Genomic DNA, 49749 nt, shown 5'->3' with positions numbered 1-49749 from the left:
CCGGTCGCGGTGGGGCGGGCCGGTCGCGGTGGGGCGGGCCGGTCGCGGTGGGGCGGGCCGGTCGCGGTGGGGCGAGCCGCTCGCGGTGGGCCGTGGCGCTGGGACGGCTGAGGCGGCCGAAGAGGGGGCTGACGCGGGTGGGGTCGGGTCGGAACAATCAGTGGCGTGGCGAAGACGATCAGTTATGCCGATGCGGTGCGGATTTTGGGTGGCGGGCCGGAGTCAGCGGTCTTCCAGCGGCTCAACACGATCACCGGGGGCGTGCTGGCCGGGGCCGCCATCGCGGTGCCGCAGCTGCTCGGGATGCTCGACCTGCGGGCCGAGCTGGCCCGGGTGTCGGCGGAGCTGGTCGGCCGGGCCTCCCGGGCGATGGCCGGGTCGGGCCGGCGGGACCGGACCGAGCGGCTCGCGGCGGCGCACACGGTCGTGGTGGTCGCGGCCTACTTCGACGCGATCTCCGATGTCGACCTGGAGTGGGCCCGGCTGAGCCGGGAGGACCAGCTGCGGCTGGCCGGCAAAGGTGCCGGCAACGGCAACGGGGCCGACGGCGGACGGGATCTGACGTCGACGGCGCTGCGGATGGGCCTCGCGCTGCCGGAGCCGCACGTGCCGCACGAGCGCTACCTCGCCGACCTGGAGGCGTTCTACGGCGGGCTGTCCGAGGCGCTGTTCCGGTTCCTCAGCGGGCTCGCGCCGTTCGACGAGCTCAGCGACGGCGAGCGCACCGTGCTGCGCGGCGAGATCGCGGCCGGTGGGCGGCGGGCCCGCCGGCGGTACGAGGAGATGCTGTTCAACCTGGCCGCCGACTGCCCGGACATGGGCCTGTGGGTGGACCGCCGGCACCAGGTCGCCGTGGAGCAGCGGCTCGACCTGCTCTCGCCGTCCCTGCGGGAGCTGGAACGGCTTCTCCGCGAGGTGGCCGCGGCCGGCACCGCCGAGGGCGTCCCGGGTGCCCTGCGGCGGGCGCACGCGGCGCTGCTGGAGCACGGCATCGTGGAGACCGTCGACCTGCCCGACGGGCTCGACGTGCCCACTCTGGACCGCGGGTACCTTCCGCCCGCGTTCCAGGTCGCCGAACGCCCGGCCAACCGATCGCCGGCCGACGAGGCCACCTGGCAGGACGTCGAGGTGCGGCACGACATCGACCGGTTCCTGGCCGGCTATCTCGGGTCGCCGCGGGCCCTCCGCGCGCCGCTGCTCGTGCTCGGCCAGCCCGGCGCCGGCAAGTCGGTGCTCACCCGGATCCTCGCCGCCCGGCTCGCCGAGACCCGTTTCCTGCCGATCCGGGTGCCGCTGCGCGACGTGGACAGCTCGGTGCTGCTGCAGCAGCAGATCGAGCAGGCGGTCCTGGCCGCCACCACCGAGGAGACGACGTGGTCGCAGCTGGCCCGCACCACCGAGGCCCTGCCGGTGATCATCTTTGACGGTTTCGACGAGTTGTTGCAGGCCACCGGCGTCAGCCAGACCGACTTCCTGCAGAAGGCGGCCGAGTTCCAGCAGCGGGAGCTGGAGCAGGGCCGGGCCGCCGCGGTCATCGTGACCAGCCGGATCAGCGTCGCCGACCGGGCCGCGCTGCCGCCCGCGACGCTGCTGATGCGGCTGCAGCCGTTCGACGAGCCGCGCATCCGCAGCTGGGTCGCCACCTGGAACGACGTGAACGCGGCCGGCCTGGCCGCCCGGGGTTGCGCACCGCTCGATCCGGAGGCGGTGCTCGCCCACCCCGACCTCTCCGGCCAGCCGTTGCTGCTGCTGATGCTGGCCCTCTACGACAGCGACGCCAATGCGCTGCGCGGCCGCGGCCGGCTGACCACCGGCGAGTTGTACGAGCAGTTGCTCCTGGGTTTCGCTCGGCGGGAGGTGACGAAGGCGTACCCGAATCTGTCGTCTGTTGCTCTTGAACCGCACGCCGAGCAGGAGCTGAGCCGGTTGGCGGTGGTCGCGTTCGCGATGCTCAACCGGTCCGCGCAGTGGGTCGCCGAGGACGCGGTCGCGCAGGACCTCAAGGCCACGCTCGGCGAGCCGGCCATCGGCCGGCACGCCGACGCGCTCAGCCCGTCCGAGCTGATCTTCGGCCGGTTCTTCTTCATCCATCGGGCCCAGGCCGTCCGGGGCGGAAAATCCCTGCGTACGTACGAGTTCCTGCACGCCACCTTCGCCGAGTACCTGGTCGCGCGGTTCACCTGGCGGCTGCTCCGGGAGGCGGTGGCCCGGGACGCGGTGACCCTGGCGGTCCGCCCGATGACCGGCAACGATCTGATGGCCGACCTGCTGTCCCAGGTGTCGCTGACCGGCCGGGCCCCGATCGTGGCGTTCCTGACCGAGATGGCCGCCCGGCTGGCCCCGGCGGAGCGGGAGCAGTGGACCGACGTGCTCGTCCGGATCTTCCGGCAGGCCGAGCGGGAGGGCGCGTGGCCGGTCTCCGGCTACCAGCCGGTGCCCCGGCGCAACGTCGCGGCCCGGTTCGCCGCCTACACCGTCAACCTCACCCTGCTCGCCGTGATCACCTCGGGCGGCCTGCTCTTCAGCGAGCTGGCCGAGCCGGCCGAGACCGAGCCGCGCCGGCAGTGGCACGACCACGCGATGCTGTGGCACGCCCAGCTCGACGACGAGGGCTGGGGCACCCTGGCCGAGACGTTCGCGATCGAGCGGCTCGACAGCCCGCGCGGCCGGGACGTCCACCTGAGCCTGGACGACGGCGGGTTCCGGGTTCCGCGGGTCGACCCGCGCTGGCTGATCGGGGCGCCGGAGCTCATGCAGACCTTTGCCGGCGGCCTCGACTGGGCTACCAACAGTCGCCGTCTGCACTTCGAGGGCGGCGTCAACAACGACCTGATGCGGCACACCTTGGAGCCATTCGCCGACTCCGGACTCGGCTCCACCACCCGCTTCTTCAGGAAGGACTTGGCGGGCGTGACCGAATCGGCCGCGCGGACGCTGCTGGCGGTGTGGGTCCTCCCGGCGACCGGCGCCGGTCCGGCGGTGGCCGCCGAGACCTACCGCCGATGCCTGGAGGTCCTGGTCAAGTCCGGCGGCGGCTGGGGGACCCGGCTCAAGATCGCCTACGCCGATCAGCTGCTCGCCGCGCTGATGGCACATCATGACGCGCCGCCGGAAGCGGCCCACGAGGTGCTTGTCGAATTCGCAGGGAACGGGCTGGGGTCGACCGAGATGTGGTTGCGCACCGCCGGCACGGTGCTGGCGAGGGCCGACCGCGATGACCCGGTGACCGGCCAGATCGCCGACCTCGTTGTTCGCTTGGTGCAGAGCGCGCCGGTCACCTCCGACCCGCCCGGCCTGCTCGCCGCCGTGGTCCGCGCGGTCGTCCTGCTGCAGCGCCCCCGCCGCGGCCCCGACGTGGTCGGCAAGCTGAACCTCTCCCGCGGCCCGGCGTCCCCCGACGAGATCCGCGGCGAGCTCGAATCCTTCCGCGTCCTGCTTTCCGGCCTGCGCTCCGGCACCGACCGCTGGCGGGCCGACCTGCATACCGCGTTCGACGAGTTCAGCTGGCTGGCGGCCGGCTCGGAACAGCTGCGCTCCGCCCTGGTGGCGCTGGCCGCGATGCCCGGCACCATCTCCGATGTGGAGGCCGCCCTGACCCACGTCGACGACAGCATCGGCACCTGGCTCACGGACAACCCGTAGATCGAAATTCGCTGGCGGCGGCCGGTCCGGACGGCGAATGATGTCGGCGTGACCTTGCTGCTGAAGCCGAAACCCGTCTCTGTCGCCGCGGCCGATCGGGCCGCCCGACAGCAGGCGCGTCTCCTCGAAGGGACCGTCGACCAGCAGCTGTCGTGAGCGCGCCGTTCCTGGCCGGCGTGATCGCCGGCTACGGCGTCGCCGTGCCGGTGGGCGCCGTCGGCGTCCTGATCGCCGGCCTCTCGGCCCGCACCAGCCTGCGGGTCGGCGCGGCGGCGGGCCTGGGCGCGGCCACCGCCGACGGCATCTACGCGCTGATCGCGGTCCTCGGCGGCGCCGCGGTGGCCGCCCTGATCGCCCCGATCGCCACGCCGTTGCGCTGGCTGGCCGCCGCGGTCCTGCTGATCCTGGCCGCCGTGACGGCTCGCGGCGCTTTCCGGAAACCCGGCGAGGCCCGCACCGAGCGGCCGGCCACCCCGCTCCGGGCGTTCACCGGCCTGCTGGCTCTGACCCTGCTCAACCCGGCCACCGTCATCTACTTCGCCGCCCTGGTGCTGGGCGGTTCGGGGGAGGGCGGCGGTCTGTGGTTCGTGCTCGGCGCCTTCGTGTCGTCGGCGAGCTGGCAACTGTTGCTGGCCGGTTCGGGCAGCCTGATCGGCCGCGCCCTGACCGGCGACCGAGGCCGCATGATCACGGCGCTGGTCTCCAGCGCGGTGATCGCCGTCCTGGCGCTCGGCCTGCTGATCAGCGCTTAGAGATGCTTCATCGCCTCCCGCACGGAGAGGGGCGAGAGCCGGTCGCGGTGCGCGTCGACGAAGGCGCGCACCGCCGCCGGGTCGGTGCGCGCGTAGTGCCGCAGCGCCCAGCCGATCGCCTTGCGGACGAAGAAATCCGGGTGGCCGGCCTGGCGCACGCAGTAGCCGAACAGCCGCTTCGGGTCGGTCGACGTGCCGTAATGCAGCTGGTGCAGGATCGCGGTGCGGACCAGCCACCTGTTGTCGTCCGCCGACCAGGCGTCCATCACGTCGCTGAGCAGCGGATGCAGCCGCACCAGATCGCCCACGAACCGGGTGGCGAGCGGGTCGACCGTGTCCCACCAGGATTTCGTGACGAGCAGGTCGCGGGCCACCGGCAGGAACTCGGCGCCCGCCTCGCCCACGTGTTTTCGCAGGTAGTCGCAGGCTGCGTACTGGAATTCACGCTCGGGGCGCTGCCAGCATGCGTACCCGAATGCGCGGAGATCTTCCGACGACGGCCGGGGGAGACCGCGGAAGGCCGACCGCTCGGCGGCGCGCAGCGTCGGCGCGGGCAGGCCGGCGAAGGAGAACTGGTCGCGCATGTAGGCCGCCATCGCCACCGCGCGCACCGGGTCACGCTCGGCGGCGAAGTCGTTGTCGAGCCGCGCGAGCAGGGTGGAGGCCAGGTCCGTCACACCCGCGATCCTGCCACCGTAGTCTGACAAGAATGGGCGAGCGGGCGGCCGCGGGCGGCGGGAAATGGGTGGATGTCGCACCCGAGCGGCTGCCACGCTGGCTGGAGAACTTCGCGACCAGGCATGGCCCGTACCGGGAAGAGGGTTTGACCTTGATCGCGGCCGACGGTGCGACGGCCGCGTGGCAGACGCCGCCGGGAGCCGGCCCGGCCGAGACGATGGCCGAGCTGATCCGCCTGGCGCAGGAACCGCGTCGCCTCGGTCTGCTGCTGGCACGTAAGGGCGCAGTGGCGGTGGGCGTGGTGGCCGGCACCGAGCTGGTGGCGTCCAAGGTGGACACGCACTACGTGCAGGGACGCACGGCGGCGGGTGGCTGGTCGCAGCAGCGTTTCGCGCGCCGGCGGGACAATCAGGCAAAAGCGGCAGCTGCCGACGGCGCCGGCATCGTGGGGCGCATTCTCCTTCCGGAGGTACGGGCCATGGCCGCGCTCGTCACCGGCGGCGACCGGAACGCCGTCGACGCGGTGCTCGCGTCGCCGCAGATGAAACCCCTGCTCGCGATTCGCGCCGAAAGGTTCCTGGACGTGCCGGAGCCCCGGCACGCGGTGCTGGTGTCCGCGATCGCCGGGGCCCGGGCCGTGTCCGTGCTGGTGCGTGAGCCTTAGTCGCCTTCGACGACCGCGCCGTCGGCGAAGGTGTCGCAGGACTTCACCGGGTCGCCGGAGTCGAAGCCGGCCTGGAACCACTTCTGCCGGTCGGCGGAGGTGCCGTGGGTGAACTCGGCCGGGTTGACCGTGCCGCCGCTCTGCTTCTGCAGGGTGTCGTCACCGATCTGCTTGGCGGTGTCGAGGCCCTCCTGGATGTCCGCGTCGGTGAGGCTCTTGAAGATCGGCTGGCCACCCTTCGACTTGGTCTCGGTGGCGTGGTTGGCCCAGACCCCGGCGTAGCAGTCGGCCTGCAGCTCCAGCTTGACCGACAGCAGGTTCTGCGCGGCCTCCGAGTTGGCGGCCTCCTGCAGCTTGCGCATCTTGGCCTCGGTGCCGACCAGGTCCTGGATGTGGTGGCCGTACTCGTGGGCCAGCACGTACGGCTGGGCGAACTCGCCGGGCGCGCCGAGTTGCTTGGCCAGCACCTGGTAGAAGGTGAGGTCGATGTACACCCGGTCGTCGGACGGGCAGTAGAACGGCCCGACCCCGGAGTCGGCCGCGCCGCAGCCGGTGCTCACCCGGTTGGAGAAGAGCACGGTCTTGGCCGGCTGGTACTGCTTGCCGAAGTATTTCGGCTCGGCCTCGGTCCAGAACGCCTGGATCGAGTTGACGTAGAGGACGTTGCGGCAGTCGAGCTTGGTGCGCGCCGTGCTCTTGTCGGAGCACTCCTGGGTGATGTTGGTGTTGTCACCGGTGGTGCTGCCGCTGCTGCCGCCGAGCTGGTTGATGCCGAAGTAGCCACCGACCAGCGCGAGCACGACCGTGATGATGATGCCGACGAGGCCGCCGCCGCCGGGGATGGGCAGGCCGCCGAAGCCGCCGCCGCCTCCGCCGCCCGAGCCGCGCTGGTCCTCGACCTGACTGGTGTCGATGTCGGCGTTCTCGTTGAGTTCCATCTCATCCTCACTGAACCGGTCCGGCACACGTGCCGAGCGGATACCCGTTGATCTTGATAACTAATCGATTGGGAGGCCGCACCGGCTGCCCGGTAGTATGGCGGAGTGCTGCTCTGCGAAGGCTGACCCGCCCCGCGCCGACCATCGATATGGCCGGCGCTGATTTGTGTCCGGAGCCAGCCCTTCTATCTCCCCTGAGAGCGAGCAACTGATGATCACCGCCACCGGACTCGAACTGCGTGCCGGCAGCCGGATCCTGCTGTCCCCGGTCACCCTGCGGGTGCAGCCGGGCGACCGGATCGGCCTGGTCGGCCGCAACGGCGCCGGCAAGACCACCACCCTCAAGGTGCTGGCCGGCGAGGGCGTCCCGCACGCCGGGACGGTCGAGCGGACCAGCGAGATCGGCTACCTCCCGCAGGACCCGCGCACCGGCGACCTCAACGTGACCGGCCGCGACCGGGTGCTCTCGGCCCGGGGGCTCGACGCCATCCTCGCCGAGATGCAGAAGCTCGAGATCGAGCTGGAGGAGAGCGCCGACGACAAGCTGATCCAGCGGTACGGGCAGCTCGAGGACCGGTTCTCCGCCCTCGGTGGCTACGGCGCCGAGGCCGAGGCCGCCCGGATCTGTGCCAACCTCGGCCTGCCCGACCGGGCCCTGGCCCAGACCATCGGCACCCTCTCCGGCGGTCAGCGCCGCCGGATCGAGCTGGCCCGCATCCTGTTCGCCAACTCCGGGCAGAACGGCAAGGGCATCCTGCTGCTCGACGAGCCGACCAACCACCTCGACCAGGACTCCATCGCCTGGCTGCGCGGCTACATGGCGCAGCACAAGGGCGGCCTCATCGTGATCAGCCACGACGTCGAGCTGCTCGACGCCGCGGTGAACAAGGTGTGGTACCTGGATGCCAACCGCTCGGTCGTCGACATGTACAACATGGGGTGGAAGACCTACCTCGAGGCCCGGGAGACCGACGAGCGCCGCCGCCGCCGCGAGCGGGCGAACGCCGAGAAGAAGGCCGGTGCGCTGATGGCGCAGGCCGACAAGATGCGGGCCAAGGCCACCAAGACGGTCGCCGCGCAGAACATGGCCCGCCGCGCCGAGAAACTGCTCGGTGGGCTCGAAGAGGTCCGGACCTCGGACAAGGTGGCGAAGGTCCGCTTCCCCTCGCCGGCCCCCTGTGGCAAGACCCCGCTCACCGCGAGCGAGCTCTCGAAGTCGTACGGCTCGCTGGAGATCTTCACCGACGTCAGCGTGGCGGTCGACCGCGGCTCCCGGGTCGCGATCCTCGGCCTGAACGGCGCCGGCAAGACCACCCTGCTGCGCATGCTCGGCGGCCTGCTCAAGCCGGACACCGGCGAGGTGCGCGCCGGGCACGGCCTGCGGCTGGGCTACTACGCGCAGGAGCACGAAACTCTCGACGTGGACCGGACGATCCTGGAGCACATGCGCAGCGCCGGGTCCGAGCAGACCGACACCGAGCTGCGGAAGATCCTGGGCGCCTTCCTGTTCTCCGGCGACGACGTCGACAAGCCGGCCGGCGTGTTGTCCGGCGGTGAGAAGACCCGGCTGGCCCTGGCCACGCTGGTCTGCTCGGGCGCCAACGTGCTGCTGCTCGACGAGCCCACCAACAACCTCGACCCGATCAGCCGGGAGCAGGTGCTGGACGCCATCGCCAACTACCCGGGCGCGATCGTGCTGGTCACGCACGACGCCGGGGCGGTCCAGGCGCTGAAGCCGGACCGCGCGATCCTGCTGCCGGACGGCGACGAGGACGCGTGGAGCGACGACCTGCTGGAGCTCGTCGAGCTGGCCTGACGGATCGTCAGTTGTCAACTGGTGCCCACACAGACAGTGCGACGTTCGGGCGTTTGCGGTCAGGCCGGGCATGATCTCGGGCGGCCCGAAGTTGGCACGTCAGAGCCGATGCCGGTGCGTGTTCGCCTCATCGACGGTGCGTCATGTCTGCCGCGCGGTCGCCCTCGATCGAGTGTTTCCGCAGGTGATCGATGGTCTTGGGGCCGGCCGGCCGGCTACTTACCGACTGGTCGGAATCGCACTCTGCCAAACGTCAGTTAACTGTCTGACATTGATGCCGATGGTCAGGGTCAAGTTCCTGACAGTGCTAAATGGGCACGTTGGCTAAGCCAGGATGCCTAGCGCATGATCGTTGGAGGCGGTCTAATAGGTGGGACCGTATCGAACCGCACTGTCTGGGACGTGAGGATTCAAGATGGCAGCCACGGGTACAGCTACCAGCACTGAGAAGGGCCGCCGAATCGTCGGCAGCGAGCGCCAGTCACTAGCGAAGGATCTGGTCAAGCGTTACACCGGCGGCGAGAGCATTCGTGCACTCGCGGCGTCGACCGGCCGTTCCTACGGATTCGTGCACCGGGTGCTCACCGAGTCGGGCGTACAGCTCCGCCAGCGTGGCGGCGCACGCCGTCGCAAGAAGGCGTGACGACCGACAACGCCGAGCCCGGCACCGCCGTTCCCGCCGACGAGGTGGGTGTTCGCTATGACCTGGACGGGCCGGTCGCAACGGTGACGTTGTGCCGGCCCGAGGTTCTCAATGCGCAGACGCCGGCGATGTGGGCAGAGCTTGCGAACATTTCCCGGAAATTACCGGGCGACGTGCGAGTCGTTATTGTCCGCGGAGAGGGACGCGCGTTTTCCGCGGGCCTGGATCTGTCGGCAGCGCGCGGAGCCGGCGATTCTTCACTGGGCCGACTCGCGCACTTGTCACCGCAGGAGTGCGCGGATCGCATTGCCGGGTTCCAGTCCGGCTTCACCTGGTTGCGTAACCCGTCGATCGTGACGATCGCTGCCGTACACGGACATGCGATCGGTGCCGGATTCCAGCTCGCGCTGAACTGCGACATGCGAATCCTGGCCGACGACGCGAAGTTCTCGATGGCCGAGGTGACCTTGGGCCTCGTGCCCGATCTCGGTGGCACCAAACGGCTCGCCGAGCTCGTCGGTCCGTCCCGGGCCCTGGAGATCTGCCTGACCGGCCGGCGTATCCCCGCCGACGAGGCCGACCGGATCGGCCTGGCCACCGCGGTGGTCCCCACCGCCGACCTGGCCGGTGCCGTCGCCGACCTGGCCGCGGCGATCGTCTCGGCCGACGCGGGCGCGGTCGCCGAGATCAAGGCTCTGCTCGCGGGCGCACCCCTGCGCTCGTACCCGGAGCAGGACCGGGCCGAGCGGGAGGCGCAGACCCGGCGATTGCGCGACCTGCTGGGTGCCGGCGAGTGAAAGCCGCCGGGTAAAAGCTGGACGCGTAAGGGCCATATCGGAATACATTCCTTACCTCCCGGGTTCTTTGTCGTACCCGCGGTGCAGACTGTTGCCTGCCCGTCGACGACAACCCCGGGAGGTGACGGATGAGCATGTCCAGCTGGAACATGCTGCGTTCGATCCAGAACGAGGAGCGGGTCGCCCAGCACCGGCTGACCCGCGGCACCACCCGCCGCATCCTGCGCTTCGCCCGGCCCTACCGCCGTGACATCGCGGTCTTCCTGGTCACCGTGGTGCTCGACGCCGTCATCGGGGTCGCCACCCCGCTGCTCGCCGGGCACGTCGTCAACGCGATCACCGCCGGCGGCGACGGCGCTTCAAGCCTGATCTTCCGGCTCGCGCTCACCATCGCCGGCCTGGCCGTCGCCGACGCGTTCCTGTCGCTGGCCCAACGGTGGTATTCAGCCCGCATCGGCGAGGGCATCATCCTCGACCTGCGCACCCGGGTCTACGACCACGTCCAGCGGATGCCGCTGCAGTTCTTCACCCGCACCCAGACCGGCGCGCTGGTCAGCCGGCTCAACAACGACGTGACCGGCGCCCAGCGGGCCTTCACCTCGACCCTGTCCGGCGTGGTCAGCAACGTCATCCAGCTGGTGCTCACCGCGGCCGTCATGTTCAGCCTGTCGTGGCAGATCACCGTGCTGTCGCTGGCGCTGCTGCCGGTCTTCATCATCCCGGCCCGCCGGGTCGGCAAGAAGCTCGCCGAGATCACCCGCGAGTCGTACAACCTCGACGCCAAGATGAACGCGACGATGACCGAGCGGTTCAACGTCTCCGGCGCGCTGCTGGTCAAGCTGTTCGGCCGGCCCGACGCCGAGGCCGCCCGGTTCGGCGAGCGGGCCACCCGGGTCCGCGACATCGGCGTGCAGCAGGCGATGTTCTCGCGCACGTTCTTCGTGGCGATGCTGCTGGTCGCCTCGCTCGCCCAGGCGCTCACCTACGGGCTCGGCGGCTGGCTCGCGGTCACCGGCAGTGTCACCGCCGGCACCGTCGTCACGCTGGCCCTGCTGCTCACCCGGCTCTACGGGCCGCTCACCGCGCTCAGCAACGTGCGGGTCGACGTGATGAGCGCGCTGGTCTCGTTCGACCGGGTCTTCGAGGTGCTCGACCTCGGGCCCGGCATCGAGGAGAAGCCGGACGCCGTCGACGTGCCGGCCGGGTCGGGCCGCATCGAGTTCCGCGACGTGCACTTCCGCTACCCCAGCGCGGCCGAGGTGTCCCTGGCGACCCTGGAGGACGTGGTGACCCTCGACCGCACCGAGAGCGCCCCGGTGCTCAAGGGCGTCGACTTCACCGTCGAGCCCGGCCAGATGGTGGCGCTGGTCGGCCCGTCCGGGGCCGGCAAGTCCACCACGTCGATGCTGGTGCCGCGGGTCTACGACGTGACCGAGGGCGCGGTGCTGGTCGGCGGCGTCGACGTCCGGGACGCCACCCTCGCCTCGCTGCGCGACACGATCGGCGTGGTCACCCAGGATTCGCACCTGTTCCACGAGTCGATCGCGGAAAATCTGCGCTACGCCCGGCCCGGCGCGACCGAGGAGGACATGTGGGCGGCGCTGCGCGGTGCCCAGGTCGCCGACCTGGTGGCCGGCCTGCCCGACGGCCTCGACACCCTGGTGGGGGATCGCGGCTACCGCTTCTCCGGCGGCGAGAAACAGCGCATCGCGATCGCCCGGCTGCTGCTCAAGCACCCGTCGATCGTGATCCTCGACGAGGCGACCGCGCACCTCGACAGCGAGTCCGAGGCGGCCGTGCAGCGGGCCCTGGCGACGGCGCTGCAGGGCCGCACCGCGCTGGTCATCGCGCACCGGCTCTCCACCGTCCGCGACGCCGACCTGATCCTGGTGCTCGACGAGGGCCGGGTGGTCGAGCGCGGCCGGCACGACGAGCTGGTCGCGGCGGGCGGGCTCTATTCGGAGCTTTATCGCACCCAGTTCGCGGTCGGGTCGGCACCACCGGCCGGGGACGGGGAGATCGAGGTGGTGACCGTCCCGTCAGCCCGCCCCGGCCTGGAGCCGTAGGGCGGCGAACTCCCGGGCCAGGTCGTCGAGCTGGAAGTGGGCGTTGAGGCCGCTCGGGTTGGGCAGCACCCACACCGGCACCCCGCCGACCGTGTCCTCCTGCGGGCCGATCGCGGCCCGCCGCCGGCCGAACGCCGTGCGGTAGGCGGTCACGCCGAGGACGGCCAGGTAGCGGGGCTGCCATCGGGTGGCGAGCGCGGCCAGGATCGCGCCGCCCGCGACCAGCTCGGCCGGGGTCAGCTCGTCGGCCCGGGCCGACGCCCGGGCCACCACGTTGGTGATACCCAGGCCCAGCGCGGGCAGCTCGGCCTGCTCGGCCGGGTGCAGCTGCCGCGGGGTGAAGCCGGAGCGGTGCAGGGCCGGCCAGAAGCGGTTGCCGGGCCGGGCGAAGTGGTGGCCGGTGGCCGCGGAATACAGGCCCGGGTTGATCCCGGCGAACAGCACCCGCAGGCCGGGGCCGACCACGTCCGGGATGGTGCGCTCGGTCGCGGCCGCCACCTCGGCCGGGGTAGGGCGGCGGTAGTCGTCAGAGGGCACGCAGCGCGCCGCCGTCGACCGGGATCGCGATGCCGGTCAGGTAACCGGCGACCGGCGACAGCACGAACGCCGCCACCCGGCCGAACTCGCCCGGCTCGCCGAGCCGGCCCAGCGGGACGGTGGCCGTCGCCTTCGCCTCGGCCGCTTCGGCGTCCCCGCCGGCCGCGAACAGCTCCCGGTTGCGGTCGGTCAGGATGCGGCCCGGCAGCAGGCTGAGCACCCGGATGCCGCGTGGGCCGAACTCGTCGGCCATGTCCTTGGCCACCATGGCCAGGCCCGGCCGCAGCCCGTTCGACAGGCCGAGGCCGTGGAGCGGGGACTTCGCCGAGGTGGACAGCACCAGGCCGATCGCGCCGCCGTCCGGCATCGCGGCCGCGAACGTGCGGGCCGCCCGCACCGTCCCGAGGAACACCGTCTCGAACGCGGACCGCCACTGGTCGTCGGAGAGCGCGGCGGCGGTGCCCTGGGGCGGCCCGCCGACCGACACGAGCGCGCCGTCGAGCCGGCCCCAGCGGGCCCGGGCCAGCTCGACCAGCGCCTGCGGGGTGCCGGGCTCGGTCAGGTCGGCGACCACGCCCTCGGCGACGTCGCCGCCGCCGAGCCGTTCCACCGCCGCGCCGATGCCCTCCACCGAGCGGGACGAGATGACCACCTTGGCGCCGTCGGCGACCAGCGCCTCCGCGGTGGCGAAGCCGAGCCCGCGCGAGGCACCGGTGAGGATGAAGACGCGCCCATCGAGACCGAGATCCATGCGGTCGATCCTGCCATCTCAGCGGGCGTGCAGCCGGGTGGCGGTGAACTCATCGGCCGGCAGGAACGACTCGATCGCCAGCTCGGCCAGGGTCACGTCCAGCGGCGTACCCAGAACTGCGGTAACGCTGAAGAAGGACAGGTCGTCGATGCGCAACGGAACGACCAGCCCGCTCGGGGCGGTGGCGCTCGCGCCGCCCGGATAGCCGGCCAGCTCGGCGTGCAGCTCGCGCAGCACCGGATCGGCCAGGTGGGTGGCCTGCTGATCGAGCCGGTGCAGCACGTGCGTGCGCCATTCGGCCAGGTTGCGGATGCGCGGGGCCATCCCGTCCGGATGCAGCGACAGGCGCAGCACGTTCACCGGCGGCTCCAGCAGCCAGGCCGCGCAGCCCTCGGTCAGCGGGGCGACCGCGTCGTTCGCGTCGACCATCGTCCAGTGCCGGTCGACCAGCAGCGCGGGGTAGGGCGCATGCCCGGCGAGCACGTCGCGCAGCGCGCCGAGCACCGCCGCCAGCGGCGGACCATGCAGCGCCGACTCGGGATGGGCCGGCGCGAAACCGCCGGCCAGGAGCAACTCGTTCTGCTGCCGCAGCGGTACGCCGAGCCGGCCGGCCAGCCGCAGGATCATCTCGCGGGTCGGCCGCGACCGGCCGGTCTCCACGAACGACAGATGCCGCGCCGACACGCCGGCCTCGGCGGACAGCTCGAGCTGGCTCATCCGCCGGGTCGTCCGCCACTCCCGCAGGAGCCGGCCCACCTCCGCCACGACCCGAGCCTAGGGGGCGGCGGGAAGCGTGCCCACTACCTCCGAGGTAATCGACGGGCCTACCGCCGGCGGGCGACGGTGGTCCGGTCAGCACCGAGGACCGATGAGAGGAACAAGATCATGAGCGACTTCGGCACCGTGGTGGACCGCTATCTGGCCGCCTGGAACGAGACCGACCCGGCCGCCCGGCGGGCCGCGATCGACACGCTGTTCGCCAAGGACGTCCGCTACGTCGACCCGCTGGCCTCGGTCGAGGGGCGGGACGCGCTCGACGGCCTGATCGGGGCGGTCCAGCAGCAGTTCCCCGGGCTGGTCTTCAGTCCGGGCGGGCCGGTCGACGCCCATCACGACCAGGCGCGCTTCACCTGGAACCTGGGCACGCCCGGCGCGGAGCCGCTGGTGATCGGCTTCGACGTGGCCGAGCTGGACACCGACGGGCGGATCCGGCGGGTCCTCGGCTTCCTGGACCGGGTGCCGGGCTAGCCGGCGCGCCGGATCACCCGTACCCGGCCTCGGAATTGAACAACGACGGCGCCGGCGGCGGAACGCCATGCCGGAGTCCGCCGGGGGTGGGGCGCGGAGGCGCCGTCGTAGCGCATCGCCGCCTCGCGCCCGGCGAATTCCTCGGCGGCCGCGCCCTTCAGCGAGCCGCGCGCATGGAGCTCCCGGGCCAGGTCCCAGCCGTCGCGCAGGGAACCCTGGGTCGGGCGCGCCGCCGCCCAGTCGGCGAACTCGCGCTTCCAGCGCGCGCCGAACGACGCGGCGAGCATCGGCCACTGCCGGGAGACCTCGCCGGCTCGCTTGCGCAACAGCGCGGTCCGGGCCGCCTCGAACCGAAAACCGTCAATTCCGTGCGGTACGGGTTTGCCCGAGGTCAGCGCTTCGACGAGGGCGGCCTGCCGGGCCGCCAGTGATTCGGTCACGTGATCGGGTGGTAGCCGGAGGCAGCGGCGATCGCGTCCAACTCTGAACGCAGCTCGCCGGCCGGTGGGTAGTCGCCGTCGCGTTCCAGCATCAGGGCCGGTGGGCGGTGGCGCCGGCAGAGCTCGGTGATCAGGTCGAGGACCGGCTGCGGCGTCGCGTGGGTGTGCGTGTCGTGGTAGAGCCCGTCGTGCTCGTCGCCGCCGGCCACGTGCACGTAGGCGATCCGGTCGAGCGGCAGCTTGTCGAGCAGCTCCAGCGGGTCGGTGCCGCGGTTGCGGGCGTTCGCGTAGACGTTGGCGATGTCGAGCAGCAGGTGCGCGCCGGTGCGGTCGAGGATCTCGGTGATGAAGTCCGCCTCGGACAGCTCGTCGTCGGGCCAGTCGAAGAGGGCGGCGATCGGCTCCAGCGCGATCGGCACCGCCAGCTCGGCCTGGGTGCGCCTGACGTTGGCGACCATCGCGTCGACGGCGTCCCGGCTGCGCGGCAGCGGCAGCAGATGACCGGCCTCGACCCCGCCCGCCCGGACGAACGCGATGTGCTCGCTGACCAGCGGCGCACCGACCCGTTCGGCGACCGTGGCCAGGTGCCGCACCCGATCCGGGTCGACCGCCTCGGCGCCGCCGAGGCCCAGCCGCACCCCGTGCGGGATGACCGTGACGCCGCGTTCGAGCAGCTCGGACAGGCCGGCCGGCAGGTCGCCGTGGGCGTGCACCGACTCGGCGACCACCTCGGCGAAGCGCAGGCCGGGCAGTTCGGCGACGAAACCGGAGATCTCCGGGCGCCAGCCGATGCCGACGCCGTACTCGACGTCAGCCACCGCAACCGCCCCCGCCGCCGCAGGAGCTGCCGCCGCCGCAGGACGAACTGCTGCTGCACGAGCTGCTGCTGCTGCACGAGTAGCTGGTGGAGTCGCCGCCGCTGCTGCCGCCGGCCGCGGCGGCCCGCTGGATCTCCGCCTCGGCCGCGAACGCCGGGTCCATCGAGTACAGCGAGGCGGCGCCGTAGAGGGCCACGCCCATGGCCGCACCGGCGGCGCCGTAGGTGGCGTAGGCCGGCGAGTGCTGCGGCGACAGGTGACTGTGCCGGCTGCGCAGCTCGGTCATGCCCTTCTGGGCGGCGATGGTGGCGGTCCGCGAGGTCTTCGAGATCACCACGAGCAGGATCACCGTGCCGAACATCGCGAACGCGAGGAAGCCGATCGGCTTGTTGTTGTCCATCCCGGCGATGGCCCGCAGGACGCCGATGACCAGCAGCGCGCCGGCCCCGAACGACCAGAGCTTCAGCGCCCGCAGCGCGGACCGGCTGACCGCCAGGCCGCGCCGCTCCAGGCCCTCGCGGAGCTGGTCGAGCGACGAGCGCACCCACTGGTCGGCGCCGAGGTCGCGGGAGCGGGCCTGCCGGCCGGCCGCGTTGTGGATGGCGGCGTCGAGCGGGGTGACCCCGGCCGTCAGCGGGCCGGTCTGGACCAGGGTGTGCTGCGGGCCGGTGCCGATCAGGCCGGCCGCGCGCAGGCCGCCGAGCGCGGCGTAGATGGCCAGGCGGTCGCCGCCGTTGAGGAAGGCGACCTGCTGCGGGCCGAGGTTGCCGATCAGCGGGTCGGGCGTGCCCTTGAAGCTCCTCCGGCGGTGGATCGCATAACCCACCGCGAGGATGACCAGGGCCACGACGTAGAGGCGGATGAAGACCGGGCCGGGAATCCCCCAGGTGTCCTGCATGGCCTCATTGTGCAGGCGCATGCAATGCCATGGATCAGCCGCGCCGTACCGCCTCTTCGACCACATCGAGGACCCGGCTCAGCTCGCCGGGCGGGCGGCCGGTGGCCAGGTGGAGGACAAGGCCGTCGTAGGCGAGCTCGAGGAACTGGGTGAGCACCTCGACCGGCACGTCGTCGCGCAGCACCCCGGCGTCGCGCTGGCGCTGCAGGCGGTCGCGGGTGGCGTCGGCGATGGCGGCCGCCCGCTCGGCCCAGCGCTTGGCGAACTGGGGGTCGGTGCGCAGCCGGCGGGACACCTCGAGCTGGGTGCCGAGCCAGCCGGCGGTGTCGCCGTCGCTGTTGCCGGCGGCCCGGCCGAGCAGGTCGCGCATCACCTGGACGAGGCCGTTGCGGGCCACCGTCTCGACCATCGCGGCGGCGTCATCCTCCGCCACGGCCAGGAAGAGCGACTCCTTGTCGCGAAAATGGTGGAAAATCGCGCCACGGGACAGCCCGGTGGCATCCTCCAGGCGGCGGACCGTGGCGCCCTCGTAGCCGAACCGCGCGAAGCAGTCGCGGGCCGCCGCGAGGATCTCGTGGCGTCTCGCCTCCAGCTGGTCCTGACTCACTCGGGGCACGTCATGGATCGTGTCACGCAGGCGCTTTCTTATGCAATCCGTACGTACGTCTTGGAGGAGACGCCGGACACCCCGACCGGATGATGCGAAATCCACCATCCCGGGCGGAAGTTGTTAACAGTCCTGGACTGTTCGCTTCCGTCCTCGCTCACGTAAAGTGCGCGGGTGCCTCTCGTCCTGATGGCTCTCGACGACACCCTGCTTGACCGCAGCGGTGCGTTCAGGCTGTGGGCGAAGGGCTTCCTGGATGAGATCGGGGCACCACAGGACGATCTCGACTGGTTACTCTCCGTTGATGCCGACGGTTTGACCCAGCGGTGGGACGTGGCCGACGCGATCCGCGACCGCTACCGGCTCACGATTCCCTCGATCGATCTCCTCGAGGAGCTGCACGAGGGGCCGCTCGCGTTCGAGCGACTCGACCCGATGGTGGGCTGCGCGCTGCAGATCGCGGCCGACGCCGGCCTGGTCCCGGTGGTGGTCACCAACGGGCAGACCGACCGGCAGGACAGCCGGATCCGGCGCACCGGGCTCGACCGCTACGTCGCCGATTGGGTGATTTCCGAGCAGGCCGGGGTGAGCAAGCCCAACCCGCGCATCTTCGCGCTCGCCGCCCAGCGGGTGCGGATGCGGCTGAACGGGGCCTGGGTGGTCGGCGACAGCCCGGAGGCGGACATCGGCGGCGCCGCCGCGATGGGCCTGCCCAGCGTGTGGCTGCACCGTGGGCGGGACTGGATGGACAACCGGTTCGCCCCGACCCGCGTCGTGGGCAACGTGATCCAGGGCTTGTCGGCGATCATGGCGGCGCCCAATTAAATCGGTTGCGCCGCGGTTTTCGACCCGGCAAAGTTGGCGCCGCACCTGAGTTGGACCGGAAAAGAAGGGGGTGAGACCTCGTGGCTGTCTTTGTGATGACTGCTGCCCAGCGTCTTAAGCCTTCTTTCTTTTTCGAGGAGATCCTCCAGTGCGAGAGCACGAAGACACGATGCGCCGTGGCCGGCGCAAGTTCGACGACGACGATTCCACCTTTCTGAAGCGGGGCCGGCTCGAGCCGAAGCTCGCCGAGGACCCCGATCTACCCGAGACCGGTGACAACTGGTCCACCTGGGACGGCGCCCTGCACGGTCCCGAACCCCGGCCCGAGTGGGTCCGCACCGAGCACGGTGCGGTCGACGACGAGCTGGGCATGCTGAAGACCGGCAAAGAGGCCGACGTCTTCCTGGTCCGGCGGCACGTGCCGGGCACCGGCAAGGTCAGCATGCTGGCCGCCAAGCGCTACCGCGACGGCGACCATCGCATGTTCCACCGCGACGCCGGCTACCTCGAGGGCCGCCGGGTGCGCCGATCCCGCGAGATGCGGGCGATGGCCAACCGGTCGTCCTTCGGCAAGGAGATGATCGCCGGGCAGTGGGCGATCGCCGAGTTCGGCGCGCTCTCCCACCTCTGGGAGATCGGGCAGGCGAGCGGGCTGGTCCGGGTGCCGTACCCGGTGCAGCTCATCGGCACCGAGGTGATGCTGGAGTTCATCGGCGACTGGGCGACCGGCGAGGCGGCACCCCGGCTCGCCCAGGTGCGGGCCGCGCCCGATCAGCTGGCCGACCTCTGGCAGCAGATGACCGACGCGCTGAGCGTGCTGGCCCGCGCGCAGGTGGCGCACGGCGACCTGTCGCCCTACAACACCCTCGTGCACGACGGCCGGCTGGTGCTCATCGACCTGCCGCAGATCGTCGACGTGGTCGCCAACCCGCAGGGTGCCGACTTCATCGCCCGCGACGTGCGCAACGTGGCGGGCTGGTTCACCCAGCGCGGTCTGCGGGTGGACGCCGACGAGCTGCTCGAGCGCCTGCTCTACGAGGCGGGGCTCAAATGAGACGCCCCGGACCGCGGCCGCCGAGAACCCGGCGGCCGCGACCGCGGGTCACTGGAAGTAGCCCTCGACCTCGGTGACGCTGTGGGCCTGCTCGGCGTCCGGGTTGTTGCCCACCTCGCGGGCCGCCCGGCGCCGGCGCAGCAGGTCCCAGCACTGGTCCAGCGCCTCTTCGAGCTCCTTGAGGCGGGTGTGCTCCTCGTCCGAGGTGATCTCGCCGCGGCCCAGCTGCCCACGCAGCTTGTGTTCCTCATCCACCAGGCCGTGGATTTTGCCCAGCACCGTGTTGTCATCCATTCCCGAAGCCTATTCACCCGCGGCACGGACTCTCATCCGACTCTCATCCAGCCGTGCTGTGATGAACGCGATGACCCACATCCTCGTCGTCGACGACCAGCCCAACATCGTCGACATGCTCGCCACCGTGCTGCGCTTCCACGGCTTCGCGGTCGACACGGCCGGCACGGCGGCCGAGGCCCTCGCCCGCGCCGCCGAGTGCCGGCCCGACCTGGTGCTGCTCGACGTCATGCTGCCCGACGGGGACGGCCGGGACGTGTGCCGGCAGCTCGACGGGCCGGCGGTGGTGTTCCTGACGGCCCGGGACGCCCGGGAGGACGTCATCGCCGGGCTCACCTACGGCGGGGACGACTGGATCACCAAGCCGTTCGACGTCGACGTGCTGCTGGCCCGGGTGCGGGCGGTGCTGCGCCGGGCCGGGGCGGCCCCGGTCGCCGATCGGATGCTGCGCTACGCCGATCTGGAGCTCGACCCGGACACCCTCGACGTACGACGGGCCGGCGCGCCCCTGCAGCTGTCGCCCACCGAGCTCAAGCTGCTGCGCTACTTCCTGCAGAACCCCGGCCGGGTGCTGTCCCGGCCACAGATCCTGCGGGCCGTCTGGGAGTACGACGTGGAAGCAGGCTCCAACGTGGTCGACACCTACGTCGGCTACCTGCGCCGCAAGCTGGACCGGCTCGGCCCGCCGCTGCTGGTCACGCACCGGGGCTTCGGCTACGCCCTGCGGGAAGCGAAGCCTTGACGCTGCGCCGCTCGCTGGTGCTGGTGGTGGCCGCCCTGACCGCGGCCGCCCTGCTCATCGTCACCGCCACCGCCGTGCTCGGCCTGCGGCAGTACCTGCTGAACCGCACCGACGAGCAGCTGGCCGCGGCCGCCGAGCTGGCCCGCTCGCGCACCGCGATGCTGGTCGGCAACCCGGAGCTGCGCGGCGAGGCGATCCGCCAGGTCGTCTCGGTCACCGACTACGTGATCGAGCTCCGGAGCGCGGCGGCCGGTACGGTCCGGGTCGTCTCCGGCGCTCCGCTGCCCGCGAAACCCCTGCTGGAGCAGGCCCGGGACACCGGAGTCCCGCAGAACGTGGCCGGTTACCGGGCCGTCGTCACCCACGACGGCGACTACACCCTCCTGGTCGCCCTCTCCCTGCAGCCGCTGCGGGACACCGTCCGCCGGCTGCTGCTGGTCGCCGGGGCCACCTCACTGGTGGTGCTGGTCCTGCTCACCCTCATCGCCCGGCTGCTGGTGCGCCACCGGCTGCGCCCGCTCGACGAGATCGCGGCCGCCGCCACCGATCTCGCCGACGGCCGGCTCGACCGGCGGGTGCCGGCCCCGGGCCGCCCGCGCACCGAGGTGGGCCGGCTCACCGCCGCGATCAACGGGATGCTCTCCCGGATCCAGGGCGCGCTCGCCGCCCGGGAGCGCTCCGAGAACCGGATGCGGTCGTTCGTCGCCGACGCCTCCCACGAACTGCGCACCCCGATCACCTCGATCCAGGGATATCTGCAGCTCATCCGGACCGGTGTGGTGGACACCCGGGAACGGCCGGACGTGCTGCGCCGGCTCGAGGAGGAGGCGACCCGGATGGGGTCGCTGGTCAACTCGTTGCTCTACCTGGCCCGGCTGGATGCCTCGCCACCGGCCCGCCGCGAGCCGGTCGATCTGAGCCGGCTGGCGACCGACGCGGTGGCGGACGCCGCCGCGGTCGAGCCGGACCGCCCGCTGACCGCGGAAACCCCGGCCGAGTGCCTGGTCACCGGCGACGAGGACGCGTTGCGCCAGGTGCTGGCCAACCTCCTGGCCAACGTCCGGGCCCACACACCGCCCGGGTCGCCGGCCCGGGTCCGCGTCACGCCGGCTCCGGCCGGGGTACGGGTGGAGGTCGCCGACGAGGGGCCCGGGATGGACCCGGCGGCGGCCGCGCACGCGTTCGAGCGGTTCTGGCGGGCCGACCCGGGCCGGTCGGCCGGCGGTGGTGCCGGCCTCGGTCTGGCGATCGTGGCCGACGTGGTGCACGCGCACGGCGGCGCGGTCGGCATCGACGGTTCGACCGTGTGGTTCACGCTGCCGGGTTCTTGACGAACTCTCATCTTTCTCGCATCGGGTAGGCATCCGCGGCCGGTTCCATCGACCGGGTGCCCAGACGACGACAAGTGATCATCGGTGCGGCGGTGGCGGCCGTGGTCCTGCTGCCGATCGCCGCCGACCGGATCGCGGCCACCACCATCGAACATCGCCTCGCCGCGCGACTGCAGTGCGCGGCCGGCCTGGCCACCGCCCCCGACGTGCGGCTCGCCGGTTTTCCGGCGCTGACCCAGCTGGCCGGCGGCTCGTTCGGCGAGATCCGGGTGACCGCCGACGACCTGCACCTGCCCAAGGTGGCCGTCGGACACCTCGCGGTCGACGCCCGGCGGGTGCGCCTGGCCGGCGACGGTGCCACCGCCGGTTCGATGACGGCCGACGCGACGGTGCCGTACAGCGCGCTGGCCGGCCTCGGCGCTCTCGGCGCGAAGGAGAGCGGCGACCTGCGGATCGTCGGCGCCGATGGCGCCCGGCGGCTGGTCGTGCAGGCGGACGTCACGGTGCGCGGGCTGAGCTTCGCGGCCACCGTCTACGCCGACCTCGCGCTCACCGGCAACCGGCTCGCGATCACGCCCGCCGAGGTCGAACTCTCCTCCCTCGGGCTGCGCGTCCCGGCCTCCCGGCTGCCCGCGGCGGCGGCCGAGCAGCGCACGGTCGACCTGCCGGCCCTCCCCGCCGGACTCACTTACCGGTCGGTCACCGCGACCCCGGACGGCCTGCGGGTCGTCGTCGCCGGCACCGATCTGCACCTCGACCGGACCACCGGACACCACGGCAAGACCTGCGGAGGTACGACCACGTGAGCACGATCGAAGAGGGCCCGCTGCACTCGGTGATGGGCCGGATCGGTGGGTTCAGCGCCCGGCGGCCCTGGCTGGTGGTGGCGGCCTGGCTGCTCGTCGCGGTCACCGTGGCCGGGCTGGTGCTCACCTTCGGGCGGGTCACCGACGAGGACGCCGCGCTGCCCGGGTCCGCCGCGCAACACGGGCGGGACCTGCTCGAAGCGCACTTCACCGGATCGCAGAACGCCACCGGGCAGGTGCTGTTCCGGTCGGCCGGCCCGCCGCTGGACACCGCGGCCGTCGCCGCCGCCGCGCAGCGGATCACCGAGGTCGAGCACGTCGCCGCGGTGGCGAAGCCGGTGCTCAGCGCCGACGGCCGCACCGGGTACGTGGACGTGCAGTTCGATCTCGGGCCGCGGGCCGTCACGCCCGCGCTGACCGGCGACGTGATGGACGCGGCGGCCACCGGCGGGATCGAGACGCTGCCGGCCGGGGCGCTCGCCCGGCCGGAGAGCGACACCGGGCGCAGCGAGGCCATCGGCCTCGTGGTGGCGCTGGTCGTGCTGGTGGTGGCGTTCGGCGGGCTGATCGCGGCGAGCCTGCCGCTGGTGACCGCGATCATCACGCTCGTCTGCGGGGTCGGCGCCATCGGTCTCGCCGGGCACCTCACCGGGATCCCCTCGGTGGCGACCACGCTCGGCACGATGATCGGGCTCGGCGTCGGCATCGACTACGCGCTGTTCCTGATCACCCGCTACCGGGCGTTACTCGCCGCCGGGACCGCACGGCCGGCGGCGATCGCCGGGACGGTGGCTTCCTCCGGCAGCGCGATCGTCTTCGCCGGTGGCACCGTGATCGTGGCGCTGGGCGGGCTGGCGGTGGCGGGTGTGCCGATCCTGGCCACGCTCGGCTGGACGTCCGGCCTCGTGGTCCTGGTCGCGGTCGCCGCCGCCACCACCCTCCTGCCGGCCCTGCTCACGCTGCTCGGGCCGCGGATCGCCGCGCCGCGGGTGCGGGACCGGCCGTCGCTCTGGGGGAGGCTGGCCGACCGGGTCACCCGGCGGCCCTGGCGCTACGCCCTGACCAGCACCGTCCTGCTGCTCGCGCTGGCCGCGCCGGCCACCGCGATGACGCTCGGGCAGACCGACGCGGGCGACGACCCGGCCGGCTCGGACACCCGGGCCGGGTACGACGCGATGGCCGCGGCGTTCGGGCCGGGCATGAACGGGCCGATCACCGTGGTGGCCGAGCTCACCGGCCCGGCGGCCACCACGGCCGATTCGCGGCTCACCGCGCTGACCGCTGCGGTGGCCGGCACCGCCGGAGTCGCCTCGGTGCAGCCGGTCCGGCTGGCCGGGGACGGGCTGGTCGCCTCGGTACGCGTGCTGCCGGCCACCGCGCCCAGCGACCCGGCCACCCTGGCGACCGTCGATCGGCTCGACGACCTGCACGTGGCCGGGCTCACCGTCGCCGTCACCGGGCAGACCGCCATTCGCGGGGAACTCGCGGACCGGGTCGGCGCACGGATGCCGTACGTCATCGGGCTGGTGGTTCTGCTCAGCGCCCTGCTGGTGTTCGCCGCCTTCCGTGCCCCGGTCGTCGCGGCGAAAGCCGCCCTGATGAATCTGCTGTCGGTGGGGGCCGCCTACGGGGTGCTGACCGCGGTGTTCCAGTGGGGGTGGGGGGTCACCTGGACCGGGCTCGACGGGCCGGTGCCGATCGAGGCGTACGTGCCGATGATGCTGTTCGCGCTGCTCTTCGGGCTGTCCATGGACTACGAGGTGTTCCTGTTGACCGCGGTGCGCGAGTCGTGGGTGCGCACCGGGGACAACGCGCGCTCGGTGCGCGACGGGCTGGCCGGCACCGGCGTCGTGATCACCTCGGCCGCGCTGATCATGGTGTGTGTCTTCGCCGGCTTCGTGCTGAGCTCGGCGCCGGTGGTGAAGATGATCGGGCTGGGGCTGGCGGTGGCCATCGCGGTGGATGCCACCGTCATTCGCGGGCTGCTCGTGCCGGCCACGATGGCCCTGCTCGGCCGACTGAATTGGTGGACCCCGGCCCGCCGCCCGGGACGCGGAACGCCCCGCCCCCGAACCTCCGGGAGCGGGGCGTCCACGCGGTGATCAGCTGTTGATCATCTTGCGCAGGACGTACTGCAGGATGCCGCCGTTGCGGTAGTAGTCCGCCTCGCCGGGGGTGTCGATGCGCACGTCGGCGTCGAACTCGACGCCGGTGTCGGTGCGGACCTTGACCGTGCCCGGGATCTCGCCGTCGTTCAGCGCGGTCACGCCGGTGATGGTGAAGGTCTCGGTGCCGGACAGGCCCAGCGACTCGGCGCTGGTCTTGGGCGGGAACTGCAACGGCAGCACGCCCATGCCGATGAGGTTGGAGCGGTGGATGCGCTCGTAGCTCTCGGCGATGACCGCGCGCACGCCCAGGAGCATGGTGCCCTTGGCCGCCCAGTCGCGCGACGAGCCCGAGCCGTACTCCTTGCCGGCCAGGATGACCAGCGGGATGCCCGCCTCCTGGTAGGCCACCGACGCGTCGTAGATCGTCGACTGGTCGCCGGTCAGGTGGTTGACCGTGAACCCGCCCTCGACGCCCGGCACCAGCTGGTTGCGCAGCCGGATGTTGGCGAACGTGCCGCGGATCATGACCTCGTGGTTGCCGCGGCGGGAGCCGTAGCTGTTGAACTCGTGCCGCGGGACGCCGTGGTCGGCGAGGTATTTACCGGCGGGGGAGTCGGCCTTGATCGAGCTGGCCGGCGAGATGTGGTCGGTGGTCACCGAGTCACCCAGCTTGGCCAGCACCCGGGCGCCGCTGATGTCCACGACCGGCGACGGCGACGCCTGCATGCCCTCGAAGTACGGAGGCTTACGGACGTAGGTCGAGTCGTCGGCCCAGTCGAAGGTCTTGCCCTCCGGGGTGGGCAGCGACTGCCACTGCTCGTCGCCGGCGAAGACGTCCTGGTAGGCGGTGGCGAAGCCGGTCGCACCGATCGCCGCGGCGATGGTGTCGTCGATCTCCTTGGCGCTGGGCCAGATGTCGGCGAGGAAGACCGGCTGGCCGTCCGAGCCGATGCCGAGCGGCTCGGTGGTGATGTCCAGGTCCATCGTGCCGGCCAGCGCGTACGCGACCACCAGCGGCGGCGAGGCCAGGTAGTTCATCTTGATGTCGGGGTTGATCCGGCCCTCGAAGTTGCGGTTGCCGGAGAGCACGCTGACCGCGGTGAGGTCGGCCTCGTTGACCGCGGCCGAGATCTCCTCGGGCAGCGGGCCGGAGTTGCCGATGCAGGTGGTGCAGCCGTAGCCGACCAGGTTGAAGCCGAGCTTGTCGAGGTAGGGCGTCAGGCCGGCCCGCTCGTAGTAGTCCATGACCACCTTGGAGCCCGGGGCCAGGGTCGTCTTGACCCACGGCTTGCGGTTCAGGCCCCGGTCGACGGCGTTCCGCGCGAGCAGCGCCGCACCGATCATGACCTGCGGGTTGGACGTGTTGGTGCAGGACGTGATGGCGGCGATGCCGACGAAGCCGTGGTCCAGCTCGAACTCGGTGCCGTCCTCGCCGACCACCCGGGTCGGCTTGGACACCCGGCCGGTGGCGCCGGTGGCCGCCGAGAAGACGTGCGGCTTGTCGGCCGCCGAGTCGGCGTGGTTGGCCGGAGCGTCGCTGGCCGGGAAGGACTCCTCGCTGGCCTCGTCGGCCGGGCCGGACGCCTGGACGTAGTTGCCGAGCGCGTCGCGGAACATGCTCTTGGCCCGGTCGAGCGGGACCCGGTCCTGCGGGCGCTTCGGGCCGGCCAGCGACGGGACGATCGTCGACAGGTCGAGCTCGAGCTTCTCCGAGAAGTCCGGCTCGGCGTTCGGGTCGAGCCAGAGGCCCTGCCGCTTCGCGTACGCCTCGACCAGCGCGACCTGGGCGTCACTCCGCCCAGTGAGACGAAGGTACTTGATCGTCTCGTCGTCGATCGGGAAGATCGCGGCGGTCGAGCCGTACTCCGGCGACATGTTGCCGATGGTGGCCCGGTTCGCCAGCGGCACGGCGGTGACGCCGGGGCCGTAGAACTCGACGAACTTGCTGACCACGCCGTGCTCGCGGAGCATCTCGGTGATGGTGAGCACCAGGTCGGTGGCGGTGGTGCCGGCCGGCATCTCGCCGGACAGCTTGAAGCCGACCACCCGCGGGATCAGCATGCTGACCGGCTGGCCCAGCATGGCGGCCTCGGCCTCGATGCCGCCGACGCCCCAGCCCAGCACGCCCAGGCCGTTGACCATGGTGGTGTGCGAGTCGGTGCCGACGACCGTGTCGGGGTAGGCCTGGCCGTTCCGCTCCATGATCGTGCGGGCCAAATACTCGATGTTGACCTGGTGCACGATGCCGGTGCCGGGCGGGACGACCTTGAACTCGTTGAACGCGGTCTGGCCCCAGCGCAGGAACTGGTAGCGCTCGCGGTTCCGCTGGTACTCCAGCTCGACGTTGCGGGCGAAGGCGTCCGCGCGACCGAACAGGTCGGCGATGACGGAGTGGTCGATGACCAACTCGGCCGGCGCGAGCGGGTTGACCTTGGTGGGGTCACCGCCCAGTTCCTTCACGGCCTCGCGCATGGTGGCCAGGTCGACCACGCAGGGAACACCGGTGAAGTCCTGCATCAGGACCCGCGCCGGGGTGAACTGGATCTCGACGCTGGGGTCGGCGGTCTGGTCCCAGCCGCCGAGGGCGCGGATGTGGTCGGCCGTGATGTTGGCGCCGTCCTCGGTCCGCAGCAGGTTCTCCAGCAGGATCTTCAAGGAGTAGGGCAGGCGGTCATGCCCCTCGACCTTGTCGATCGTGAAAATCTCGTAGCTCGCGTCTCCGACGCGTAGCTCGCTCTTCGCACCAAAGGTGTCGAGGCTGGCCACGTCATCTCCTTCACACCCAGCGACTGTCGGTCAAAGTCTTTCGCACCGATACGGGCGCTCCCGGAGTTAGGTAAACCTAACTCTCGGTTCACGTTTCCCGTAAACCGTACGTCCGTCTTGTAAGCCCGCGCAAGGCGGGGTCAGGATGTCGCGCGGATCGTGAAGTCGTTACTCTCCGTATAGCCAGGTTGCAGCTTTACCCCACCCACGGTGGCGGCCGGCAGCACGAACGCGACCCGCTTGTCGACGATGTCGTCACGGAATCTTCCCAGGGTCACGGGGGTCGCGGCGGCGGCATGGCGGAGTCGGAGGGTCCAGGTGCCGGCGGGCAGGGCGGGGACCGAGGCCCGGAAGGCGGGACCGTCGGTCGTCACCGTCAGCTCACGGGACTCCGTCCCGTCGTGTGCCTCCAGGGCCGGCGAGTCGAACATCGCGCCGAAGAGCCGGCCGGTCAGGTGAATGCCGTCCGTGTCGGCGTCGACGTCGCCGACCTCGGCGTAGACCGGCTGATCCCAGATGCGCACCGCCATCGTGCCGTCGGCATTGCGGAACGGCAGCCGGATCCGTGACCCGATCGGGCCGTCGACCAGGTCACGGGTGTCGCGCAGGCCGGCCAGCACCGGCTTGCCCTCGGCGTCCTCGATGCGGTTGACGCCCTCCTTGTCGGGGCTGATGGTGAAGCCGTCCGGCAGTGGGTCGATGCCGTTCCAGTCGAGCATCGGCTGGGCGACCGAGGTGGCCGGGCCGAGCACGGTGATCGGCGGGTAGCGGCGCCACGATCGGCGCTTGCCGCCCGAAAGCTCCTGAAAAAGGTGTTCGTACTGCTCGGCGATCGGCGCCGGGTCGTATCGGGCCGCATTGGCCAGCGCGGCGGTGGCCATCGACCGCCGCAGCTCCTCGTCGTTGATCAGCCGGAGCAGGGCGTCGCCCATCGCGTCCGCGTCGCCGACCGGGGTGAGCAGGCCGTCCACGCCGTGCTTCAGGATCTCGCCGGGCCCGTGCGGCGCGTCCGTGCTGACCACCGGCACGCCGCAGCGCATCGCCTCGACCAGGGTCATGCCGAACGGCTCGCGATCGGCGGAGACCGCGGCGATCGCGCCCTTCGCCCACTCCGGCTCGATCGGCGAGAACTGGCCCATCATCCGCACGTGGTTGTGCAGCCCGAGCTCCAGCACCAGCGCGCGCAGCTTCGGCGTCTCCTTGCCGTCGCCGTAGATCCGCAGCTGCCAGTCCGGGCGCTCGGCGATGACCTTGGCGAAGGCGCGGATCAGCACGTCGTACCGCTTGCTGGGGACCAGGCGGCCGGCCGCCACCACGAGCTTCGCTCGCCCGTGCGACGGGGGCACGGTGGGTGCCGGAATGCCGTTCGGGATGAAGAGCAGGCGGGTACGCCGTAGGCGCAGGTGCTCGCGGTAGTCCTCGGCGTCGCGGGCGGACACCGTGACGAACGCGTCGAGCTTGCGCAGGTATTTCGGCATCAGGTCGCGCAGGGCCTTGCGGTGCTGGCCGCGGACCAGGTGCTCCTGGCCGATGCGCACCATGTGCCGGGGCGCGAACTTCGCGGCGTACGCGATCAGGCCGGGCCGGGTCGCGATCACCACGTCGGCGTCGGAGCCCCGCAGGTAGTCCCGGTAGCGGTGCTCCACGTACCGGTCGTAGTCCATCGACTTGAAGTCGGACTTCGGGTAGACCCGGGCCGGTTTGCCCCGGCCGGGTGCGTCGCGCACGTGGTCCGGGTGGCCCGGGCGGATCTCGGCCAGCGACATCAGCCGGATCGCCGGGTCGACCGGCATCTGCGGCACGTCCCGCCGGCGTACGGTGCTGAGCACCTCGATGTCGTGCCCGCGCGCGGCAAGCGCGGCGCCCAGATTGAACGTCGTCTTGATCGTTCCTCCGATGCCGAAGGCATCGTTGATGAGGAAAAGCACCTTCATGCTGATTCGCGGGCCCTTCCGTGGCCGGTCAAGTCCGCCACGTTAGCCAATGAGGGCACCTCGCGTTTACCCCTGTGTTGGAAAGGGCACACGCGAATCTGTGAAGACTCCGATCGATCTGGCCGACCTGACGGACTTCTTCGACCACTACGGCGCTGCGTTGACCACCGGCGATGTCGCCGGGGTGGCCGGCTGCTACGCCCTGCCGGGCATGGTGGTGGCCGACTCCTACAGCTTCACGTTCACCTCGCCGGCCGCGGTCGCGCTCTCCTTCCTGGGGGCCGCGCCGACCTACCGCGAGCAGCAGGTGGTGGCCGCCCACGCGCAGCTGCTCGACGTGCAGCAGCTGTCGCCGGCGCTGACCATGGTGGCGGTGGCCTGGGAGTATCTGGACAGCGGCGGCAACGCGCTCTCCGGCGGACATTTCCACTACCTGCTGCGGATGGACGCGAACGGGCCTCGGATCACCACGGTGATCTCGACGCACTGAAAACGTCGTATCCCGGTGCGAGGATGATCCGGTGACGACGATCGAGATCGCGCCCACCGCGCCACCCTCCGCCCGCAGCCGCCCGCAGTGGCTGGTCGTGCACTACACCCGCCCCGACGGGGAGTACGGCGCCTGGTGGCTGCACGCGTGGGGCGATCTCGCACCGGGGCAGGACGCGGGTTATCCGGGTGGCTCCCCTTTTGCCGGTGAGGACGCCTACGGCCGGTTCGCCTGGGTGCGGCTGGCCGACGACGCCCACCACGTCGGCTTCGTGCTGGTCGACCACGCCGGCGCCAAGGACGTCCCGGAGGACCGGCACATCGACCCGGCGGTCACCCCGGAGATCTGGCTGCGCCCGGGCGACCCGGGCATCTACACCGAGCCACCGACCCCGGTGCCCGCCGCCGACGGTGACGACGTGGTGATCCACTACCGCCGGCCGGGCGGCGACTACGCCGGCTGGGGCCTGCACGCCTGGGAGGGCACCCCGAAGAAGCCGGTCTGGGACCGCCCGATCCACCCGGCCACCTACGACGCGTTCGGGGCGGTCTTCCGGGTGCCGGTCCGGCCCGACGCGGCCGGCCTGCGCTTCGTGCTGCACCGCGGCGACACCAAGGACCTGCCCGACGACCAGCGGCTCGACCTCACCGTCAGCCGCGAGGTGTGGATGCTGGCCGGCACCGCCGCGCCGGTCCGCCCCGATCTGGGCACCCTCGGCCCCGAGCTCGACCCGGCCCGCCAGCTGGCCGTCTTCCTCGACCGCACCACGATCGCGCTGCCCGAGAGTTTTGCCGCGCGGGCCGCCACGTTCACCCTCGTCGCGTCGGCCGGCGGCACCGCCCGGCGCGGCGGCGACGAGCTGACCGGCGAGTTCACCACGCTGCCGCTCACCCCGCGGCCCGGCGGGCTGTTCCAGGCGCAGAGCCGGCGCTTCCCGCATCTGCGCGCCTACCGGGCGTTCTCGGTGCGCGAGCTGGGCGACGCCGCCCTCGGCTACCTTCTGCGCGGCCAGGTCCTGGCGGTCGGCCGGGACGCCGAGGGCACGGTCACCGCGATCACCGGCGTGCAGCTGCCCGGCGTCCTCGACGACCTCTACGCCGACGCCGCCGACGCCGAGCTGGGCGTGGTGATGACCGACGACCGGCCGCAGCTGTCGGTGTGGGCGCCCACCGCCCGCACGGTCGAGCTGGAGCTGTTCCGGGCGCCCGGCGAGGAGGCCAAGGTGCTGCCGATGGACCGGGACGCCCTCACCGGCGTCTGGTCGATCGCCGGCAAGCGCAAATGGCTGGGCCGCTACTACCGGTTTCGGGTCGAGGTGTGGCACCCGGCCGCCCAGCGGATCGTCACCACCAGCGTCACCGACCCCTACTCGGTCGGCCTGGCCGCCGACTCGACCCACAGCCTGCTGGTCGACCTGGCCGACCCCGAGCTGATCCCGCCCGGCTGGGATGCGCTCGGCAAGCCGCCCGCCGTCCCGCCCGCCCGGATGCAGATCGCCGAGGTCTCCATCCGCGAGTTCTCGATCTTCGACCACTCGCTGCCCGCCGCCGAGCGGGGGACCTACGCGGCGTTCACCCGCTCCGGGTCGGTCAGCATGCGGCACCTGCGGTCGCTCGCCGACGCCGGCCTCACCCACCTGCACCTGCTGCCCGCGTTCGACTTCGCGACCGTGCCCGACCGCCGCGCCGACCAGCTGCTGCCCGCCTGCGACCTGGCGTCCTTCCCGCCCGACTCGGCGGAGCAGCAGAACGCGGTGATGGCGGTCGCCGAGCGGGACGGCTTCAACTGGGGCTACGACCCGTGGCACTACACCGCCCCCGAGGGCAGTTTCAGCACCGACCCGTCCGGGCCGGCCCGGATCCTCGAGTTCCGCAAGATGGTGGCCGCACTCAACGACGCCGGTCTGCGGGTCGTCATGGACGTGGTCTACAACCACGCCATGGAGGACGGGCTGCACCGGCTCAGCGTCCTCGACCGGGTGGTGCCGGGCTATTACCACCGGCAGCTGGCCGACGGCAGCACCGCCGACTCCACCTGCTGCCCCAACACCGCGACCGAGCACCTGATGATGGGCCGGCTCGTGGTCGACTCGATCGTCACCTGGGCCCGGGAGTACAAGGTCGACGGCTTCCGCTTCGACCTGATGGGCCACCACCCGCGGGCCAACATCCTCGAGGTCCGGGTCGCGCTCGACCACCTGCCGGACGGACCGGACATCTACCTGTACGGCGAGGGCTGGAACTTCGGCGAGGTGGCGTACGACGCCCGCTTCGCCCAGGCCACCCAGGTCAACATGGCCGGCACCGGCATCGGCACGTTCAACGATCGGCTGCGCGACGCGGTCCGCGGCGGCGGCTCGTTCGGCGACCCGACCGAGCGCGGGTTCGCCAGCGGCCTCGGCGCGCACACCCCGCTGCCCGTGCACGACCGGCTCAAGGTGGGCCTGTCCGGCGCCCTGTCGACCTACCGGTTCGTCACCCACACCGGCGCCGAGCAGAGCGGCGCCCAGATCGACTACAACGGCTCACCCAGCGGTTACGCGCTGACCCCGGCCGAGACGATCAACTATGTGGACGCCCACGACAACGAGATCCTCTACGACGCGCTCGCCTTCAAGCTGCCGCTCGACACCGCCCCGGTCGACCGCGCCCGGCTGCAGATCCTCGCCCTGTCGATGGTCGTCCTGAGCCAGGGCATCGGCTTCATGGCGCTGGGCAGCGAGCGCCTGCGGTCCAAGTCGCTCGACCGCAACTCGTTCGACTCGGGCGACTGGTTCAACCAGATCCGCTGGAACCCGGCCCACGGCAACGGCTTCGGCATCGGCCTGCCGCCGGCCCGCGACAACGAGGACAAGTGGCACTTCGCCCGCCCGCTGCTGGCCGAGCCGTCGCTGGTCCCGTCGCCGGAGCTGATCGCGATGACCGCCGAGCGCTACCGCGAGCTGCTGCGCATCCGCCGCTCGTCGCCGGTCTTCGGGCTGCCGACCGCCGAGGAGGTGCAGCGCCGCCTGGAGTTCCCGCTGGGCGGCCCGGGCGAGTCCCCGGGCGTGATCGTCATGTGCCTCGACGGCACCGGCCTCGACCCGCGCTGGCGCTCGGTCGTGACCGTCTTCAACGCCACCGAGCACCCCACCACCCAGGCGGTGCCGATGCTGGCCGGCGTCGACCTGAAACCGCACCCCGACCAGGTCGCCTCGGCCGACCCGCTGCTGCGCACGGCCACCGCCGGCGCCGATGGCGTGCTGACCGTCCCGGCCCGGTCGGTGGCGGTGTTCGTCGCCGATCTCTAAAGGCGCTGCACTCCGGGCCGGCCGTCGAGGATCGCGAAGGACGCGACGGTCCGGACGGCCGCGCCCGGCGTGCTGACCGCGTCCACCCCGCGGAAGTCGGCCCGGACCGCCGCCGGCGTGATCGTCGTGCGCACGTAGCCGCGCCGGTCCGAGTAGAACTTCAGGTGCGGGTTGACGTCGGCGGTCGGCACCGCGGTCGCCGCCGACCCGTCCCCGCGCGAGGTGATCGACGTGCAGACCAGCTCGGTGCCGACGGTCGGCGAGCGCGGATCGTCGTAGTCGGCCTTGAGGTCGTTGGCCCACGCGGTGTGGATGTCCCCGGTCAGCACCAGCGGGTTGCGCACCCGGCGATCGACCCAGCCGCGCTGCAGGCGGTCCCGGCTGGCCCGGTAGCCGTCCCACGCGTCCATGTTGCCGGAGCCGAACGCGTTGCGCTGATCGGCGAAGAACACCTGCTGGCCGAGCACGTCCCAGGTGCCCCGGTGCTGGGCGAGACCGTCGAGCAGCCAGGCCTCCTGGGCGGCGCCGGGCAGGCTGCGGGCGGGCAGATCCGCGTCGGCGCAGACCTTCCACCGGCCGCCGCACGCCTGCGGGTCGCGGAACTGGCGGGTGTCGAGCATGTGGAAGGTGGCCAGCCGGCCCCACGGCACCCGCCGGTACAGCCGCATGGCGGTGCCGGCCGGCGTCGAGCGGGGCCGCAGCGGCAGGTGCTCGTAGTAGGCGCGGTAGGCCGCGGCGCGCCGGGCGGTCCACTGCGCGGCGGTCAGCGGCGGGAAGTCGTCGAGCCGGTGCGGCCCGGCCCAGTCGTCCTCGACGTCGTGGTCGTCCGGCACCGCCAGCCACGGCGCGCTGGCGTGCGCGGCCTGCAGGTCCGGATCGGTCTTGTACTGCCCGTACCGGCGGCGGTAGGCGGCCAGGTCGAGGATCTCCGGGCCGAGGTGCTGCCGCACGTGCCCGGGCTTGCCGGCGCCCTCGTAGAGGTAGTCGCCCAGGTGCAGGATCAGGCCCGGCATTTCCTCGGCCATCCGCCGGTAGGCGGTGAAATAGCCGGCCTCGAAGTTCGCGCACGAGGCGAACAGCATCGTCAGGTCCCGGCCGGCCGCCTGGGGCAGGGGAGCGGTGCGGGTGCGGCCGACCGGCGAGATGTGCCCCTGCGCGCGGAAGCGGTAGTAGTACTCGGCGTCCGGGGCGAGGCCGCCCGCGATCACGTGCACCGCGTGCGCGCTGTCGTGGCGGGCGACGGCGGTGCCGGACGACACGAGAGCGGCGAAGGTGGCGGTGGCGGACACCTGCCAATCGACGGTGACGTCGCCGGGCGGCATCCCGCCGTGCCCGTCCTCATCCAGCGGCGCCGGCGCCAGCCGGGTCCACAGGACCACGGTGTTCGGCGCCGGCTCCCCGGAGGCGACGCCGAGCGAGAACGGGTACGCCGCGAAGCCGGACCGGGGTGCGACCACCGCGCCGATCCCGCCGAGAACAAAGGTCCGCCTGTGCACCCCGCTACGATATCCGGACATACGTGCATTTCTGCCCGAAATCGCGGCCGACAGGCAATCGCAAGCTTGGCTGCGCTACATTGCGCCGCACGTGGAAAAACTCGCGGTGGAGGCAGTGGTGCGGCTCGGTGTGATCGTCGGCGGATTGGCCCTGATGGCGCTCGTCGGCGGGTGCTCGTCGCACGCCGAGACCCCGACGTGGAACGGCGCCTCGGCGTCCGCCTCGCCGGCCCCGAAGCCGGTCTCGGCCGACAAGGCGCCGGTGTTCGCGGAGCCCTTCCAGTACAGCTACACGCTGACCCGCGGCTGCGACGCGAAGGCCCCGCTCGGGCGGTACAACGTGGTCGTGAAATCCGGCGATGTGGAGTCGGCGAAGCGGCTCGGATCCTCCACGGTGGCGTCCCCGAGCGCGAACGTTGACCTGGGCCCGGCGGCCGGCCAGGACGGCGAGGAGATCGACGTCCCGACACTGGCCGAGCTGATGACGATGGCCCGGACGGCGATCGACGACGGCGCCGCGGTGAAGTCCACCTACGACGCCGTCAACGGCCACCCGATCTCGGTCGTCATCAAGGCCGACGACAGCAAGGAATGCTTCGCCGTCTCCGACTACGACGTGTGGAATTCCTGAAAGAGGGTCACTCCGGCAGGCGTGGCCCGGCTTCGCGCTGTGCGGCCATCCACGCCTCCACGTCGGCCGACGAGCGCGGCAGCCCGGCGGACAGGTTCCGGTAGCCGTCGGCGGTGACGAGCACGTCGTCCTCGATGCGCACGCCGACGCCGCGCAGCTCGGCCGGCACCAGCTCGTCCTCCGGCTGGAAGTAGAGGCCCGGCTCGACGGTCAGCACGTAGCCCTCGGCCAGATTTCCGTCCCGGTAGTTCTCGTTGCGGGCATTCGAGCAGTCGTGCACGTCGATGCCGAGCATGTGGCCGAAGCCGTGCAGCGTCCACCGGCGGTAGACGGTGCTCTTCTCGTCCATCGCCTCGTCGACGCTCACCGGCAGCAGGCCCAGGTCGTGCAGGCCCTCGGCGAGCACCCGCATGCAGGTGCGGTGGATGTGCCGGTATTCCACGCCGGGGCGGATCGCGTCCATCCCGGCCTGCTGGGACTGGTGCACGATGTCGTAGACCTGCCGCTGCAGCGGCGTGAAGACGCCGTTGACCGGGACCGTCCGGGTGACGTCGGCGGTGTAGAAGTTGTGGCCCTCGACGCCCATGTCCATCAGGAGCAGGTCGCCGGGCGTGGTGACGCCGGTGTTGCGCACCCAGTGCAGGATCGTCGCGTGCGCGCCGGCGCCCACGATCGACCCGTAGCCGACGTCGTTGCCGTCGTGCCGCGCCCGCAGGCCGAACACGCCCTCGAGCAGGCGCTCCTTGACCGCCCGGTCGGCCGGCAGGACGCGCGCGACATCCTCGAACCCGCGCACGGTCGCGTCGATCGCGTCCTGCAGCTGGGTGATCTCCCACTCGTCCTTGACCAGCTTCAGCTCGGACAGGGTCCAGGCGAGCTCGCGGTCGCGCGGCTTCTCCTTGTCCGGCTCGTAGGCCAGGATCGCCCGGTCGACGTTCGCGTCGAAGCCGCGCAGCACCCGGGTGCGCCCCGGAGCGGAGCCGGCCAGCACCGAACCGAGCGCCCCGAGCGGCGCGGTCTGCAGGCCGAGCTCGGTGGACTTCTCGCTGAGGGTGTGCGTGCGCCCGACCCACAGCTCGCCGTTGCGGCTGCGGAAGAACGCGTCGGTGTCCTTGGAGTTGCGCTGGTGCGTGAAGAGCACGGCCTCGTGCCCGCTGCCGGTCGGGTGCAGCACCAGGACGCTGTCCGGATCGCGGTCGCCGGTCAGGTAGAAGAAGTCACTACCGGGACGAAAGGGGTATTCCGTGTCATTGCTCCGGACCTTCTCATTGCCGCTGGGAATGATCAGGGTCTCGCCGGGGAACGCCGACGACAGGTCGGCCCGGCGCTTCTCGTAGTTGGGCACCTCGGCCCGCGGCGCGACGGTCAGCTCCTCATCCCGCCACCCCTTGCGCATGAACTGCAGAAACGCCTCCGGAAAATCCGGGTCATGCGACTCGGTCTTGGGCGCCGCCGCGCTCTTCTCGGCCATCGTGCCTCCCGTTATTCGATCCGCCCCCGACGTTACCGCCTACCCCCGACAACAAGGAGACCGCGTCTACGTCAAGATCAAAAGCTGCGGAGAGTACGCCCCACAACGCCCCGACCGCACTGTCGCGAACCCCGCCTCCGGCGGCTGCCGCACGCGACCGGCCGCGGCGAGCGGCCGTAGCGCACGCTGCGGCGGAGTGGGTGGGTCAGGCCGGCAGGGTCAGGCAGGCCAGTCGGGGGCCGGCCGTGCCGGCCTGGCCGGGCGCGGTGTGGGTGTGCTCGGCGTGCAGGACCACCGAGCGCGGCGGCTCGGTCGCGCGGAAGCTCCAGCCGTGGCTGGCCGAGGACGTGGCGGCCCCGGTGGCGTCGGCGGTGAAGTCCAGCCAGATCTCGTTGCGCGGGTTGGCGTAGACCGGGTTCGACGAGGGGGAGACCGGGTCCGGGTGGTTCTGGTAGTGCGGGCCGGCCTCGGCCGGGACCGCGGTGCACGGCGCGGTGTGCAGGTGCGCGCCGTACATCCGGCCGCCGACCAGCCCGGTGACGACCAGCCGTACCGAAGTCTCGTATCCGGTCTTGATGATCGAGAGCTGAGCCGTCGCGCCGGCCGGAACCGCCGCCGGGTCGTAGGTGACCGCCGTGGCGCCGGCGGTGAACGGCTGGAACGTCCCGCTCGCGACGACCGGGCCGGCGCCGGTGATCATGGTGAGCGGAAGGGCGAGAGCGAGAGCGTGGGTCAACATGGCCAAATAATGCCAAATACGCACTTATCGCTCTTCGACCAGGGCAGAAAACTGGCGCGGAACGGATCGGGGCGTAAGGCTGAGATCCGGCGCGGCGAGAGGGGTCGGCATGGGTTACGCGGTGGTGCTCGGGGAGGCTCTGGTCGATCTGCTGGAGTCCGATCTGAGCGGCGAATTGATCTACCGGCAGGCCATCGGCGGTGGGCCGCTGAACGTCTCGGTCGGCGCCACCCGCCTCGGCGGCGACGTGCGCTACGTCGGGTCGCTCAGCAACGACATCCTCGGCGACCGGCTGTCCGCGTTCCTGCGCACGGCCGGCGTGAACATCCACGGCGTCAAGCGGGTGCCGGTCCCGACCACGCTCGCGGTGACGACGTTCGAGGGGGCCGAGCCGACCTTCACGTTCTACGGCGAGCCCCCGTCGTACGCGCTGCTCGAACCGGGCGACCTGAACACCGCCGAGATCGCCGCGGCCGACGTGCTCTACACCGGCTCGATCTGCCTGCTGCGGGAGCCGTTCCGGAACGCGGCCCGGGCCGCCTGGCAGGTCCCGGGGCCGCTGCGGGTCTTCGACCCGAACATCCGCCCGACCCTGCTGCCGGACGCCGCCGCCCTGGACACCGTCCGCACCATGGTCGAGGAGTTCTTCGCCACCGCCGACCTGGTCAAGCTGAGCTCCGCCGACGCGGCCGTGCTCTACGACGGTGCCGAGCCGCCGGCCGCGGCCGAGCACATCCGCAAGCTCGGCGCCAAGGCGGTCGTGGTCACCTGGGGGGCCAGGGGCGCGTTCGTGGCGGCCGAGGACGGCACCGCCATGCTGACCGCGCCGAAGGTCGACGCGGTCGACGCCACCGGCGCCGGCGACTCGGTGATGGGCGCCCTGATCAGCCGGCTGCTGTCCACCGGCTTCCCGCCCGGCCTGGCGGGCTGGCAGAGCAACGTGCGCTTCGCCCTGGCGGTGGCCGGCCTGGTGTGCGAGCGCCAGGGCGGCGCGACCGCGATGCCGACCAACGAGGACCTGACCGCCCGGTGGGGAGCCCTGGTCTAGGACTCGCCCTGGGCGCGGGCGATGAAGCGCTGCCGGTCGAGCATCATCCGCTCGACCCGGACCTCGGCGATCAGGTCCTCGCCGTCGCGCAGGACGACCTCGAAGGTGAGCCGGCGCCCGTCCACTTTGGTGAGCGTGGCCAGGGCGGTGACCAGCCGGCCGACCGGGGTGGGCGCCCGGTGTTCCACCTCGGCCCGGACCCCGACCGTGGTGATCCCGCCCGGCATCTGCCGGGCGGTGGCGGCCACCGTGGCGGCCTCGGCCAGCGCGAGAACCCGCGGCGTGCCGAGCACCGGCACGTCACCGGACCCGTGCGACTGGGCCGTGTCGGCGTCGGTGACGGTCAACTCCACCCGGGCGCTGAGACCGGGGGCGAACTCCGGAAGCTCCATGCGCTGAGCTTACGGCCGCACCGGCGGCTGCCAGAACGTCGGCGACGCGGGGGGAGCGGTCACGATCGGCCCGCGGGCGATCCGGGCGCGGACGGCGAGCTGCTCGGCGAGCGCCCACGCCTCGGCCAGATCCCGGTCGCGGGCCTGGCCGGAGCGGCCGCCGGCGGTGTCCGCGTACACCGTGGCCAGCCCCAGCCACCGCTGCAGCGGTCCCTGCATGACCCGGACGCTCTGCAGCCGGGCGTACGGCACCAGGCTCACCTCCCGGGTGACCAGCCCCCACCTGGTCACGAACACCTCGGGGGTCAGCCCGGCGCCGAAGTAGCGCAGCGCGAACGGGTGCAGCCAGCGGGCCCGGGCCGGCGGCGGCGAGGTGGCGAGCATCGCGAGGTCCACCCCGGGCAGGACCTCCCACACCAGACCCCGGGCGGTGGTGAAGTCGCCGACCGGGAGCAGCCGGTCGGACCGTTTGCTGTCCCGGCCGGGCTCGCCCGCATACCCGGCGATGTCCAGCCGCAGGTGCAGCCACTTCTGCCCGCGCCACAGCAGCGGCCAGGTGACCCCGACCGACTGCACCCGCTTGAGCGGCACGATCTGGCTGCGCGTCTCGAGCAGCCCGTAGCGCACCACCAGCCGCCCGCCCTGGTCCCGAGCGAGCCGGAAATCCCAGTCCTGCAGAACCCGCCGCACCGGCTGCAGCAGCACACCGGCCATCGCGGTGAACGTGCTGGCGATGCCGATGAAGGTCCACTGCGCCTCGAGCACGAACTGCATGACCACGAACGCGATGCCGACCGGCAGGAAGATCGCCTGCGGGGTGAGCAGCTGGCTGACCACCAGGTCCCGGTTGGCGACCCGGAGCAGCGGGCGTTCGAGGGTGGTCGCGGCGGTTGCCGCGGCCTGCGGTCCGGCGTCCGCCTGCGCTTCCCCCGCGGGTGTACGCCCGGCGAGCGCGAGCAGGCGTTCGCGCAGGGCGGCCGCGTCCCGGACGGTCAGGTAGGCCAGCGGCGCCTCGGTCTTGCCGCCGCCGACCACCTCGAGGCGGAGCTCGGCGAGCCCGGTGAGCTGGGCGAGCAGCGGCCGGCGGAGCTCGACGGCCTGCAGGCGTTCGAGCGGGATGGCCCGGTTGCGGCGCCAGATCAGGCCGTCGGAGATGCGCAGCTCCCGGCCGACCACGTGGTAGCCGGTGGTCAGCCAGCCGACCAGCGAGAAGATCACCACGCCGACCGCGAGCACCAGCACGACCAGCGCGAAGCGCTCCAGACCGACCTGGGAGAGGGTCTGCCAGGAAAGGGCGGCCACCACCACGGCGATGCTCTTGGCGCCGTGCAGGATCGGGCTCAGCGGGTGGAGCCGGCGTCGGGGCTCGTCCGCTGCCTCCTGGGGCGGGGCGGTGCTCACAACCCCTCGGCCCGGTCCTCGCCGAGGGCGGTGAGCCGGTCGCGCAGCCGGGACGCCTCGGCCGGCGGGAGGCCCGGCACCCGGGCGTCGCTGGCCGCGGAGGCGGTGTGCAACTGGACGGTGGCCAGCCCGAACGCGCGTTCGAGCGGGCCGGCGGTGACGTCCACGAACTGCATCCGGGCGTACGGGACGATGGACAGCCGCCGGATCAGCAGGCCGTGCCGGACGAGCAGGTCCTGGTCGCGCTCGGCGTAGCCCCAGGCGTGCACGGCCCGGACGGTGACGATGGACCGCCAGACGCCGTAGACGACGACGGCCGCCATGCCGGCACCCCACGTCCAGTGCGGGGCGAAGAACCAGCCGATGCCGAGGCCGGCGAGGAGCACGACGACCCAGACGACGCGGGTGATCAGTTCCACTGTGATCAGCTTGGGCGACACCGGGCGCCAGTCGACGGTGTCGGGCCAGGGGGTCAGTGCGTCGGGCGCGGACGGCTCGGTCACCCCGCAAGCCTAGGAGATCGCACCGAAGGGCGTCACTTCGCGCAGGAATCCGCGAAGCGACAGGAACTCACCGAGCGACTCCCGGTGCTGCTCACAGGCCAGCCAGGTCTTCCGGTAATCGGCCGTATGCAGCTTCGGATTGTTCCACCGCAAAGCCCACGAAGCAGCCGCACGACATCCCTTGGCGGAACACTGGGGCTTCAATTCCTCGACCACCCGGCAAGCGTAGGCGCCCACCCGGGCCCACCCCGGCACCGTGGGGTGTCCGGGGCTCGGCCCCGGAGCAGGAATGGCGAAAGCCCCCGGTCCGCGCTTTTTGCGGACCGGGGGCTCCTAGGCTTGAGCGCCGGGCGACCACGGGGGAAGTCGCCCGGCGACGGATCGAATGTTACACGGTTCTCGTGGATGCGCATCCTCCCGCCTCGGGTGCCCGTTCCGGCGCATCGCGCAGAAAGATCGACACGAGCGGGCCATGGCGGGTGACCGGCCACAGCGCGTATTACGCCTACACCGAGCGCGCTTTCAGGTGGGTCGTGTAAGTCTTGTTCGTCGGCTTGGCGCCGGCAGGGTTAGATAGCAGCTTCAAGCCGCGACCGCTGTGGAGGACCGGTGGCCCAGCCACACATGCCCGATTCCGACCCGAGTTTCAGCGGGCCGAGCTCCAACGGCGCACCCGTACCCGTGCCCCCGTCCCAGGACGCGTCCCAGCTGGAACGCGCCATGTTCGAGGTCAAACGGGTGATCGTCGGCCAGGACCGGATGGTCGAGCGGATGTTCGTCGCGCTGCTCGCGCGCGGCCACTGCCTGCTCGAAGGCGTCCCCGGCGTGGCCAAGACCCTCGCGGTGGAGACCCTCGCCAAGGTCGTGGGCGGCACCTTCTCCCGCGTCCAGTTCACCCCCGACCTGGTCCCGGCCGACATCGTCGGCACCCGGATCTACCGCCAGTCGAACGAGAAGTTCGACGTCGAGCTCGGCCCGGTGTTCGTCAACTTCCTGCTCGCCGACGAGATCAACCGCGCCCCGGCGAAGGTGCAGTCGGCGCTGCTCGAGGTGATGGCCGAGCACCAGGTGTCGATCGGCGGGCAGACCCACGAGGTGCCCGACCCGTTCCTGGTGATGGCGACGCAGAACCCGATCGAGCAGGAGGGCGTCTACCCGCTGCCCGAGGCCCAGCGCGACCGGTTCCTGATGAAGATCCTGGTCGGCTATCCGACCGACGCCGAGGAACGCGAGATCGTCTACCGGATGGGCGTGAGCGCGCCCGAGCCGAAGACGGTCTTCACCCCGGAGGATCTGCTCGGCCTGCAGCGCCGCGCCGACCAGGTGTTCGTGCACAACGCCCTGGTCGACTACACGGTCCGGCTGGTCCTGGCGACCCGCGCCCCGGCCCAGCACGGCATGCCGGACGTGGCGCAGCTGATCCAGTACGGTGCGAGCCCCCGGGCATCGCTGGGCATCGTCCGGGCCACCCGGGCCCTGGCGCTGCTGCGCGGCCGCGACTACGCGCTGCCGCAGGACCTGCAGGACATCGCGCCGGACATCCTGCGGCACCGGCTGGTGCTCAGCTACGACGCGCTGGCCGACGACATCCCGGCCGACCACATCGTCGCCCGGATCATGCAGAGCGTTCCGATGCCGTCGGTGGCATCCCGGCAGGGCACCTCGCCCAACGGTGTCCCGCCCATGGCGGCCCCGGTGGGCGCCGGTCCCCAGGCAGGTGGCGGATGGCCGGCTCAGCTTTAGGGCCGGGCATCGAGGCACCGGCGCTGGAGGGCGCGGCCCGCGCCGAGGCGGTGCTCGGCCGGCTGCAGTTGCTGGTCACCCGCAAGCTCGACGGCCTGTTGCAGGGCGACTACGCCGGTCTGCTGCCCGGCCCGGGCACCGAGGCCGGTGAGTCCCGGGAGTACCGCCCGGGCGACGACGTGCGCCGGATGGACTGGCCGGTCACCGCCCGCACCACCCAGCCGCACGTGCGGCGCACGGTCGCCGACCGCGAGCTGGAGACGTGGATGGCGGTCGACCTGTCGGCCAGCCTCGACTTCGGCACCGCCCAGTGGCTCAAGCGTGACCTGGTGATCGCGGCCGCCGCCGCGATGGCGCACCTGACCGTCCGCGGGGGCAACCGGATCGGCGCGGTGGTGGGCACCGGCAGTGGCGTACTCAAAAAGGGCCGCCGGAAAGCCGCCGAGCCCACCCACCCGCCGGTGGTGCGGCTCCCGGCCCGGCCGGGCCGTAAGGAGGCGCAGGGCCTGCTGCGGACGATCGCCCGCACCGAGGTCCGCCCCGGCCGCGCCGACCTGGGCGAGCTGATCGATCTGCTCAACCGGCCACCGCGCCGCCGTGGCGTCGCCGTGGTCATCAGTGACTTCATGGCGCCGGTGGACGGCTGGTCGCGCCCGGTCCGCAAGCTCGGGGTGCGGCACGACGTGCTGGCCATCGAGGTGGTCGACCCGCGCGAGCTGGAGCTGCCCGACGTGGGCGTGCTCGCTCTCACCGACCCGGAGACCGGCGAGCTGCACGAGGTGCAGACCTCCGACGCCACACTGCGCGAGCGCTACGCGGAGGCGGCGGCCGAGCAGCGCGGCGAGATCGCCCGTGCGCTGCGCGCGGCCGGCGCCGCCCATCTGCGCCTGCGCACCGATACCGACTGGTTGCTGGACATGGTCCGTTTCGTGGCCGCCCAGCGACACGCACGCACCCGGGGGACCACCCGATGATCCGTTTTCTGGAGCCCTGGTGGCTGCTGGCCGTGCTGCCCGTCCTCGCCATGGCCGGCGTGTACGTGTGGCGGCAGTTCCGGCGCCGCACCTACGCGATGCGCTTCACGAACGTCGACCTGCTGCGCACCCTCGCCCCCAAGGGGCTGGGCTGGCGGCGGCACGTGTCGGCGGTGGCGTTCCTGCTGAGCCTGTTCCTGCTGGGGGCGGCGCTGGCCCGCCCGTCGGTCGACAAGCAGGAGCCGCTCGAACGGGCCACCGTCATGCTGGCGATCGACGTGTCGCTGTCGATGGACGCCGACGACGTGGCCCCGAACCGCCTGGAGGCCGCGCAGGAGGCGGCCAAGGCGTTCGTGAACGAGCTGCCGGTCACCTACAACCTGGGCCTGGTGTCGTTCGCGAAGGCGGCGAACGTGCTGGTGTCGCCGACCAAGGACCGCTCCGAGGTGATCGCCGGCATCGACGGGCTGACCCTGGCCGAGGCGACCGCGACCGGGGAGGCGGTGTTCACCTCGCTCGACGCGATCCGTACCGTGCCGTCGGACGGCGCCAACGGTGCCCCGCCGGCCCGGATCGTCCTGCTCTCCGACGGCTACCGCACGTCGGGCCGGTCGACCGAGGACGCGGCGACGGCGGCCGAGGCGGCGAACGTGCCGGTGTCGACGATCGCGTTCGGCACCGACACCGGTGTGGTCAACATCCAGGGCGAGAACAAGCTGGTCCCGGTGGACCGGCAGTCCCTGCAGCAGCTGGCCGAGTCGACCGAGGGCTACTACTACGAGGCGGCCTCGCTCGGCGAGCTGAAGAAGGTCTACGAGGACATGGGCAGCTCGATCGGCCACCGGGTCGAGTCGCGCGAGGTCACCCAGTGGTACGCGGGGGTGGCCCTGCTGTTCGGCCTGGTGGCGGCCGCGTTGAGTCTGTTGTGGACGTCACGGTTGCCGTGACCTGAGGGCTTTACGGGTTGCTGTGCACGAGCACGAACAGCACGACGACCCAGGCGGCGGCGAGGGTGAAGCTCAGGGGGGCGATGAAGTTCTTCATGGCAGACAACTTCCGCTCGGTGACTGGCGATGGAAGCGCGCAGATCACGTCGCGGCCGGCACCCGCGCATCCCGGCGTCGCGGCGCACACGACAGGGTCGGCAACACCGCGGTGAAGCGGTGTGTCCGGGGATGCGGGGCGGGAAGCGCGTCAGCGGTCAGGAACGCTGACGGCGGACCCGGCCACGACTAGGAGGATCGCTATCTCGCACAGCGATCACCTCCAGAAGTAGTCGTGCAGTCGGGCCGTCGGAGACTGTACCCCTTAATTGTCGCTTAAGAAACGTGGCCTGCCCGGTCGTGGCCAGGACCACCCGAGAGGACGACATCGGTGACCGCCCGCAGGGTCGCGCTGCCCTCGGTGAGGTAGAAATCGTGCCCGGCCACACCGTCGGTGGGCAGCGCAAACGCGCCGAACCCGGGGGACGACGGCCGTTTTCCGAGGCCGAGACCGAAGAGTCGGATCTGCGGGATACGGCGGATCCAATCGTGCGGGGCCAGCGCCGACCAGACCCGCGCGCCGCCGAGATCGGCGGCCCGGCCGGCGCCCATGCCGGGCGAGCCGAGCGCGATCAGATCGTGCACCTCGGGAAGGTCCTTCGCGGCCAGCCCGACGACCAGCGAGCCGTAGCTGTGGCCGATCAGGGTTACCGCGGCCGCCGGCCGCTGCGCGGTGACGTCGCGGACGAACTGCCGGAGGAGGGCGGCGCCGGCCCGGGCCCGGCCGTAGGTGGCGGCGGCCGGCCCGACCCCCTCCGGCGGGTCGTAGCCGAGCCAGGAGATCACCGCGACGTCCCGGTCCCGCTTGCTGAGCTGCTGGTAGAGGGTGCGGCCCTGGACGCCGGGGGCGCGCCGGGCGACCCCGCCGAGGCCGCGGTCGAAGTCGGCGAGGGTGGTGTCCACCCCCGGCACCAGGATCGCGATCCGGGACGCGGTGGCCAGGTTGCCGAACACCTCGGCGGCCCGCCCGTCGCCGGCCGGGTCGAAGAAGAGGAAGTGCCGGCCCTGCGCGGCCCACGTCGCGTACGGGCAGCCGGTGGCGAGCATCCGCACCGCGGTCTCCCGGTAGGCCTCGGTGAAGGCCGGCAGGTGGGCAGGCCCGGCGGCGGCGGCCGCGGGTGGCGCGGAGACCGGGATCGGCAGCAGGAGGGTCAGGGCCAGGACGCTCGGGAGGATTCGCATGGGCCGCAGAGTCCGGCCGGAAAGCCCCCGCGGTCGTCACCCCGCGGACCACCTTCGACGGTGCTACCCAGGTATGACGAGCCCGGTCTCGTAGGCGAAGACGACCGCCTGGGCCCGGTCGCGCAGGTTGAGTTTGGCCAGGATCCGTCCGATGTGCGACTTCACCGTCTGCTCGGCCACCACCAGCTCCTCGGCGATCTCCTGATTGGACCGGCCGCGCGCGATCAGCCGCAGCACGTCGGTCTCCCGCGGGGTGAGCGCGTTCAGCGCGGCCGGCCGGGGCCGGTTCGCGTTCGGCCGGGCCGCGAACTCGGCGATCAGCCGCCGGGTCACCGACGGCGCGAGCAGGGCCTCGCCCGCCGCCACCACCCGGACCGCGTTGATCAGGTCGGCGGCGGGCGCGTCCTTGAGCAGGAAGCCGCTGGCCCCGGCGCGCAGTGCTTCGTACACGTAGTCGTCCAGGTCGAAGGTGGTGAGGATGAGCACCTTCGGCCCGGCGCCGATCCGCCGGGTCGCTTCGAGGCCGTCCATCACCGGCATCCGGATGTCCATCAGCACCACGTCGGGGGCGAGGTCACGGGCCTGGCTGACGGCCGCGGCGCCGTCCGCCGCGTCACCGACGACGAGGATGTCCGGCTGGCTGCCGAGCAGCGCGCCGAACCCCTGCCGGACCATCGCCTGGTCGTCCGCGATCAGCACCTTGATCATGGGGCTTCCTCCCGAAAGAACGAAGGACCAAAAGCGCGATCATGACGCTCGCTTCGCTCGGTCATGACGCGGCTCGAGGGGGAGGACGGCGTGCACCACGAACTCGCCGTCGACCGGCCCGGCGTGCAGCGTCCCACCGAGCAGTGTGACGCGCTCCCGCATCCCGATCAGCCCGTGGCCGCCGGCGTCGGCCGGCTCCTCGCCGAGCTCGTTGCGCACGGTGAGTTCGAGCCGGTCGGCAAAGCCGCGAGCCGCGACGGTCACCGGCTTACCGGGCGCGTGCCGCCCGGCGTTGGCCAGGCCTTCCTGCACGATGCGGTACGCCGTGAGCCCGGCCGTCCCGGGCAGGTCGGCGATGCCGGTCCGCTCGTAGGCGACCTCGACGCCCGCCTCCCGTGCGGTCGTGACCAGCCGGTCCACGTCGGCGAGCCCCGGCTGCGGCGCCTTCTCCGGCGAGTCCTGCTCGGCCCGCAGCACCCCGAGCAGCCGCCGCATGTCGGTGAGCGCCGCCCGGGCGGCCACCGCGATGCCGGCCAGCTCCTCCCGGGCGTCGGCCGGCAGTTCCGGCAGGCGGTAGGGGGCGGTCTCGGCGCGGACCGCGATCATCGACATGTGGTGGGCGACCACGTCGTGCATCTCCCGGGCGATCCGGGTGCGCTCCTCCAGCACCGCCCGTTTCGCCCGCTCCAGCTCGGTGAGCTCCTCCTCCTCGGCGAGTTTCTCGGCGAGCAACTCGCCGGTGCGGCCGCGCCGGTAGATGATGTCGCCGATCGCCGCGATCACCACCAGCAGCACCGCCGCGCCCCAGGCGTTGGTCTCCTTCGCGAACAGGAACACCGGGATCAGGCTCAGTGCCGTCGCCCAGATGGTCAGCCCGGACTCCTGGGTGACCGCGAGCCGGCCCAGCACGATCAGGAAACCGAGGATCTGCACGGTGTTCCACGGCCACGGTTCCTTCGGGGCGGCGTTGATCACGCCCAGGAACATCATCGGGTACGCGATCCGCCAGGCCCAGATCGGCAGCCGGTAGGAGAACGCCACCGGCAGCACCGAGCCGGCCGCGATGATGCCGATCACGATCCCGGGGAGGACGCGGTTGTCGGCGAGGTACCGGTCGGCGGCCAGGCCCAGGCCGGCCAGGGCGAGCAGGCCCAGCGGCAGCACGTACGCCATCAGTCGTCGCCGGGCCGGCGGCCTGGGCGTCTCCCGGCGGGTCAGAAGCCTGCGCAGCGGCCCCGTGGCATTGCGCCGGATCGGCGGGCCGATAGTCTCCATCCGGGCAGGTTACGGCGATGTTGCCGGGCCGTCGTGACCCCGTGGTGCCAACCGGCACCCCCTACCTGGGTATGAGGAGCGTGTCGTCGTGGCTCGCACGGTATTGGTGACCGGTGGCAACCGGGGGATCGGCCTCGCCATCGCGCAGGCGTTCGCGAAGCAGGGCGACCGGGTCGCCGTGACGCACCGGGGCAGCGGCGCACCCGAGGGCCTGTTCGGCGTGCAGTGCGACATCACCGACTCGGCCGCGGTCGACGCCGCGTTCGCCGAGGTGGAGAAGGAGCTCGGCCCGGTCGAGGTGCTGGTGGCCAACGCCGGCATCACCGACGACACGCTGCTGCTGCGGATGAGCGACGAGCAGTTCGAGCGGGTCATCGACACCAACCTGACCGGCGCGTTCCGGGTCGCCAAGCGGGCCAGCTCGAAGATGCTCCGGGCCAAGTGGGGCCGGATGATCTTCATCTCGTCGGTGGTCGGCCTGTACGGCGGACCCGGTCAGGTGAACTACGCGGCGAGCAAGGCCGGCCTGGTCGGCGTCGCCCGCAGCATTACTCGTGAGCTGGGCAGCCGCAACATCACCGCGAACGTGGTGGCGCCCGGGTTCATCGAGACCGACATGACGGCAGCCTTGTCCGAGGCGCGCCAGGCCGAGATCATCAAGGCGGTCCCGGCGGGCCGGCTCGCCACCACCGACGAGGTCGCGGCGGCCGTGACCTTCCTGGCCTCGGACGCGGCCGCCTACATCACCGGCGCCGTGATCCCGGTCGACGGCGGCCTCGGCATGGGCCACTGAGTCATCCCAAACGAATATTAGGAGCGAATACCCCGTGTCTGGACTGCTGGCCGGCAAGCGGCTGCTCGTCACCGGCGTGATCACCGACGCCTCGATCGCCTTCTCGGTGGCGAAGATCGCCCAGGAGCAGGGCGCGACCGTCGTGCTGACCGGCTTCGGCCGGATGTCGCTGGTCGAGCGCATCGCCAAGCGCCTCCCGTCCCCGCCGCCGGTCATCGAGCTCGACGTGACCGACCCGGAGCACCTCGCCGCGCTGCCCGGCAACGTGCGCGAGCACGTCGACGGCCTCGACGGCGTGGTCCACTCGATCGCGTTCGGCCCGCAGAGCGTGCTCGGCGGCGAGTTCCTCAACGCCCAGTGGGAGGACGTGGCCAAGGCGCTGCAGGTCTCCACCTACTCGTACCAGTCGCTCGCGGTCGCCTGCCTGCCGCTGCTCACCCGCGGCTCCGGCGTGGTCGGCCTGACCTTCGACGCCACCAAGGCGTGGCCGGTCTACGACTGGATGGGTGTCGCCAAGGCCGGGCTCGAGTCCGCCTCCCGCTACCTCGCGCTGCACCTCGGCAAGCAGGGCATCCGCAGCAACCTGGTCTCGGCCGGCCCGCTGCGCACGATGGCCGCCAAGTCGATCCCCGGCTTCGAGCAGTTCGAGGACGCCTGGGCCAACCGCGCTCCGCTCGGCTGGGACCTGCACGACACGTCGGCGGCCGGCAAGGCCGTCTGCGCGCTGCTGTCCGACTGGTTCCCGGCCACCACGGGTGAGGTTGTGCACGTCGACGGGGGCTACCACGCCCTGGGTGCCTGACCCGGTGGAAGTATGGACGGGTGGTCTACGACGCGTTCGTTCTACTGTCCTTCGGTGGTCCCGAGAAGCCTGACGATGTGATGCCGTTCCTGCGCAACGTGGTGCGCGGGCGCGGTGTCCCCGAGGAGCGACTCGCCGCCGTCGCCGAGCACTACATGCACTTCGGCGGCGTGTCGCCGATCAACCAGCAGTGCCGTGACCTGCTGGCCGCGGTCGACGCCGACTTCGAGACCCACGGCGTCGACCTGCCGACGTACTGGGGCAACCGGAACTGGCAGCCGATGCTGGAGGACACTGTCGCCCGGATGCGCGACGACGGTGTCACCTCCGCCCTCGGCCTCGCCACCAGCGCGTACGGCGGTTACTCCTCCTGCCGGCAGTACTGGGAGGACATCGACCGGGCCCGGGCCGCGGTCGGCCCGCGCGCCCCGCGGATCAGCAAGCTGCGCCAGTTCTGGGACCATCCCGGCTTCGTCGGGCCGCACGTCGACGCCGTACAGCAAGCCTTGGAAAAGCTGGAACCGTCGCGCCGGGCCGGCACCCGCGTGGTCTTCACCGCGCACAGCATCCCGGTGAGCATGGCGCAGACGGCCGGCCCGACCGGTGGCCGCTAC

The 49749-nt window shown here is 71.9% G+C and carries 46 protein-coding genes (1 of these 46 cut by a window edge); 24 read left to right on the top strand and 22 right to left on the bottom strand.

Going from position 1 to position 49749, the window contains the following annotated elements:
• The first annotated feature begins 165 nt into the window (after positions 1 to 165).
• A complete protein-coding gene (locus Adu01nite_RS23060) occupies positions 166 to 3642 on the top strand; it encodes an NACHT domain-containing protein (RefSeq protein WP_203729074.1) in 3477 nt (1158 codons plus the stop codon).
• 152 nt (positions 3643 to 3794) lie between these two features.
• Positions 3795 to 4394, top strand: coding sequence for a LysE family transporter (locus Adu01nite_RS23055; RefSeq protein ID WP_203729072.1), 600 nt, complete (start codon positions 3795 to 3797; stop codon positions 4392 to 4394).
• Here Adu01nite_RS23055 and Adu01nite_RS23050 read toward each other — a convergent pair.
• On the bottom strand, positions 4391 to 5071 hold the full coding sequence (locus Adu01nite_RS23050; protein ID WP_203729070.1) for a DNA alkylation repair protein: 681 nt from the start codon (positions 5069 to 5071) through the stop codon (positions 4391 to 4393). The genes Adu01nite_RS23055 and Adu01nite_RS23050 overlap by 4 nt on opposite strands.
• 32 nt (positions 5072 to 5103) lie before the next feature.
• Here Adu01nite_RS23050 and Adu01nite_RS23045 point away from each other — a divergent pair, with 32 nt between their 5' ends.
• Positions 5104 to 5736, top strand: a complete 633-nt coding sequence (locus Adu01nite_RS23045) for an acVLRF1 family peptidyl-tRNA hydrolase (protein WP_203729068.1) — start codon at positions 5104 to 5106, stop codon at positions 5734 to 5736.
• Here the strand turns inward: Adu01nite_RS23045 and ypfJ are convergent.
• Positions 5733 to 6674: a KPN_02809 family neutral zinc metallopeptidase gene (ypfJ, locus tag Adu01nite_RS23040; RefSeq protein ID WP_203729066.1), complete on the bottom strand. Its 942-nt coding sequence runs from the start codon at positions 6672 to 6674 to the stop codon at positions 5733 to 5735. The two genes, Adu01nite_RS23045 and ypfJ, sit on opposite strands and share 4 nt — an antisense overlap.
• A gap of 211 nt (positions 6675 to 6885) precedes the next feature.
• Between ypfJ and Adu01nite_RS23035 the strand changes: the two genes are divergently transcribed.
• From Adu01nite_RS23035 to Adu01nite_RS23020, 4 genes are all read left to right on the top strand, one after another.
• Positions 6886 to 8490 (top strand): ABC-F family ATP-binding cassette domain-containing protein, encoded by a 1605-nt coding sequence (locus Adu01nite_RS23035; RefSeq protein WP_203729064.1) that lies wholly within the window; start codon positions 6886 to 6888, stop codon positions 8488 to 8490.
• A 415-nt stretch (positions 8491 to 8905) separates the two neighbouring features.
• Positions 8906 to 9133: a helix-turn-helix domain-containing protein gene (locus Adu01nite_RS23030; RefSeq protein ID WP_020510159.1), complete on the top strand. Its 228-nt coding sequence runs from the start codon at positions 8906 to 8908 to the stop codon at positions 9131 to 9133.
• Positions 9130 to 9930 (top strand): enoyl-CoA hydratase/isomerase family protein, encoded by an 801-nt coding sequence (locus tag Adu01nite_RS23025; protein WP_203729061.1) that lies wholly within the window; start codon positions 9130 to 9132, stop codon positions 9928 to 9930. The genes Adu01nite_RS23030 and Adu01nite_RS23025 overlap by 4 nt, the downstream gene beginning before the upstream one ends.
• Before the next feature lie 128 nt (positions 9931 to 10058).
• Positions 10059 to 11996, top strand: a complete 1938-nt coding sequence (locus tag Adu01nite_RS23020; protein ID WP_203729059.1) for an ABC transporter ATP-binding protein — start codon at positions 10059 to 10061, stop codon at positions 11994 to 11996.
• Here the strand turns inward: Adu01nite_RS23020 and mug are convergent.
• From mug to Adu01nite_RS23005, 3 genes are read right to left on the bottom strand one after another with little or no spacing between them, the layout of a single operon-like run.
• Entirely contained in the window at positions 11970 to 12533 is a 564-nt protein-coding gene (gene mug / locus Adu01nite_RS23015; protein WP_203729057.1) for a G/U mismatch-specific DNA glycosylase, read from the bottom strand. The two genes, Adu01nite_RS23020 and mug, sit on opposite strands and share 27 nt — an antisense overlap.
• Positions 12523 to 13284, bottom strand: coding sequence for an SDR family oxidoreductase (locus Adu01nite_RS23010; protein WP_203729055.1), 762 nt, complete (start codon positions 13282 to 13284; stop codon positions 12523 to 12525). Before Adu01nite_RS23010 ends, mug begins: the two co-directional genes overlap by 11 nt.
• 18 nt (positions 13285 to 13302) lie before the next feature.
• Complete coding sequence (locus tag Adu01nite_RS23005; protein WP_203729053.1) at positions 13303 to 14049, bottom strand: helix-turn-helix domain-containing protein; 747 nt, start codon at positions 14047 to 14049, stop codon at positions 13303 to 13305.
• Between the two features lie 120 nt (positions 14050 to 14169).
• On the opposite strand from Adu01nite_RS23005, the gene Adu01nite_RS23000 reads away from it, so the two are divergent.
• Complete coding sequence (locus Adu01nite_RS23000) at positions 14170 to 14532, top strand: nuclear transport factor 2 family protein (protein ID WP_203729051.1); 363 nt, start codon at positions 14170 to 14172, stop codon at positions 14530 to 14532.
• Here the strand turns inward: Adu01nite_RS23000 and Adu01nite_RS22995 are convergent.
• From Adu01nite_RS22995 to Adu01nite_RS22980, 4 genes are read right to left on the bottom strand one after another with little or no spacing between them, the layout of a single operon-like run.
• Positions 14529 to 14972 carry an SCO6045 C-terminal-like domain-containing protein gene (locus Adu01nite_RS22995; RefSeq protein ID WP_203729049.1) on the bottom strand — a complete coding sequence of 148 codons (444 nt, stop codon included), beginning with the start codon at positions 14970 to 14972 and terminating at the stop codon, positions 14529 to 14531. The genes Adu01nite_RS23000 and Adu01nite_RS22995 overlap by 4 nt on opposite strands.
• The gene (locus Adu01nite_RS22990; protein WP_203729048.1) at positions 14969 to 15790 is read right to left on the bottom strand and encodes an MbnB/TglH/ChrH family RiPP precursor modification enzyme; all 822 of its coding nucleotides are present in this window, start codon (positions 15788 to 15790) and stop codon (positions 14969 to 14971) included. The genes Adu01nite_RS22995 and Adu01nite_RS22990 overlap by 4 nt, the downstream gene beginning before the upstream one ends.
• Positions 15783 to 16688 (bottom strand): TIGR04222 domain-containing membrane protein, encoded by a 906-nt coding sequence (locus Adu01nite_RS22985; protein WP_203729046.1) that lies wholly within the window; start codon positions 16686 to 16688, stop codon positions 15783 to 15785. Before Adu01nite_RS22985 ends, Adu01nite_RS22990 begins: the two co-directional genes overlap by 8 nt.
• 34 nt (positions 16689 to 16722) lie before the next feature.
• Complete coding sequence (locus tag Adu01nite_RS22980; RefSeq protein ID WP_203729044.1) at positions 16723 to 17304, bottom strand: TetR/AcrR family transcriptional regulator; 582 nt, start codon at positions 17302 to 17304, stop codon at positions 16723 to 16725.
• A 165-nt stretch (positions 17305 to 17469) separates the two neighbouring features.
• On the opposite strand from Adu01nite_RS22980, the gene Adu01nite_RS22975 reads away from it, so the two are divergent.
• Both Adu01nite_RS22975 and Adu01nite_RS22970 read left to right on the top strand, forming a co-directional pair.
• On the top strand, positions 17470 to 18120 hold the full coding sequence (locus Adu01nite_RS22975; RefSeq protein WP_203729043.1) for an HAD family hydrolase: 651 nt from the start codon (positions 17470 to 17472) through the stop codon (positions 18118 to 18120).
• Between the two features lie 148 nt (positions 18121 to 18268).
• Positions 18269 to 19174 (top strand): serine protein kinase RIO, encoded by a 906-nt coding sequence (locus Adu01nite_RS22970; protein ID WP_203729042.1) that lies wholly within the window; start codon positions 18269 to 18271, stop codon positions 19172 to 19174.
• Positions 19175 to 19222: 48 nt separating this feature from the next.
• Here Adu01nite_RS22970 and Adu01nite_RS22965 read toward each other — a convergent pair whose 3' ends face one another.
• A complete protein-coding gene (locus tag Adu01nite_RS22965) occupies positions 19223 to 19468 on the bottom strand; it encodes a DUF2630 family protein (protein ID WP_203729041.1) in 246 nt (81 codons plus the stop codon).
• 61 nt (positions 19469 to 19529) lie between these two features.
• Between Adu01nite_RS22965 and Adu01nite_RS22960 the strand changes: the two genes are divergently transcribed.
• From Adu01nite_RS22960 to Adu01nite_RS22945, 4 genes are all read left to right on the top strand, one after another.
• Positions 19530 to 20210 (top strand): response regulator transcription factor, encoded by a 681-nt coding sequence (locus tag Adu01nite_RS22960; RefSeq protein ID WP_203729039.1) that lies wholly within the window; start codon positions 19530 to 19532, stop codon positions 20208 to 20210.
• Complete coding sequence (locus Adu01nite_RS22955) at positions 20207 to 21541, top strand: sensor histidine kinase (RefSeq protein ID WP_203729037.1); 1335 nt, start codon at positions 20207 to 20209, stop codon at positions 21539 to 21541. Before Adu01nite_RS22960 ends, Adu01nite_RS22955 begins: the two co-directional genes overlap by 4 nt.
• A 74-nt stretch (positions 21542 to 21615) precedes the next feature.
• Entirely contained in the window at positions 21616 to 22347 is a 732-nt protein-coding gene (locus Adu01nite_RS22950; protein WP_203729035.1) for an LmeA family phospholipid-binding protein, read from the top strand.
• The gene (locus Adu01nite_RS22945; RefSeq protein ID WP_203729033.1) at positions 22344 to 24449 is read left to right on the top strand and encodes an MMPL family transporter; all 2106 of its coding nucleotides are present in this window, start codon (positions 22344 to 22346) and stop codon (positions 24447 to 24449) included. The genes Adu01nite_RS22950 and Adu01nite_RS22945 overlap by 4 nt, the downstream gene beginning before the upstream one ends.
• Here Adu01nite_RS22945 and acnA read toward each other — a convergent pair whose 3' ends face one another.
• Both acnA and Adu01nite_RS22935 read right to left on the bottom strand, forming a co-directional pair.
• Positions 24450 to 27221: an aconitate hydratase AcnA gene (acnA, locus tag Adu01nite_RS22940; protein WP_203729031.1), complete on the bottom strand. Its 2772-nt coding sequence runs from the start codon at positions 27219 to 27221 to the stop codon at positions 24450 to 24452.
• Positions 27222 to 27361: 140 nt separating this feature from the next.
• Positions 27362 to 29155, bottom strand: coding sequence for a glycosyltransferase family 4 protein (locus tag Adu01nite_RS22935; RefSeq protein ID WP_203729029.1), 1794 nt, complete (start codon positions 29153 to 29155; stop codon positions 27362 to 27364).
• A 100-nt stretch (positions 29156 to 29255) separates the two neighbouring features.
• Between Adu01nite_RS22935 and Adu01nite_RS22930 the strand changes: the two genes are divergently transcribed.
• Positions 29256 to 29645 (top strand): DUF6841 family protein, encoded by a 390-nt coding sequence (locus Adu01nite_RS22930; RefSeq protein ID WP_203729027.1) that lies wholly within the window; start codon positions 29256 to 29258, stop codon positions 29643 to 29645.
• A 31-nt stretch (positions 29646 to 29676) separates the two neighbouring features.
• The gene (gene pulA, locus Adu01nite_RS22925) at positions 29677 to 32934 is read left to right on the top strand and encodes a pullulanase-type alpha-1,6-glucosidase (protein WP_203729025.1); all 3258 of its coding nucleotides are present in this window, start codon (positions 29677 to 29679) and stop codon (positions 32932 to 32934) included.
• On the opposite strand, the gene Adu01nite_RS22920 is transcribed toward pulA, so the two are convergent.
• Positions 32931 to 34430, bottom strand: coding sequence for an alkaline phosphatase D family protein (locus Adu01nite_RS22920; protein ID WP_307836646.1), 1500 nt, complete (start codon positions 34428 to 34430; stop codon positions 32931 to 32933). The genes pulA and Adu01nite_RS22920 overlap by 4 nt on opposite strands.
• Positions 34431 to 34521: 91 nt before the next feature.
• On the opposite strand from Adu01nite_RS22920, the gene Adu01nite_RS22915 reads away from it, so the two are divergent.
• Complete coding sequence (locus tag Adu01nite_RS22915; protein WP_239132630.1) at positions 34522 to 35061, top strand: DUF6174 domain-containing protein; 540 nt, start codon at positions 34522 to 34524, stop codon at positions 35059 to 35061.
• A gap of 7 nt (positions 35062 to 35068) precedes the next feature.
• On the opposite strand, the gene Adu01nite_RS22910 is transcribed toward Adu01nite_RS22915, so the two are convergent.
• Complete coding sequence (locus tag Adu01nite_RS22910) at positions 35069 to 36532, bottom strand: aminopeptidase P family protein (RefSeq protein ID WP_203729022.1); 1464 nt, start codon at positions 36530 to 36532, stop codon at positions 35069 to 35071.
• Positions 36533 to 36737: 205 nt separating this feature from the next.
• On the bottom strand, positions 36738 to 37271 hold the full coding sequence (locus Adu01nite_RS22905) for a superoxide dismutase family protein (RefSeq protein ID WP_203729021.1): 534 nt from the start codon (positions 37269 to 37271) through the stop codon (positions 36738 to 36740).
• A gap of 109 nt (positions 37272 to 37380) precedes the next feature.
• On the opposite strand from Adu01nite_RS22905, the gene Adu01nite_RS22900 reads away from it, so the two are divergent.
• Positions 37381 to 38319 (top strand): carbohydrate kinase family protein, encoded by a 939-nt coding sequence (locus Adu01nite_RS22900; protein ID WP_203729019.1) that lies wholly within the window; start codon positions 37381 to 37383, stop codon positions 38317 to 38319.
• Here Adu01nite_RS22900 and Adu01nite_RS22895 read toward each other — a convergent pair.
• From Adu01nite_RS22895 to Adu01nite_RS22880, 4 genes are read right to left on the bottom strand one after another with little or no spacing between them, the layout of a single operon-like run.
• Complete coding sequence (locus Adu01nite_RS22895) at positions 38316 to 38711, bottom strand: thioesterase family protein (RefSeq protein ID WP_203729017.1); 396 nt, start codon at positions 38709 to 38711, stop codon at positions 38316 to 38318. The two genes, Adu01nite_RS22900 and Adu01nite_RS22895, sit on opposite strands and share 4 nt — an antisense overlap.
• Positions 38712 to 38720: 9 nt before the next feature.
• Positions 38721 to 40112: a PH domain-containing protein gene (locus Adu01nite_RS22890; protein ID WP_203729015.1), complete on the bottom strand. Its 1392-nt coding sequence runs from the start codon at positions 40110 to 40112 to the stop codon at positions 38721 to 38723.
• Complete coding sequence (locus Adu01nite_RS22885) at positions 40109 to 40615, bottom strand: PH domain-containing protein (RefSeq protein WP_203729013.1); 507 nt, start codon at positions 40613 to 40615, stop codon at positions 40109 to 40111. The genes Adu01nite_RS22890 and Adu01nite_RS22885 overlap by 4 nt, the downstream gene beginning before the upstream one ends.
• 9 nt (positions 40616 to 40624) lie before the next feature.
• A complete protein-coding gene (locus tag Adu01nite_RS22880) occupies positions 40625 to 40831 on the bottom strand; it encodes a hypothetical protein (protein ID WP_203729005.1) in 207 nt (68 codons plus the stop codon).
• A gap of 393 nt (positions 40832 to 41224) precedes the next feature.
• On the opposite strand from Adu01nite_RS22880, the gene Adu01nite_RS22875 reads away from it, so the two are divergent.
• Genes Adu01nite_RS22875 through Adu01nite_RS22865 form a run of 3 tightly spaced genes read left to right on the top strand, consistent with a single transcriptional unit; the run spans position 41225 to position 44279 of the window.
• Positions 41225 to 42358 carry an AAA family ATPase gene (locus Adu01nite_RS22875; RefSeq protein WP_203729003.1) on the top strand — a complete coding sequence of 378 codons (1134 nt, stop codon included), beginning with the start codon at positions 41225 to 41227 and terminating at the stop codon, positions 42356 to 42358.
• Positions 42340 to 43332 (top strand): DUF58 domain-containing protein, encoded by a 993-nt coding sequence (locus Adu01nite_RS22870; protein ID WP_203729001.1) that lies wholly within the window; start codon positions 42340 to 42342, stop codon positions 43330 to 43332. The genes Adu01nite_RS22875 and Adu01nite_RS22870 overlap by 19 nt, the downstream gene beginning before the upstream one ends.
• The gene (locus tag Adu01nite_RS22865; RefSeq protein ID WP_203729000.1) at positions 43329 to 44279 is read left to right on the top strand and encodes a VWA domain-containing protein; all 951 of its coding nucleotides are present in this window, start codon (positions 43329 to 43331) and stop codon (positions 44277 to 44279) included. The genes Adu01nite_RS22870 and Adu01nite_RS22865 overlap by 4 nt, the downstream gene beginning before the upstream one ends.
• Positions 44280 to 44651: 372 nt before the next feature.
• Here Adu01nite_RS22865 and Adu01nite_RS22860 read toward each other — a convergent pair whose 3' ends face one another.
• From Adu01nite_RS22860 to Adu01nite_RS22850, 3 genes are all read right to left on the bottom strand, one after another.
• A complete protein-coding gene (locus Adu01nite_RS22860) occupies positions 44652 to 45557 on the bottom strand; it encodes an alpha/beta hydrolase (RefSeq protein ID WP_203728998.1) in 906 nt (301 codons plus the stop codon).
• Positions 45558 to 45620: 63 nt separating this feature from the next.
• A complete protein-coding gene (locus Adu01nite_RS22855; protein WP_203728996.1) occupies positions 45621 to 46265 on the bottom strand; it encodes a response regulator in 645 nt (214 codons plus the stop codon).
• Between the two features lie 39 nt (positions 46266 to 46304).
• A complete protein-coding gene (locus Adu01nite_RS22850) occupies positions 46305 to 47540 on the bottom strand; it encodes a sensor histidine kinase (protein WP_203728994.1) in 1236 nt (411 codons plus the stop codon).
• 88 nt (positions 47541 to 47628) lie between these two features.
• Here Adu01nite_RS22850 and Adu01nite_RS22845 point away from each other — a divergent pair, with 88 nt between their 5' ends.
• The 3 genes in view from Adu01nite_RS22845 to Adu01nite_RS22835 are tightly spaced (at most 34 nt apart) and all read left to right on the top strand, a layout consistent with a single transcriptional unit that may run on beyond the window.
• Positions 47629 to 48333 (top strand): beta-ketoacyl-ACP reductase, encoded by a 705-nt coding sequence (locus Adu01nite_RS22845; protein WP_203728991.1) that lies wholly within the window; start codon positions 47629 to 47631, stop codon positions 48331 to 48333.
• 34 nt (positions 48334 to 48367) lie between these two features.
• On the top strand, positions 48368 to 49135 hold the full coding sequence (gene fabI, locus Adu01nite_RS22840) for an enoyl-ACP reductase FabI (protein WP_203728990.1): 768 nt from the start codon (positions 48368 to 48370) through the stop codon (positions 49133 to 49135).
• A 20-nt stretch (positions 49136 to 49155) separates the two neighbouring features.
• On the top strand, positions 49156 to 49749 hold the 5' portion of the coding sequence (locus Adu01nite_RS22835) for a ferrochelatase (RefSeq protein WP_203728988.1). 426 nt of this gene lie beyond the right edge of the window; 594 of the gene's 1020 nt are visible here — the first part of the coding sequence; it begins with the start codon at positions 49156 to 49158; its stop codon lies off the right edge, out of view.

Origin of the sequence: Paractinoplanes durhamensis (assembly GCF_016862175.1) — a bacterium.
GTDB classification, from domain to species: domain Bacteria; phylum Actinomycetota; class Actinomycetes; order Mycobacteriales; family Micromonosporaceae; genus Actinoplanes; species Actinoplanes durhamensis.
This window is presented reverse-complemented; position numbering and strand designations above follow the sequence as displayed.

Coding starts and splice junctions, on each gene's coding strand:
- Adu01nite_RS22935 (WP_203729029.1), bottom strand. CDS start 29,155: ATGAAGGTGCTTTTCCTCATCAACGATGCCTTCGGCATCGGAGGAACG.
- Adu01nite_RS22965 (WP_203729041.1), bottom strand. CDS start 19,468: ATGGATGACAACACGGTGCTGGGCAAAATCCACGGCCTGGTGGATGAG.
- Adu01nite_RS22895 (WP_203729017.1), bottom strand. CDS start 38,711: ATGGAGCTTCCGGAGTTCGCCCCCGGTCTCAGCGCCCGGGTGGAGTTG.
- Adu01nite_RS22865 (WP_203729000.1), top strand. CDS start 43,329: ATGATCCGTTTTCTGGAGCCCTGGTGGCTGCTGGCCGTGCTGCCCGTC.
- Adu01nite_RS23030 (WP_020510159.1), top strand. CDS start 8,906: ATGGCAGCCACGGGTACAGCTACCAGCACTGAGAAGGGCCGCCGAATC.
- Adu01nite_RS23045 (WP_203729068.1), top strand. CDS start 5,104: ATGGGCGAGCGGGCGGCCGCGGGCGGCGGGAAATGGGTGGATGTCGCA.
- Adu01nite_RS23035 (WP_203729064.1), top strand. CDS start 6,886: ATGATCACCGCCACCGGACTCGAACTGCGTGCCGGCAGCCGGATCCTG.
- Adu01nite_RS22905 (WP_203729021.1), bottom strand. CDS start 37,271: ATGTTGACCCACGCTCTCGCTCTCGCCCTTCCGCTCACCATGATCACC.
- Adu01nite_RS23020 (WP_203729059.1), top strand. CDS start 10,059: ATGAGCATGTCCAGCTGGAACATGCTGCGTTCGATCCAGAACGAGGAG.
- Adu01nite_RS22960 (WP_203729039.1), top strand. CDS start 19,530: ATGAACGCGATGACCCACATCCTCGTCGTCGACGACCAGCCCAACATC.
- Adu01nite_RS23010 (WP_203729055.1), bottom strand. CDS start 13,284: ATGGATCTCGGTCTCGATGGGCGCGTCTTCATCCTCACCGGTGCCTCG.
- Adu01nite_RS23000 (WP_203729051.1), top strand. CDS start 14,170: ATGAGCGACTTCGGCACCGTGGTGGACCGCTATCTGGCCGCCTGGAAC.
- Adu01nite_RS22985 (WP_203729046.1), bottom strand. CDS start 16,688: ATGCAGGACACCTGGGGGATTCCCGGCCCGGTCTTCATCCGCCTCTAC.
- ypfJ (WP_203729066.1), bottom strand. CDS start 6,674: ATGGAACTCAACGAGAACGCCGACATCGACACCAGTCAGGTCGAGGAC.
- Adu01nite_RS22855 (WP_203728996.1), bottom strand. CDS start 46,265: ATGATCAAGGTGCTGATCGCGGACGACCAGGCGATGGTCCGGCAGGGG.
- Adu01nite_RS22900 (WP_203729019.1), top strand. CDS start 37,381: ATGGGTTACGCGGTGGTGCTCGGGGAGGCTCTGGTCGATCTGCTGGAG.
- Adu01nite_RS22870 (WP_203729001.1), top strand. CDS start 42,340: ATGGCCGGCTCAGCTTTAGGGCCGGGCATCGAGGCACCGGCGCTGGAG.
- Adu01nite_RS22910 (WP_203729022.1), bottom strand. CDS start 36,532: ATGGCCGAGAAGAGCGCGGCGGCGCCCAAGACCGAGTCGCATGACCCG.
- Adu01nite_RS22850 (WP_203728994.1), bottom strand. CDS start 47,540: ATGGAGACTATCGGCCCGCCGATCCGGCGCAATGCCACGGGGCCGCTG.
- Adu01nite_RS22860 (WP_203728998.1), bottom strand. CDS start 45,557: ATGCGAATCCTCCCGAGCGTCCTGGCCCTGACCCTCCTGCTGCCGATC.